Here is a 57387-nt window from a genome sequence, read left to right as displayed (position 1 = left end):
AGTTTCCACTTGGTAGCGCCAGGATACGGAGATGTAAACGGAGTTCTTACAGGTACTGCTAACCCTTACTACGCTCGTATCGCTACAAACGCTTCTGCAACTGTTGTTGGAGATGCTGCTTCTTTGAACCCTTCTTTCTTTAGCTTGTGGATCGGAAACAACGATATCTTGAGTTATGCAACAAGCGGTGGTTCTGGAGTTGATCAACTTGGAAACTTGGATCCATCAACATACGGACCTAATGATATCACTGACCCTAACGTTTTTGCTTCTGTATTTAGTCAAGAAGTAGAGGCTTTAGCTGCTGGTGGATCTGGAGGTGTTGTGTTGAACATTCCTGATGTAACTTCTATTCCATTCTTTACTACAGTACCGGTAAACTCTGTTCCATTAGACGAGGCTACTGCTGCTACTTTGAATGCGAACTTTGCACTTTACAATGACATTGTTTTACCAACACTAGTTAGTTTTGGGATCATTAGTGCAGAAGAAGCTTCTTCACGTGTAATTACATTTGAAGCTGGATTGGGTAATGCGCCAATCATTACAGATACAGATCTTACTGATGTTACAGCGATCCTACAAGGACCTCCTGCTAACTTAGATCCTGAAACTGCTGCATTGCTTGGACAACTGCGTCAGGCTAATGAGAATGACTTGATCGTTCTTACTGCTGCTGGTGTTTTAGGAACTCAAGTTGGAGACGATCCTTTCGCGATCAACGGTGTATCAGTACCTCTAGCAAACCAGTTTGTATTGACAGCTACTGAGCAAGCACGTGTTGCTGCTGCTGGAGCTGCATACAACGCTGCTATTGAAGGTATTGCTGCTGCGAATGACCTTGCTTTTGTAGATGCTAGAAGTGCTTTGGCACAAGTGGCTAACGGAGGAGTGATGAGCAATGGAGTTATGTTGACCAATGAGTTTGTAACTGGTGGAGCGTTCTCTTTAGATGGGGTTCACCCAACTCCAAGAGGATATGCATACACGGCAAACTTGATCATTGATGCGATCAACGCCAAATACGGAGCTACAATTCCAAACGTAGATATCGGAACTTTCGGAACCATTACCTTGAGTAACGATTAAGACCATCTAAATATCACATGATAAAAAGCGTTATCTTCGGGTAACGCTTTTTTTTGTGCAAGAGCGAAGCGGTTGATCAATGCAGAAAGTCTTAATTTCCTTGATTAACAGCGCGATAAAATTTTCAAATTGATGAATACATTACTCAAAATTGCCCTTACAGCAGGGGCTGTATTAATTCTCGCCAATGTACTGCCTGGAGTTGCAGTCTCCGGCTATTGGGGTGCGATCATCGTCGCTATTGTCTTAGCGATCCTGCGCCTTTTTGTAAAACCCTTGTTGATCCTTTTCACCTTGCCTTTGACCATTATAACCCTAGGCTTATTTCTCTTTGTGATCAACGCGGTCATTGTTTTGCTGGCCAGTGAGATGCTCGATGGATTTAGGGTAGATGGATTCTGGTGGGCTGTACTGTTCAGTATCTTGCTTTCCTTCTTGCAAGCCTTTGTCAATTCCTTGGTGAAAGAAGAAAAACCAAAGGCCTGATAATCAAGTCTTGCTTCCCTTGCTGATGGCTTAAAAAAGTCGTAGTTTTGCACTCCGATTTTCAGAGAAAAATACATTATGAACATCAGCAGAAACGATATTGATGATTTGAACGCCGTAGTAACTGTGGCGATCGAGAAAAAGGACTACGCAGACAAGGTAGAGACCATTTTAAACAACTACAGAAAGAACGCTAACATCCCAGGCTTCCGTAAAGGACATGTGCCAATGGGAATGGTGAAGCGTCAGTACGGAAAGGCCGTTTTGGTCGATGAGGTAAACAAATTGCTTCAAGATTCCTTACACAAATACCTTACGGAAGAAAAGCTAGAGGTACTCGGAAATCCACTTCCAAAAAATGAGACCGACATCAATTGGGATGGAGACGATTTCAACTTTGAATTTGAATTGGGTCTGGCTCCTAAGTTTGAGGTAAACATGACTCCTAAGAAAGCGGTTACTCAATACAAGATCGTTGCTGATGATGAAATGATCGACAATCAAGTAACCAGCATCCGCAAACAATACGGAAAATTGATCAGCCAAGCTGAGGTTGTTGCAGATGCAGAGATCACCGGAACCTTCAAAAATGAAGAAGCTGGGATCGATAACAAAACTACGCTCTCTCTAGATCGCGTTGACGGAAAACGTCAGCAGAAAGCCTTATTAGGTGCTAAAGTAGGAGAGACGGTTACCCTTAAGACCAAGTCTATGTTTAAGGACGATCACCAAAACCAAAGCGTGTTTGGTGTTTCTCATGACGATGCACATGGTTTGGATGTAGAGGTAGCCTTTACTATTGATGAGATCAATACACGTGAACTTGCTGAGATGAATCAGGAGCTCTTTGATAAACTCTTCGGAAAAGACGTGGTGAAGTCAGAAGAGGAATTGCGTGGAAAGATCAAAGAAGATGCTGAGCGTCAGTTTGCGCAACAAGCGGATCAAAAATTATTGAACGATGTTGTAGACTCATTGATCGACAACACCAAGTTCGATCTTCCTGATGGATTCCTAAAACGTTGGTTACGCGTAGCTGGAGAGCAAGAACTTTCTGAGGACGAAGCCAATGCAGAATACGAGCGTACCGAAAAAGGTTTGCGCTACCAATTGATTGAAGGCAAACTTCGTGCAGAACACAATTTGCAAGTGACTTTTGACGAGTTGAAAGACTACGCTCAAAACATGATCAAAGCGCAAATGGCTCAGTTTGGACAAATGGATCCGTCTCAAGAAGAATTGGATGGCATCACGGCTCGTATCATGAGCAACCAAGAAGAAGTTCAGCGTTTACAAGAGCAGTTAAACGGTCAGAAAATGCTTGATTTCTTTAAGGAAAATGCAAAATTAAAGACTAAGGAGGTAACCTATGACGCCTTCGTAAAAGAGGCCTACAGTTAAACCGGCTTATTTTAATTATCTTTAGGCGTCGAATCCGTGAGGATTCACGCCTTTTTTTGTCAATCAAAACTAAAATGTGCAACAGAAAATCTATTACGGGCTTGAATTACTTCAAAAACAATCAAAAGTACTTTTCAATTTGACCGTAGCCCTGCTACGCTAAAATTGAGAAAGCAGTTGTTTTTATTGTAACTCAAACCCTCATTACGAAGTTCTCTTACACAGTTTAGTTTAAAAATCAAACCCATTTACATGGACTACGGAAAAGAATTTAAAAACTTTGCTATAAAGGATCAAGGGATCAGCTCTACGTATTACGATAAGATCGTGAGCAGCATGTATCCGGTTGGTCTAACTCCAAACATTATTGAAGAGCGTCAAATGAACATTGCGATCTTTGATGTATTCTCTAGATTGATGATGGACCGCATCATCTTTTTGGGAACAGGCATCAACGATCAGGTGGCCAATATCATTCAAGCACAACTGTTGTTCTTGGAAAGTACAGACAGCTCTAAAGACATTCAGATCTATATCAACTCTCCAGGAGGAAGTGTTTACGCCGGATTGGGTATTTATGATACCATGCAGTTCATCAAGCCAGATGTGGCTACGATCTGTACCGGAATGGCTGCTTCTATGGGAGCCGTATTGCTTTGTGCTGGAGCTCAAGGCAAGCGCAGTGGATTGACCCACTCCCGTGTGATGATTCACCAACCACTTGGTGGCGCGCAAGGACAGGCTAGTGACATTGAGATCACTGCGCGTGAGATCTTGATCTTGAAAGAAGAATTGTATCAAATCATCGCCAAGCATTCTGGCCAGACTTACGAGAAGATCTACCAAGACTCTGACCGTGATTACTGGATGAAGGCAGACAAAGCCAAAGAATACGGTATGATCGATGAAATATTAACCCGCGGATAATTGCCGTTATACGCTTTACCTGAATACCCAGAAAGATGGCTAAAGAAGAATTAGAATGTTCGTTTTGTGGGCGTAAAAAGCCAGAGACCAACTTGCTTATTGCAGGGCTGGATGCGCACATTTGCGACCGCTGTATAGAACAGGCTCATGGAATTGTGGTAGAAGAAGCTACCCACAGCAGTAATGCTGAACTTTCCAAAGAGCTCATGCTGAAGAAACCCAAAGCCATTAAAGAATTTTTGGACGAATACATCATTGGGCAAGAACACACCAAAAAGGTGATGTCTGTGGCTGTTTACAATCACTACAAACGATTGTTGCAACCACCTACGGATGATGATATCGAGATTCAGAAAAGTAATATCATTATTGTTGGGCAAACCGGAACGGGAAAAACATTAATGGCTAAAACAGTGGCACGTATGTTAAACGTGCCCTTAGCCATTGTTGATGCAACGGTATTGACAGAAGCTGGATACGTAGGAGAAGACGTAGAAAGCATCCTGACGCGTTTGCTTCAAGCTGCAGATTACAACGTAGAAAAGGCGCAGAACGGAATCGTTTTTATTGATGAGATCGATAAGATTGCCCGTAAAAGTGACAACCCTTCCATTACCAGAGATGTTTCTGGAGAAGGAGTACAGCAAGCCTTATTGAAGCTGCTTGAAGGGACTACTGTGAACGTACCGCCAAAAGGTGGGCGTAAGCATCCAGATCAGAAGTTTATTGAAGTCAATACGGAGAACATTCTCTTTATTGCTGGAGGAGCTTTTGATGGGATTGAGCGTGCTATCACCAAGCGTTTGAATATGCAAGCGGTTGGATTTAGCGCTTCTAAATCAGACGATGCCTTTGAGCGTGACAACTTGCTCAAATACATAATTCCTAAGGATCTTAAAGACTTCGGTTTGATTCCAGAGATCATTGGACGTCTGCCCGTTTTGACGCATATGGATCCTCTAGACAAAGGAACCCTAAGAGCTATTCTTACCGAACCAAAGAACGCGATTGTAAAGCAGTACAAGAAGCTCTTTGAGATGGACGAGATTGACTTTGTGATCACGGAAGAAGCTTTGGATTATGTGGTAGATAAGGCCATTGAATACAAGCTTGGAGCTCGTGGACTGCGTTCGCTTTGTGAAGCGGTATTGACAGACGCAATGTTTGAGATGCCTGGAACGGAAGACCGTCAGTTGCACGTGACTAAAGAGTATGCAGAGAAGAAGCTCAACAAGTCTACCATTAAAAAACTCAAGGCAGTCTCTTAAGCATTCAGTTTAAGTAATTCCTCTAAATAATCTCGAGTATTTGCCAAGCGAGGCACTTTGTGCTGTCCGCCCAATTTGTCTTTGGCTTTCAGCCAATCGTAGAAGACCTTTTCACGTCCAAAGTGAACCGTGGGTAGGTTGAGTGTGGTATTGTTATAGCGCTTGGCTTCGTAATCAGAATTTACTTCTTGTAGGTATTGATCCAGAAGTGTGGTGAACTTCTTTTGATCTGCCGGCGGTTTTTTAAATTCGATGAGCCACTCATGAGCACCTTTTTCACGCCCTTCCATAAAGATCGGGGCAGCGGTATAATCCACAATTTCGCAGTCGGTCTTGGTGGCCACCTTTTTCAGCGCGCTTTCTGCATTCTCAATGATCAATTCCTCTCCAAAGACATTGATGTGATGCTTGGTGCGTCCACTCACACGAATATGATACGGTCTTACCGAAGTGAATCTAACAGTATCTCCAATCTTATAGCGCCACAATCCGCCGTTGGTGGTAATCACTATGGCGTAATTCTTTCCAACTTCAACTTGATCTAAAGGAATCACACGCTGCTTGGGAGTGCCGTAGAAGTCCATCGGAATGAATTCATAAAAGATTCCGTAATCCAGCATGAGCAAGAGGTCTTTGCTGTCATTCTTGTCTTGAATGGCAAAGAATCCTTCAGAAGCATTATAGATCTCATAGTATTTAAAGTCGTCCTTAGGCAGGATGTGTTTGTATTGATCCACATAGGGTTCAAAACTTACACCACCGTGAAAGTAAACCTCCAAATTCGGCCAAATATCAAAAAGATTATTCTCTCCAGTCGAGGTCAATACCTCATTGAGTAAAACCAGCATCCATGATGGGACGCCCGCCAAACTGGTTACATTCTCCTGGATAGTTTCGTTGACGATAGCCTGCATCTTGGTCTCCCAGTCGGGCATGAGTGACACCTCACTGCTGGGAGTAGAACTGAACTCTGCCCAAAAAGGCATATTGTCAATCAAAATAGCAGATAGATCTCCAAAGGCAGTACCGTTGCTTTTGTATAATTCCTTGCTGCCACCTAGACGTAAACTCTTGCCTACAAAAAGCTGAGAGTCAGGATTGTTGTTCAGATACATGCAAAGTAGGTCCTTGCTTGCTGCGTAATGACAATTCTCTAAGGATTCACTACTCACGGGTATGAACTTGCTTTTGCTAGAGGTGGTTCCGCTAGATTTGGCAAACCACTTGATAGGACTGGGCCAAAAAATATTGGATTCCCCTTGTCTGGAACGCTCTATAAGGTCTTTGTAGTCCTCATAAGAACTAATGGGTACACGCGCTGCAAAGGTTTCATAATCCTTTATATCTTCAAAGCCATAGCGCTTGCCGAGCTCGGTATTTTTGGCTTTTACCAAAAGAGTGTTGAGCAGTTCACGTTGCACTTCATCGGGGTATTTTAAAAAGAGTTCAATTTGATGGAACCGCTTTTTTAAAAACCAAGAGGCAATAGAATTTACAATGGGTATTGGCATTTATTTGCGCTATCTTTAGGCAATAAAAATAGGAATTTTAAGCATATGACCTATAGTGGAGTGCTCAGAAAAATGAAGACGCAAAACGGCGAGCCCGTGCAGTATTTCTTAAACTTTGAGACGGATTTTATCAACGTGAACCAGCTTTTAGGAAAACGCATTAGTTTGCAGTTTCTCAAGTATGAATGCCTCAACTGCGGATTGGATAAAAAGATCTTCCGTCAAGGGTATTGCTACGACTGTTTTTATGATGTGCCACAAGCTGCAGATTGGATCATTAAGCCTGAACTCAGCAAAGCGCATTTGGGCCAAGAAGATCGCGACTTGGAGTATGAAAAGAGAATGCAGCTGCAACCTCATATTGTATACTTGGCCAATTCCAGTTCCGTAAAAGTTGGGGTGACGCGTAAAAGTCAGGTCCCAACGCGTTGGATTGACCAAGGTGCGCATGAGGCCGTTGCCATTGTTGAAGTTCCCAACAGATATCTGGCGGGAATCACAGAAGTTGCCTTAAAGGATCAAGTGAGTGATAAGACCAATTGGCGTGCCATGCTTAAAAATGATATCAAAGATGAGGATCTGGTGGGTTGGCGTGATAAACTCTTACCCTTAGTGCCCGATGAAGCCAAAGACTATGTCTTGGATCAGCAAACGGAGACACATTTAAAGTTTCCTGTACAGCAATATCCTGAGAAACCTAACAGCTTGAATTTAGTAAAAGAAGGGGCCTACACCGGCACACTGGTTGGGATCAAAGGGCAATACCTGATCTTTGAAGACCAAACGGTTTTCAATGTGCGTAGTAATGAAGGGCTTTATGTAGCCTTGGAGTTGAGTGTGACCGCATAAAACTGTCTTTAACAGCTTTTTAATACGTCTTTGCCAGGGATAGCTTTATCTTTATAAGGTTATGAATAAAGTAAAAATTTCCGCCATGTCCTTGGTTTGGATCACCACACTTTTATTGGTAACCTTGACTGTAATGGTTACTATGGATCTTCCTTTTAATTGGGTGTTTTATTTAAGTGTACTCGGACAGGTTTTTGTGGTACTGATGGTATATCGTGTTTTGACAGATGATTATACCACCGATAAGACCTTCGATGATTTCTACGAGGATTACGATACCGAGACCAAACGCTTTAGATAAGCCAAAGACGCAATGCTTGCACAACGGCTATCCCAATCAGGGCAATGCCTATTAGCGTGTGCATGCAGATCTTACTGCGTTTTTTGGTCTCTTTTGAGGCCAAGCGTTTGCCCGTAGACCCATAGATCATCAAGATTCCAACCTTGCCCAGAAAAACTCCGAAGAAAAAGAAAACTAAAGAGCTCAAATCTAACATTGCAGAAAGTTCAACGTAGTTATTATTTACCAATGCTACGGCTACCAACCAAAACAATAAGACTGGTGGGTTGATCGCAGCAAGCAGATAGCCTTGAAGCAGCCTAGTGCTAAAACTACTTGAGGTTTTGGACTTCTTTTTGCGTTTGGGAAGTTGTTGCTTAAATAAAAACAAAGTCCCAACAGTCAAGAATACGCCGACAAACAAGACCTTGACCCAAGGGTTCATGTTCAAAAAGTCAGCGACAAACATGCTATAACTCAAAGCGAGAAAAGCCAGTGAGATCTCACCCAAACCAGCGCCGTAAGCAATTTGCTGGCCTTGTCTTTGACGGCCTTTAGCCGCTGCACTGATCACAGCAATATTGGACGCTCCGGGGAAGGCTCCGCCTAATCCAGCCAATAAAACTCCAATGATGAGATATAAAACAAACATGCCCATTTAGTGGTGCATGCTCACAATACCTTACAATTAAAAATCGGATTAATGCAGTTCCTCACTGCCTTTAAGCCCAAATAAATGTCTTAGATAATATACCCCTGCATAAAGTAATGGCGTGTCCAAAAGGGCTACTAAGACCTTAAAAAGAAAACCACTAATGAGCAGGCTGGTGAAGATTTCCCAGGGCAATTTGCCAAAACTACAGAGCAATAAAAGCACCGTAAAGGTGTCTACAAACTGAGATGTGAAGGTGGAGAAATTATTGCGCAGCCAAAGGTGTTTTCCTTTGGTCATTTTTTTCCACCAGTGGAAGATTTGAATGTCTATATACTGCGCCAACAAATAAGCCATCATGGAAGCAAAAACAGCGACTGCCGTGGCTCCAAAGACCAAAGTAAAGATCTCATTATCTAAAGGACTTGTCGGGATGGCATTGAAATGATCTGCCGTCCAAACAATACCCAGGGAAAAGAAAGAGGCGAAAATACCTGTGGTTACCATTTGATTCGCCTTTTTTTGACCATAGACCTCGCTAACAATGTCGGTGATCAAAAAAGTGATGGGGTAGGGCAAAACACCAACGGAGATCTCAAAGGTGTAAATCCCCGAAAAATCAATCGATACAAATTTTTGAAATATCAAGTTAGAAACCACCAATGAGGTGATGAACAAGGCAGCGAGAATCAGATAGATACGATCGGCCAAAGGGCCGTTTTTTGGTATAGAATCACTCACCTAGCGAAGTTACGATTTTAATAAACACTGTTATTATCTTTTGCGGACTTTGCTTATTTTCGCTCCTACCTAATCACTGACCCTCATCAAAGAAAAACGCACCATATACCTCGCGCTCGGGAGCAACCAAGGCAACCGATTTGAACAGCTGCAAGCGGCGGTAAATGCCTTGTTTGAGACGCTTGGAGATGTGAGAAAGATCTCTGCCGTATACAGCAGTCCAGCCTTAGGATTTGAAGGTCCGGAGTTTTTGAATTGTATTGTAAAAATGGAGTCCGATCTGTCTAACTCCAAACTCATCAAAGAAGTGCTGCGTATTGAAAAGCGCCTTGGGAGGATCCGCGGGGAGTCTGCCGGCTACAGTTCGCGTACCATTGATATCGATGTTATTGCTATAGATCATCAGGAGGTGAGGTCTAAGAATTTGACCGTTCCTCATCCAGCCATGCAAGACCGTCTTTTTGTGTTGCAGCCCATGCAGGATCTAACTCCCGATTGGAAGCACCCTAAGCTGGGAAAAACCGTTACAGAATTACTGGAAGCGTGCAGCGATGAATCCAACCTTTCCAAGCAGTCCAAATGGCTCAGGAATCCAAAGAAGAACCTCCAATTGGATCAGTTTAAATACTTGGCCATTGAAGGGAATATCGGGGCTGGTAAAACCAGTTTGGCCACTTTGATTTCTCATGATTTTAATGCCAAGTTGGTCTTGGAGCGTTTTAAGGACAATCCTTTTTTGCCTAAATTTTACAAGGATCAAACGCGTTATGCCTTTCCGTTGGAAATGTCTTTTTTGGCAGACCGATACCAGCAATTGCTGGATGATATTTCCCAATACGATCTCTTTAAGGAGTTCATAGTTGCTGATTACGATCTGTATAAATCACTCATCTTTGCTAAGGTGACCTTGCAGGACGAGGAATACGCCTTGTATAAAAAGCTCTTCCATTTGATGTATAAGGAGATTGCCCGTCCGGATTTATACATCTATCTCTATCAAACTACCGAAAGTCTTTTGGCTAATATCAAAAAACGCGGCCGCTCTTACGAGTCAGACATTCAACCGGAATATTTGGAACAGCTCAATCAAGGGTATCAGGAGTACATAAAGTCCTTCCCAGAAGGAGGAGTAAAGGTCATTGATGTCTCCGGATTGGATTTTGTGGCTAACAGAGCAGACTATTTAAAAGTGCTGCGAGCCATCGTTTCTTAAGCCTTTAGCGATAATTTCTGGAACAGATCCCATAGCACCACTCCAGTGCTCACAGAAATATTTAGCGAGTGCTTAGTACCGATCTGAGGAATTTCTATCACGCCTGCACACTGGTCAATTACCTTTTGCTGAACGCCTTTTACTTCATTGCCAAAGACAACTGCCATGGGAGTTTTTTCTGGAGCAAAGTCGTTTAGCATCGTGGCATTTTCTGTTTGCTCTATCGCGTAACTGTTAATGCCCTCTTGACTCAATTGCTCAATGAGCTCTGCACAGTTTTCGCGGTATTCCCAGTCTACGCTGTCTGTGGCTCCTAGGGCTGTTTTTTGAATGTCTTTATGCGGAGGTGTCGCGGTGATTCCACAGAGGTAGATCTTTTCAATCCTAAAGGCGTCCGAAGTTCTAAAAACACTTCCCACATTATTCAAACTGCGGATGTCATCCAAAACCACAATAATTGGAGTTTTGTTTGCCGCTTTGAAGTCTGCTACGTTCAATCGGTCCAGTTCGCTATTGCGCAATTTTCTATAGTCACTCATGCGTTTGCAAAGGTAGGAGATTGTTAATAAAAGGGAATAACTCTAAGGGGTTGATCTTCCTTAAAAAATGGAGTTTTTCTACTTTAGCTTTTCAACTCGTTTTATGGCCACAAAAGTCACTCCTTTAATGAAGCAGTACAATGCCATCAAGGCTAAACACCCTGATGCCTTATTGCTTTTCCGTGTGGGCGATTTTTACGAAACCTTTGGAGAAGATGCCGTCCGTGCAGCTAAGATTTTGAACATCACCTTAACGGCCAGAAATAATGGGGGAGACAAAACGGAATTGGCTGGCTTTCCGCATCACGCTCTGAATACCTATTTGCCAAAATTAGTGACCGCAGGATGCCGCGTGGCTATCTGTGATCAGTTGGAAGACCCCAAGCAAACCAAGACCATTGTAAAACGCGGAGTGACCGAGTTGGTGACTCCTGGAGTTGCTATTAATGATGACATTCTTCAGGCTAAAAAGAATAACTTTTTGGCCGCGATCTATCCTTCAAAAAAGGAATTAGGGGTCGCATTTTTGGATATCTCCACGGGCGAATTTTTAGTGGCCGAGGGCAGTTTGATCTACATTCAAAAACTCTTGCAGAATTTCAGCCCGGCTGAGGTGCTATTCTCCAAGCAAAAGCGCGCTTGGTTTAAGGAGCATTTTTCTGCCGCTTTGAATGTTTTCTATCTAGAAGATTGGGTGTTTCAGCACGAGTATACCAAAGAGAAGCTTACTCAGCATTTTGGCACGCTCAATCTAAAAGGATTTGGCGTGGAGCATTTGGGTCAGGCGCAGATCGCTGCTGGAGCCATCATGCACTATTTGCAAGAGACTCAGCATTCGCGATTGGATCACATTACCAATATTGCGCGAATCGCTGCGGATAAGTACTTGTGGATGGATCAATTCACCATTCGCAATTTGGAGTTATATCACCGTTCCAGTCCAGAAGCTGTAACCTTGTTGGATATTCTAGATCACACGAAATCTCCTATGGGAGGCCGTTTGATGCAACGTTGGCTAGCCTTGCCTTTAAAAGATTTGGATGCAATCAATCGCAGGCACGACCAAGTGGCGCATTGGGTGGCTAATCCTGAGGCTTTGGAACGGCTTAGAGCACAACTCGGATACATTCGTGACTTAGAACGATTGGCCTCCAAGGTGGCTACTGGGAAAGTAAATCCGCGCGAAGTAGTGCAGCTTAAGAATTCCTTGGAAGGATTGATTCCACTCATTCAAGGCGTTGAAGCAGATTCAGGAACAATCTTTAAAGACCTTTTAGCCAAGTTGGATCCCTGTGATTCCCTGCGTGAGCAAATTAAGGCGACCTTAGATGAAGAGGCTCCGATATTGTTGTCCAAAGGAAAAGTAATCGCAGCGGGATTCAATTCAGAACTGGATGAGCTCAGAGAGATCGCTGGAGGTGGTATTGCTTATCTGGATAAGATGGTGGAACGCGAAGCCGAACAAACCGGCATCACTTCCTTAAAGATCGCGTCCAACAATGTTTTTGGATACTATATTGAGGTGAGAAATACTCATAAGGATAAAGTCCCAGAACATTGGATCCGCAAGCAGACCTTGGTGAATTCTGAGCGCTATATTACTGAAGAACTCAAAGAATACGAGCAAAAGATTCAAGGTGCCGAGGCACAGATAGCCGTATTGGAATCACAATTGTATCAAGAGCTGCTGCAAGCTATTCTTCCGTTTATTGGAAAACTACAAGCCAACGCGCAAGCGGTTGCGGCTGTAGATTGTTTGTGCAGTTTTGCACATTTGGCCATCACTGCCAGATACAACCGTCCGCAAATGAACGATGGCTTTGAGATCAACATCAAAGATGGTCGCCATCCGGTCATTGAAAAACAATTGCCGCCAGACACGCCTTATGTGGCCAATGATGTGTTTTTGGATCGAGAGCAACAGCAGCTCATCATGATCACCGGACCCAATATGAGTGGTAAGTCTGCTATTTTACGTCAGACTGCGCTAATCTCACTTTTGGCGCAAATGGGGAGTTTTGTCCCAGCGGCCAGCGCAGATCTTGGGGTGGTAGATAAGATCTTTACCCGAGTAGGGGCGAGCGATAATATTTCCATGGGGGAATCTACCTTTATGGTGGAAATGAACGAGACGGCGAGTATTTTGAATAATATCTCTGAGCGTTCCTTAGTGCTGTTGGATGAGATCGGTCGCGGTACCAGCACTTATGACGGAATTTCCATTGCTTGGGCCATTAGTGAGTATTTGCACGAGCATCCAGCGCGTCCTAAAACCTTGTTCGCGACCCACTATCACGAACTCAATGAAATGACCGAGCGCTTTGAGCGTATCAAGAACTACAACGTCTCGGTAAAGGAGACCTCAGACAATGTATTGTTCTTGCGCAAGTTGGTTCCAGGAGGTTCACACCACAGTTTTGGTATTCATGTAGCCAAGATGGCAGGGATGCCGGATACAGTGATCCGCAGATCTAACAAAATCCTTAAACGCCTGGAAAACTCGCATTCCTCTGAGCAGCTGAACGATAAGATGAGTCAAGTAGCAGAAGAGGAGCTGCAGCTCAGTTTCATTCGTTTGGACGATCCTTTGTTGGAGGAAATTCGCGACGAGATTTTAGAGTTGGACATAGATACATTGACTCCAGTAGAGGCATTGATGAAACTCAACGAGATCAAACGCTTATTGAGCCGCAACCGCGCAGAACGCCTCAAGAAATAGCTCGAATTTCTTTTAAAAAAATACTTTAGTATTCTCATAAAAGTTTTAAATTTGCCTCCGCTCTTACAACAAAGAGCACGTTCTTTAAACACGCGAAAATAGCTCAGTTGGTAGAGCGCCACCTTGCCAAGGTGGAGGTCGCGGGTTCGAATCCCGTTTTTCGCTCTAATGACATTATTGTCATTAAGTCCAAGTTGCAGAAGTGGTGGAATTGGTAGACACGTTGGACTTAAAATCCAATGGGCAGTAATGCCCGTGCGGGTTCAAGTCCCGCCTTCTGTACTAATAAGCGAAAACCCCGACTCGAATGAGTCGGGGTTTTTTGTTTTAAGCACGCGCCAAGCTCGCTTGAGCGCGTGGGAAAAACAAAAAACCCACTGTGCTTTTGCACAGGGGTTTTCATTTACATCTCGACTGGGCGGGACTCACGAGCGAAGCGAGTAATTCCCGCCTTGGAAAAAAAGTTCTAGGTTATTCTTTTTATCTCATAGAAGTAATTCCTGCCCCTCACCCCGCGCCAGCGATTATTCCTTCTTTAATATTTTAAGTATAGGTAGTCATGAATGCTTCGCATTTGAGCGTATGTTTGAGCTCTTTGCGGAGCAAAAGCGAGTAGCGAAAGCGCGGTGCCGTAGGCAGGCGCCCAAAATGACATCTAGAAAAAATAACACATCGCAAATCACACGATGTCAGCATCGAAAAGTTGTAGTAGCGGGCGCGCGGTGCACCAAAGCTTCAGCGAAGGTACAGGCGCCACCAAAACCTATCAAATATGAACGTAATCAAGCAGCTGATCAATTACTTCTGGTAGAAGCAATCCTTCATCTGAGGCAAGTGGAGTCATTTTTAATTCCTTGATAGTAAAATAGGTTTCTGAAGTTTCTTCTCCTGGATGATTTTCTGAAGGAATAGTGATTTTCTCTAATATCCCTTCCATTTTTACATACTTTCCGTGTAGCGTCCAACTCCAGTTGGACAACTCTCGCAATTTTTCAATATAAAGCCAATGGCCGCGATAGCTAAATGGATTTGGTCCTCCGTCATATATTACTCCTCTTAAACTCACTTTTTTGCCGAGTTGATCTTCTAAACGGATGAGTCGCGGTTCAGCATTTTCTACACGGTATATTTGAGGATCATCCGTCGTGCTAATAGTGCCAAAAATCTCAACTTCTTTTCCAAAGAAGCCTTTGTCATAAGATCCGGAACTGCCAATTTCAATACGCCAATTGCTTCCAGCTATATATGCTTTCCCCTTTTGTTTTTCTGAAATACCTGAGATTAATGCTTTCTTTCCGATGAAGTCTTTAGGGTTATACTCAAACGCTTGAAGTTTTATACCAGATAATACAATAAGCTCGTTTCTGAAATAATAGCCTGAGGTTGAATAACTAATGTTTGCTTCGCGGTAAGCAGGCCAGGGTACTCCTTCAAAAGATCCTGTTTCATACACCCTCAAACTCCAGGTTTCCCCTTTCTTGATATTTGGCTCATTCTCCTCACTAAATTTTTCCCAGTTGGGCCAATAGGGTTTTAAGGGTATTCGAATAATTTTTTGAATTACGGTATCATTGATCTTTTGTACAAGCAGATTCGGACCACCTTCATAACCTTTAAAAGGGCCATCGATAATAACCCCTTCAACGGTTAAAGTTGTTCCCAGGGGATGTCCCAATTCTCCGATCAGGTCATAGGATTGACCCATGTCCATGAGCTTAACTTGATCTTTATCTTTTTGGGCTGAAGTATTAGAAAAGCTAAAAAGGCTTGTGATAAGCAGAATTGTTCGAAGAAGTCTCATTCTTTAAATCTACTAATATTAGGTGAAACTCCCGCGTCTTAAAAACCACACCCCCAAGGTTCCTCTCCATAAATTAACATAAGAGCAATCCAATGATTTGTTAATCTTCATAGGGTCATTCCTCTCTGGCATGACCTTTGGAGCTTGCTCTGGCATATTAACTAAAATCATTGATTATGAAGAAAACTACTTTGTTGCTAGCTCTAGTGCTGGCTACTACTGCTTATGCGCAAAATCAGGACGATCGTTTTACCATAAGTCAAGGCACTTGGGAACTGGGTGGTAACCTAGGGCTTTTTTGGAGCAATGCAGAAGCTACAGAGCCCAACAGTGACCAGCGTGACTTTGACAGCTTCTTTCTGTTTGTAAGTCCCAATATTGGCTACGCTTTTGACGACAATTGGGTGGCGGGCTTAGGATTGGACTACCAATACCGCAAAGACAAGGCGATTTTTAATACGGAAAGTGGGAACGAATCCGTGATCAATACTTATGGTGTTGAGGCCTTTGTGAAAAGGTATTTGGCTTTGGGTGCTAAATTCGCTTTTACGGTTCGGGGAGGCCTAAATTATCAGATCTCAGATCAAGAAAGTAGATCTGCGAACCCTGAAGTGAGTACCAGGAATCAAGATGTGGCTATTTTTGGAGCTGGTCTTACGCCAGGTTTTGTTTACCGCCTATCACCGAAATTTCTCGTGCAAGCTAACTTGGGAGCGCTCAATTACTCACGAAGAAAAACTACGGAGTCTGATGGCAGGGAAGATGTTTCGAATAATTTTTCCTTCCGCATCAATCCTGAAAGTATCAACTTTGGAGTTACCTATCTCTGGAACTAGGGTATTGAAGGAGTATAAAGCAGCCCTTGGGGCTGCTTTATTATTTTACACGCCAGGGCGGATTCTTTCTATGTTCGCCACCCCAAAAAAGGATGATCTTATTCCCGGCAGGATCTGTTAGCCGGGCTTCACGCCATCCCCAACTTTGATCTGTAGGCAGGAGGTCAAAAATAATTCCCGATTGTTGTAGTCGGTCCACCTCTGCGTTTAGTGATTGGGTTTCAAAATACACCACAGGAGCTTCTCCTGCTCCCATTTCATCAATTTGGTGTATGGAAAAAGTACTATCTCCGTCAGGGCATTCAAAGCGCACATAGCGTGGTGCAGCGTCAACGATAAGATTCAGTCCGAGCAGCTTGTAAAACGCAACACTAGCATCCATATTATTGGTGGGTACCGTTACTTGATTGAGATTCATTTGATTATAGGGTGGAATTTATAAATAGTGAGCTGTCCAAATTGCAAGGCCCAATTCATACCTCTAATTTACCACCATTATTTGACAATGTGATCTCCTATAGTTGGGTGCCGATTTCTAAGAATTACTGAAAAACCGTAATAAAATTCGCACAATAGTTAAAAATTTGCTTACCTTTGTAGGAAACTACGCATAAGTAGGCGTCGTTTTATTTATCAGAAGCTGTACGAAGTTTCTGAAGAACTACCAACCTCACACTTGACATTTTAATACAAAGAACTGTCCTAGTCTTTATGTAAAAGACTGAGGATCAGTACTTTTTTTGGCATCTATTAGTGGGTGTCTCATAAAGATTTTTGGGGCTGCGATCTTTATTCAAGAAAAGATTACGGCCAATTTATAATAATGATTAGTAACAACGTTTAACTAAAAACCTAACTTAAGATGAATCGCTTAAAACTATTGTTCCCCATTTGCGCCTTGGGCTTCTTATTTTTTGCTTGTGAAGCAGAACCTGTTGAAGAAGCTCTGGAAGCTAATTTTAGTGTAAGTCTATCTGAGCTAGAAGCTACAGAAGATTTTACCGATAGCGATACGAATCAACGCGCCACCGACGATGACGATGATTACGTAGATGTAGATGGAAAGAGCGCTCAAACGGATGACGATGACGACTACGTAGATGTAGACGGGAAGTCAGCCCAAACCGATGACGACGACGATTATGTTGACGTTGACGGAAAGCAAACAAAAACAGACGATGACGACGATTACGTAGATGTGGACGGAAGATCAGCTCAAACTGATGACGACGACGACTACGTAGACGTAGACAGCCGCGGATAATTCTACTGGGAAATTGCGGTTTAACCTGCAGCGGTCAGTGGCTTTGCAGCTAACTTCTATTTTCTGGACCTCAGAAACAACAGATTTGTGTTTTTTGGTTTGAATCCAAAGGCATAATCGGTTATATTGGGTCTTGAAATGAGGCCGCGTACTTTCTATTTATTCGATATAAAGAAAAAAGCCATACTCATCAGCTTGATGGGTATGGTTTGCTATTTTATAATTTCTTGTAAACACGAGGGACCCTCTGGTGCAGAAGTCCCGAGTACAGTTCAGGATTCTGTATTGGCCATCATTGACGAGGTCGCCGTTGGTGATCAACCCCGTACCGTTCTTAAATCTCAATTACTGCGTGCTTTTAGGCTGCACGGATTGATTCAAAATGATTCCGTCAAGAAACTGGTTCTGGATTCTGTGGCGCGCAACAGTTTGCGTTACCGCAATGATGAATTGGCCCGAATGTCTGCAGAGCACTTGCAGGATATTGCCGTGGCGGGTAGTGATACCCTAGGAATTGCCAAGGCGCATTGGTATTTGGGCTTGTATTACTTGCGCAAGGATCAAATTGACAGTGCAGCAAATAAATTCTACTACGCCGAACGCTTCTACAGACTTTCAGGAGATTTTATAAATGCGGGTCGTTCCGTGCTTAACTTAGCTATACTTCAAAAGAATCAGAAGGATTATATCGGCAGCGAACAAAGCACCGTAAGAGCCTTAGAATTCCTTGAGGGCGTAGAAGGAGAGCAGCGCCGGATCGCATCAGCCTATAACAACCTGGGCATCATTGCTAAGGATACTGAAAAGTATGATTTAGCTATTGAGTATCACAACCAAGCCTTAGAATACAGACAACAGATTGGAAATCCCGCCTTGGAAGCGAGCTCGTTTAATAACCTGGGCATTGTCTACACCAATATGGGACAATATGAAAAGGCTATTGAGACCTTTAATGAGGGCTTGGATAATGACAGTCTGTTTTTCCAGCGTCCAATCACCTATGCAAAACTGCTAGACAACAAAGCTTACGCGCAATTATTGGGCGGCAAAGAGCAGGGATATCCAGAAGCTTTCATGATTCCATTTAGACTTCGGGATAGTATTTCTGACAAGTCTGGAAAGGTGCAGAGTTATTTAAGACTTTCTGAATATTATCTCATGATCGATTCTATATCCAAGAGCCATACCTATGCGAAAGATGCATTGGCGCTTGCCCAAGAGATCGGTTATCAACGTGGAGAGCAGGAGTCTCTGCAGTTGTTGGCTAAGAATTCTGAGCCAGCGATCGCCTTGAATTACAACAATCGCTTTATTGCAATCAATGACAGTTTGCAGAAAGCTGAGCGTTCCTTCCAAGATCGTTTTGCGCGCTTGCGCTTTCAAACTGATGTATTGGAGGATGAGCGCAATCGCGTGATCCAAACCAATAAGCAGTTGCAGCTGGTACTGTTGAGTATGATCGCTTTTGCTCTTTTGGGTTATATCTTCATCCAACGCCGTGCGAATCGAAAGGAGTTACACTATCAGGCGGATCAACAAAAGGCTAATGAAGAGATTTACAGTTTGATGCTTTCCCAGAAGGTGAAGTTGGAAGAAGGTAAGCAGATAGAAAAGCAGCGGATCTCAGAAGAGCTGCACGACGGTATTTTGAGTAAGCTTTTTGGGGCCCGATTGAGCCTGGACAGCTTGAATGCAAAAGTGGATGATAAATCTGTCGGCATTAGACAGTCTTATATTCAAGAGATCAAAAATATAGAGAGTGAGATCCGATCCATTTCTCACGAGTTGAACGCCAGTGCCTTTAACAGCGAGGTGATCTATGTAGATGCTATTGAGAAACTGCTGCGTGATCAGTGTACCATCCATAACATTGAGTTTGAGCTCAACAGTGATCATATGATTGAATGGGAAAAAATGTCTAACGACAAAAAGGTACACTTGTACCGAATCATTCAAGAGGCGCTTCAGAATATCATGAAACACGCTAAGGCAGATGAGATCTCCGTGCGATTTGCCCAATTGGTCAATGGCGTGCGTTTAACCATTGAGGACGACGGTATTGGAATGAATACCAGTAAGGTCAAGCGCGGAATAGGTCTTAAGAATATCAAATCTCGTGTAAAACAAATTGAAGGCAACCTTCGCATTCAGAGTGAAGAGGGCAAAGGCACACAGATCACCGTTGACTTCATCGCATAATTCAGCTACCTTTCTTTTATCGATTAATTTTCCCTTTGGTCAGTTTTGGGGTTCGTTATCAACATCATTTTAGTTCTTTTCATTTAATAATCATGTTCTTAGGTCTACTAACTAATACTTTTTATTATGAAAAAATTCGTTGCAGAAGCTATTGGAACATTCTGGTTGGTATTCGGCGGATGCGGATCTGCACTCTTGGCAGCTGGTGTTGAAAATGTTGGAATTGGATTCTTGGGTGTATCGTTAGCCTTTGGATTAACGGTGGTAACCATGGCTTACGCTATAGGACATATTTCTGGGGCTCATTTGAATCCCGCAGTGACCATTGGTCTTTGGGTTGGTGGCCGATTTTCTTCCAAAGAAGTTGTGCCTTATATCATTGCGCAGTGTTTGGGTGGATTGCTGGCCGCAGCTGCGCTCTATGTTATTGTTACGGGTAATGGCTCGGAGATAGGCTCCTTTGCGGCTAACGGTTATGGGGAACACTCTCCCGGAGGTTACTCCATGGAGGCAGGAATGCTCACCGAATTTATTCTGACTCTGGTCTTCTTGGTGGTGATCATGGGTGCTACCCATAAGAACGCGGCTTCAAAATTTGCAGGCTTGGCCATTGGTTTGGCTTTGACCCTGATTCACCTGATCAGTATTCCTGTGACCAATACTTCGGTAAATCCGGCTCGTAGTCTAAGTCAAGCAGTGTTTGTTGGTGATTGGGCTTTGGCGCAGCTTTGGGTCTTTATTGCCTTCCCTATTGCGGGTGCGATTTTTGGTGGATTGTTATACCGATGGCTTGCTGGAGGAGATGAATAATTAATCTGATAAAGAACTAAAAAAGGAGCTGTCAAGCTCCTTTTTTATTGCAAAAACGTGGTCTAATTACGGGAAATAAGTAAATCTATCATTGCCTAAAATTTGGTATATTGTAGAAGCAACAATACCGATCGATTTTCGTTAGAAAAATCGAATACAGAATCCAGAAGATCACTCCCAATAATTGATTCCATTATGAAGACTAAATTAAATGTTCTGATGGTCGATGATCACCCCATTATCATCGAAGGATACCGCAACACACTGTACGACAACTTTAACGAGCAGTACACCTTGATGATCGATGTGGTTTCCAATTGTGATGATGCGGCTAAGGCCATAAAAATGAATCGCAACGAGAAGCCCTATGATGTGGCACTCATCGATATAAAATTACCTCCATCCAAAGACGGTAAATTGACCTCCGGAGTTGACGTAGCTATCCTTTTAAGGCAGTTACACCCAAAATCCAGAGTGATCATTTTGACCATGCACAATGAGGACGGACGCATTCATAACATTTTGCAGAACATCAACCCAGAAGGTTTCTTGATCAAAAGCGATTTGACCTCTAGTGAGCTCAGTCGTGCCTTTGAAGAAGTAGCTGATGGCCGTACTTATTACAGTGCCACGGTAAACAATCACTTTAGAAAAATGATCAGTAATGATTTTTCTTTAGATCAGAAGAATCTTCAGATCTTGTATCATCTTTCCAGAGGGGTACAAACCAAGAATCTGAGCAATTATATCAATCTTTCGCTAAGCGCCATTGAAAAGCGCAAGAATCACATTAAAGAATTATTTGATATCAAATCAGCTAATGATGAGGTCTTGATTGAAGAAGCTCGTAGACGCGGATTTGTATAAAAAAAATACATTCAGGCATAAAAAAAGGACTTGCGATCGCAAGTCCTTTTTTGTTGATGGTTACTTATATGGTATTAGATTCCATCTGCGTCGTCTACCGCGTCTTTCACTGCATCAGCAGCTCCTTTAACGGCATCTTTAGCGCTATCAGCAGCACTGTCAGCAGCGTCTTTTGCATCTTCCATTGCACCTTCAGCAGCATCCTTAGCATCCTCTACGGCACCTTCAACGGCATCCGCAGCATCGCTAGCAGCTTCTCCAGCAGCATCCATAGCGTCAGAGGCAGCACCTTCAACTGCATCAGCAGCATCAGAGGCAGCGTCACCAGCAGCATCAGCAGCATCTCCTGCAGCATCAGCAGCATTTTCTACAGCGTCTTCAGCTTTCTTTTCAGTTTCTCTACAAGAGGTAAAAGAAACAGCCATAAGCACAACAAATACGCCTAAAAATAACTTCTTCATGATATATCTAGATTAGTGATTAAAGAACCAAATGTACCATTTTTTTTAACATTTTAACAAATTTCTAACAAATTATGGAATACTTACCTAAGGTGTGCATTTGGTCGATTTTATGCAGTTTTAGGCTGCTTTTTTGACGATTTTTCAACGGGACGTGATTTTTATAATTCGGAGATATTCCCAAGACTTGGAAAAATTCCAAAATTATAACTAAATTGAGGCATGCAACAGGATCTATCTACGGCGGCCATGCGCTTTAAAAAAGTACGTGAATCATTAGGTTTCACACAACAAGAGTTTGCCCAAAAGCTGGGAATCAGCAATTCTACTGCAGATATAGAAAGGGCTAAAACCAAATTGTCTGGAGCTGTGGTCATGGAGTTATTAAGACAGTTCCAGATCAACCCCTTATGGCTTTACGGGAAGAGTATTTCACAGTATTTATCTCCGGAAGGAGTCTCAGTGATGCCTAAGGTTATCACGGTCAATGACGCCGACCAAGAAAACATTCTTTTGGTTAGTCAACGGGCTGCAGCCGGCTATCCGCAAAATGTGGGTGATCCAGAATGGGTGCAGACCCTGCCGGCATTCTCCATTCCACTGCCGCAATACCGCAATGCCACTTATCGAGGTTTTCAAGTAGAAGGCGATAGTATGTTGCCCAATATTAGACCCAACGAATGGGTGCTAGGGCGTTCTGTTGGTGATCTGGGTGAAGCCACCAACAATAAAATCTACATTGTAGTGCTTCAAGATTCTGTTCTGGTTAAGAAGTTGGAGAAACTAGCAGATCCGAGCAAGGTGCGTTTGGTTTCTTTGAATGCTGCTTATTTGCCCATAGATGTTCCTGTGCAGTCCATTCAAGAACTGTGGCTGGTTAACAGTAAGATCAGTTTTGGTTTAGAGTCTGATGGAAACAACAGTTTGCTGCAACAATTGCAAGATTCTATGGACGAACTCAAAGGACAGATCAACAGATTACAGGCAGATGAATAATCAAGAGCTAGGCTTTGAGAGCCTTATTGAATTTTTGCAAAAATTACAGGCAAACAACTCCAAAGCCTGGATGGATCAAAACCGCAAAGAGTATCAAAGTGTGCGTGATTTTTACGTGGGTTGGTTAGATATGATGAATATTGAACTGGCTAAAATAGATCCAGATTATTACGACACTCCAGGTAAAAAGGCCATCAACCGTATCAATAACAATTTGATGTTTCATCCCAACCGCCCGGTTTATAAGGATCACTTCGGAGCGGGCTTGGATCAGCTCAGCAAACAAGGTGATTTTTATGTTGAGGTCAATACCGAGGATGTTTTTATAGGCGGTGGCTACTGGCATCCGGATCCAAAGTCATTGCGGAGCATTCGTCAAGCTATAGATTATGACGGCGAACGTTTGAAGGTTATCTTGGATAAACCTTCGTTTAAAAAGCAATTTGGAGGCCTCATTGAAGCAGACTCATTAAGGCGTGCACCAAAAGGTTTTGCAGAGGATCATCCGCATATAGATCTCTTAAAAAGAAAGGCCTTTGCAGTGAGTTGTCGATTACCCCATGAATTGCTTTTAGGTGATAACTTCAATAAAGAGGTGATTCGAATTTACAAAGAGATGCTGCCTTTTAGGCGCTATTTAAATCAGGCGGTCACCGTATAAACCCTCCAGGTGTTCCATGATCTGTCTCGTGGCACCGGTATTGCTATTGATGTAGTGTTCACAGATCATGCCGGTTTGCGAGCGGAATTTAGGATCTTCAAGCATTTTTGTGATGATCTCTGTAAAGCCTGCGGCGGAGTCTATGGCGTAGAGGCCTGCCAGATCTAACAATTTGATGGCCTCTGGAAACTGATCAAAATGCTGCCCGATGATAATTGGAACGCCAAAAGTAGCAGGCTCCAACACGTTGTGCAAGCCTGTGGACCCCATGGCGCCACCTACATAAGCTACATCGGCATAACTGTAAACTTTGGTCAGGTAACCTACCGTATCTAAGATTAGTATTTGCGCTTTTTTGAGTGCTTCCGGTGTCGCTTGGGTATAACGTACGGCCTGCGCTCCCAAGTCTTCCTGAAGTCTTTCAATACCTTTTGGATTCATGGAGTGTGGGGCAACTACTGTTTTTATACTCTGTCCGAGATCAGATTTGAGAAATCCTTTAAAAACCGCCTCGTCTTCAGGCCAGCTGCTGCCAATGACCAAGGTGGTCTGGCCTTGGCAAAAGGCATCCATAAAATCCAATCGGTTGTCTTGCTCTATCTGTCTGGATACTCTATCAAAACGCGTGTCACCGCTTTGCGTAATGTTCTCAAAACCGTATTCCTGTAAAAGTTCTCGCGAACTTCTGTTTTGGACAAAGATGTGATCCACCGTTTTTAAGGCTCTGAGAAGTAGACCGCCTTGAGGTTTAAAGAAGGCTTGGTCCTTTCTAAATAAAGCAGAGATCAACAGATTGGGAATCTCTCGCTGCTGCAACTCAAAAAAGTAGTTCGGCCAAACTTCATATTTCACAAAAATGGCCAGATCAGGCTTTATGATGTCTAAGAATCGCCGCGCATTTGATTGGGTGTCTAAAGGCAAATAGGTCACCACTTCTGCCAAAGCCGTTTGATGTTTTACCTCATAACCCGATGGAGAAAAGAAACTAACCACACGGGTCACCTCAGGATATTGTTTGCCAATGGCTTCTAGCACCGGCAGACCTTGTTCGTATTCCCCGAGAGATGCACAATGCATCCAAATCACTTTACCATGGCTTGGCATTTGTTTTTCCAGGCGCTCAAACAGTCCTTTGCGTCCTTTCACAAAAGACTTCATTTTAGGGCTAAAAAGCCCTAAGACGCCCAAAACAGGACTGCCCAAATGCGTCAAAATGTTGTAGATGGATCTCATAAAATTGCCTCAGGCTAAAATACGTTTCTTTGCCCAAATAGATTGCTAAGGCCCGCGTAATTTCGTAATATTGTTAAGCTAATTCATACCTGCTGAAATGAAGAAAATTCAAATGGTTGACCTCCAAGGTCAGTATCAAGAAATCAAAGATCAAGTAGACCGATCCATCTTAGATGTGGTTGGTTCTGCGGCTTTTGTAAACGGTCCAGAAGTGCACAGCTTCCAAAGAGAGTTGGAAGACTATCTCAGTGCCAAACACGTGATTCCATGTGCAAACGGAACCGATGCGCTGCAGATCGCCATGATGGGCTTGGGCCTAAAACCAGGTGATGAGGTCATCACTGCGGATTTTACTTTTGCGGCAACTGTAGAGGTCATTGCACTTTTACAGTTGACACCTGTTTTGGTAGATGTTGATCTGGTGAATTTCAATATTGATATCGCCGCCATTGAGGCCGCCATTACGCCAAAGACCAAGGCTATAGTACCTGTTCATCTCTTTGGCTTGTGTGCCAATATGGATGCGGTAATGGAATTAGCACAAAAGCACAATCTTTATGTCATTGAAGATAACGCTCAAGGAATTGGTGCCAATTTCACGGCAGCAAATGGAGGAAAGACAAAGACTGGAGTTATAGGTCATGTGGGCACCACCTCATTCTTTCCATCAAAGAACTTAGGGTGCTACGGAGACGGTGGCGCTATTTTTACTAACGATGATGATTTAGCACATACCATTCGAGGGATTGTAAACCACGGAATGTATAAGAGATACCACCACGATGTGGTTGGGGTAAATTCTCGATTGGACTCGATTCAAGCGACGGTGTTACGAGCTAAACTCCCGCATTTGGATCGTTATAACAACACCCGTCGTGATGCTGCTAGAAAGTATACAGCGGCACTGCAACACAGTCCAAATTTGATCACGCCAACAGGAAAGTGCGATACTGCAAATACGGTCTGCGACACCTGTGATTGTCACGTTTTCCACCAATATACTTTAAGAGTGACTAATGGAAAGCGTGATGCGCTAGTAGCACATTTGAATGAAAAAGGAATTCCTTGTGGAGTTTATTATCCAATTCCGCTACATCGTCAAAAGGCTTACCAAGATGAGCGCTATAATGAAGCGGACTTTAGTGTGACCAATCAGCTTTGTGAAGAAGTGATCTCGCTACCGATGCATACAGAATTGGATCAGGAGCAGATCGACTTTATCACAAAAACAGTTCTTGACTTTGTAGACAATTAATCGATGGCAGCTAAAAAAGTACTGGTAACAGGAGGTTTAGGGTATATTGGTTCGCATACTGTAGTTTGTCTGCAAGCTGCGGGTTATGAAGTATATGTAGTAGATGATTGCTCCAACAGCTCAGAAGCAGTGTTGGAAGGTATTGTCGCCATCAGCGGAAAGCAACCGCATTACACCAAATTAGATCTTCGCGATAAGAACGCCACTGCAGCTTATTTTCAGCAACATTCAGATATGGATGGAGTGATCCATTTTGCTGCTTCCAAAGCCGTTGGAGAAAGTGTTGCCGATCCATTAAAATATTATGAGAACAATATCTCAGGCTTGGTTTACGTCTTGCAAGGCTGTGTAAAACACGACATAAAGAATCTTATTTTCAGTAGCTCTTGTACGGTTTATGGACAACCAGATGAGTTGCCTATTGATGAATCTGCGCCGGTAAAACCAGCCGCTTCTCCTTATGGAAACACCAAGCAAGTAGGAGAGGAGATCATTTTAGAAAGTTGTGAGGCTTATGGTCTGGCGGCGATCTCGCTGCGCTATTTTAATCCTATTGGTGCTCATGAATCTGCTCAGATCGGGGAGTTGCCTTTAGGTGTCCCACAGAATTTAGTTCCTTTTATTACACAAACAGCTGCGGGGCTTAGAGATGAATTACAGGTCTTTGGAGATGACTATCCTACTCCAGACGGTAGTTGTATCCGCGATTATATTCACGTGGTTGACCTTGCAGAGGCCCATGTCATTGCCTTGAGCAGATTGTTGGAACAAAAGAACTCGGCCAATTTTGAGGTCTTTAATGTGGGTACTGGAGAAGGGAGTTCGGTATTTGATATCGTTAAGACCTTTGAATCGGTTAGCGGTAATTCCTTACCCCATAGAATTACAGACAGACGACCAGGAGATGTGGTAGCTGTCTATGCCGACACTAAAAAAGCAAATGAAGTGCTCGGGTGGAAAGCGCGTTTCAGCAATGAAGACGCTTTATCCTCAGCTTGGAAATGGGAACAGAAGATCCGTTCTAAGAAGTAGACCTTTCCCTTTTAATTAAGATACAATCCCAGCTTTTTGCGTTTCCTTACTGCGATCGATCTTTTTGATCAATCCTTGCAGTACGTTACCTGGGCCTACTTCTACAAAGGTCTCTGCGCCATCTGCGATCATTTGTTGCATACTTTGCGTCCAACGTACAGAAGCGGTAAGTTGTTTGATCAAATTCTCTTTGATAGCCTCCGGATCGGTAACGGCGGCAGCAGTTACGTTTTGGTAGATCGGACAGATCGGAGATGTGAAGTTGGTGCTCTCAATCGCTTCAGCCAACTCTTCACGTGCAGGTTCCATAAGCGGTGAGTGAAAGGCTCCACCCACAGGCAGCATCAAAGCGCGGCGGGCTCCAGCTTCTTTCAAGCTTTCACATGCAGCTTCAACTGCGGGAACTTCTCCAGAGATCACTAATTGACCTGGGCAATTATAATTAGCCGCAACCACAATGCCAGGAGTTTGCTCGCATACCTTTTCAACCACTTCATCATCTAGGCCCAGAACGGCGGCCATAGTTGAGGGTTGAAGTTCACAAGCGGCTTGCATCGCTAATGCTCGCTTAGACACTAGATTCAATCCGTCAGAAAAATTTAAGGCGCCACTAGCAGTTAAAGCAGATAGCTCTCCCAAAGAGTGTCCGGCTACCATATCTGGAGCAAAGTCACTTCCCATTACTTTGGCCAATATTACCGAGTGCAAGAAAATTGCAGGTTGAGTCACTTTGGTTTGCTTTAAAGCGTCGGCATCTCCGGTAAACATAATGTCGGTTATGGAGAACCCTAATTGCTCGTTAGCAGATTCAAACAGTGCTTTTGCCTCAGCAGATGCTTCGTAAAGATCTTGACCCATTCCAGTGAATTGAGCCCCTTGTCCTGGAAATAAAAATGCCTTCATAATGGTTTAATTTGGCGGTAAAAATACACTTTTTAGCTGTATTTGGTAAGGATGCGCTTTACGCCTGCTAAATAGCTGGCGCCAAATAAGTTGAGGTGCACCAGCAGGTAGTATAATTGATAGATATCTAGGCTAGATCTCCAACTGGGTGGTAATTTTTGCAAACGTCCATATTGCGTAAAAACGCGATCGGGAAATCCGCCAAAAAGGTCCATCATTGCTAAATCCATCAATGCAATTCCGTAACTGACCGCTGGGTCTATCAAAACAGCGCCTTGACTGCTTGCTAAATAGTTTCCGTTCCAAAGATCTCCGTGAATCAAGGCAGGAGTTTCTTGTGTGATCAGATCTTCAAGGTTTTTGTAAAAAGCATCGGTTTTAAGAGTGTAGCCTGCATCATGAGCTTGCGCAATTTGGGGCTCTATCCGGTCTAATATATAGTGATCTGCCGCAGATTTTTGCCAACTGTTTTGCTGCGGGAGCGCGCCGATGTAATTGTCGTGGTCTAAGCCGAAGTTTTGGTGCGAATTGCTGTGTAGTTGGCTTAGCTGCTGTGCAAAGTCGTCCCAAAAAGAACTATTTGTAGGTGTCGATTCCACATAACGCATCACCAAAGCGACGCTTGATGGAGTTGTGAATTCGCCCGCCAACTCAGGGGTTTTAAATGTGTTCGTGCTAGCTAAGAGTTGCAGACCTTTGTATTCTGCTTTTAAGGAGCCGATCTTTGATGTAGTGGAAGCAACTTTAGCAACCCAGGGGCCATTGTCTGTTTGTAATTTTAAAACCAGGTGCATATCACCCCCAAAGAGTGGCGTATAATCATGTATGCTACCCGTTTGCTTTTCAATTGCGCTTTGCAGCTCCGGGCCAAACATCCTATTTTCTCAAATAAGTTTCAAAGACGAATTCATAGGCGTGCTTTTCATCTTTGGGATGCTTCTCTGAATTGACCAACTTCCAGATGCGTTCATCAATATCCGGGAAAAAGGTGTCTGCTTCAAAAGCGCCGTGAACACGCGTCAGTTCTATTTTGTCGGCATGAGCCAATGCTTGTTTATAAATCTCTCCGCCACCAATAATGAAGGGATTAGCGTCATGCGCAGAAACTTCCAAGGCTTGCTCAATAGAGTTCACAACAATACAATTCGGGTTTTTGTACTCCGGATTTCTAGTGATCACCACATGAATTCGATTGGGCAGCAGTTTGGGAAAAGACTCAAAGGTCTTTCTTCCCATAATAATGTGATGCCCTGTAGTAAGTGTTTTAAATCGTCTAAAATCGATGGGTAAGTGCCAGACCAGATCGTTGTCTTTACCCAATTCATTGTTTGCTCCGGCCGCAGCGATCATGGTCAAGGTATTGTTGCGATCTCCTTTGTCTGGGCTCGGGGCTCCAGTATCAATGGAAGCTGCCATTTCAGCGATTTTAGCTTCCTGTTTTGCCTTGAGTTTTTCAAGCTGATTGGATTCCCATTCTTTACCCATGAACTTACTGGTAATGAATACGGTTGCGGCATGATAGAGTAGCAGGCAGAACCAAGCGAGAATCACCCAAACAAACCAATCGGTCATAAATTCTTCTCCGTATCCTAAAACCTTGTTTAAGATCACCATAAGCAGTGAACCGATCAAAAAGACCACAAAATGGGCAAAGAGTCTCTTCTTTTGGCGGATCCTTTTGGAGGCGTACTCAAATTGCTCTTTTTGGTCTTGATCTATCTTCGGTTTTTTGCTGGATTTTGAAAACATTCTCGCTACATTTATAAGATCAAAGTTACCAAAAATTACGCCGGTTCTGTCATGATAGATTTTGAGAATCAATTTCCGCCACTAAAAGAATTTACTTATCTCAATACCGCCTCGTCGGGGCTTATTCCTAAGCGCGTCATTGATTGGCGAAGTCAGCATGATCAAGACTTTTTAAACCAGGGAAGTATCTTTAGAGATGATCATAAAATTCTCATTGAAGAGATACGCAGAAAGGTGAGTACCTACCTTGGAGCTTCTATGGATGACATTGCTTTGATTCCCAATTTCACTTTTGGTTTTAATACCCTTTTAGAAGGATTTGACCCAAAGATGCGATTCTTGATGTTGGCTGGAGATTACCCTTCTTTGAATTGGCCGGTTGAACGCCGTGCCTTTCCACACCGATATGTTCCTATTGATGAGAACTTGGAGCGAAATATTCAGCAGGCTTTTGAGGCGGAAGTACCAGATGTTTTTGCCTTCTCATTGATTCAATACATCAGTGGAATTCGATTGAGTTTTGATTTTCTGGCTGATCTCAAACGCGCTTATCCCAGTACTTTGTTTGTCGCAGATTGCACCCAATTTTTAGGCACAGAAGCTTTCGATTTTCAGAATTCTCCTTTGGATGTTGTGATTGGGAGTTGTTATAAGTGGATGCTCTCTGGTTACGGTAACGGTTTGTTGTTTGTCAACGATGCTGCTAAGGAAAAACTATACCCCAAGGTGATTGGTTTTAATTCTACAGAGTACAAGAGTTTTGAGCGTGAAGATGCTCCTTTCAACAGGCTTTTTGAGCCAGGGCATCACGACACCTTGAATCACGGCAGTGTCGCTCACGCTATTGATTTTGTGCAAGAATTGGGGGCGGAAAATTGTTTCAATGCCCTTAAAGCCATTAAGGCGAATGCTATGGAGGCCTTTTTAGAACGCGGCTTAATTGACAAGTATCTCGGGGATCGGGAGGGGCATTCGTCAATCTTTAATTTGAAATTGACTTCTCAAGATTATTACCGCCTTCGTGAAGCTGGGGTTTTGACTTCCCTGCGCGGAGATGGTGTGCGGGTAAGTTTTCATTTTTACAACAGCACCCAAGACTTGGACCGACTGTTGCAACTCATTGATGAAGCTTAGTCAATAACGCTTACCCCTTTCCAAAAAGCAACGTGATCTTTGATCTCAGAGGCGGCGTCTTTTGGATTAGGATAATACCAAGCGGCATCTGGATTTTCAGAGCCATCCACACTTAGCGTGTAATAACTGGCTTCTCCCTTCCAAGGGCAAGTACTATGTGTTTGACTGTCTTTGAAAAACTCACTTTTGATTGTGCTAGGTGGGAAATAGTGATTTCCTTCTACCACTACAGTATTGTCGCTTTCTGCGATGATTTGATCATTCCAAATGGCTTTCATGGCTAACTGTTCTTTTTCTTGCGTTTTTTCTTCTTTTTCTTATCATCAGGATCTGCTGCGAGCGCGAAAATCACGGGTAGCGCATAGGTTACATTAACGGCCTCTCCATTGTTATAACCTGGCTGCATTTTTGGAAGCGAATTAATTACGCGTTCCAATTCTTGATTGACCTGCAGATAATCTCCACGGATCAATACATTTTCAATAGTGCCTTCTGCGCTGATCTCAAATTGGGCCGCCAATCGGTGTTGTCCTGCAGGCAATCCCAAATTACCGATAAGTTCCATGTCAAAATTCTTGTTTATGAACTTTGATATGCTTTCACTAAGGCACTTTTTCTGTTTGTCGTTGTCTCCTTTGCAATCAGGATACACTGGTACCTGCTCAACTCCAGCAAAAGGAACGGTTTTAGCATCTTGAGCAAAAGTCAAACTGCCGCTGGCCAGAATCAATAAGATCAGTAGTTGACGCATTATTTACCTGTTTTAAAAGTAAAAGGTACTTTATAGGATATTGCCTTGGGCTTACCGGCCAACATACCGGGTTTCATCTGTGGAATTTGAAGGATGTTTCTACGAGCTTCTGCTTGTAAAGCCTCGCTACCACCGCTGGTAGAAATGATCTCTACTTTGCCTTCAGTATTGATTTGAAAGTCGACAATAACGCGACCTTGGTCGTTGTTTTTGTAGGCTTCTGGCGGGTATTTAAAATTTTTGGCGATGTGTTTGGAGAGCATAGTTGTGAAGCATTTGTTCATTGCAGCAGGATCTCCGGATGTATCTTCGCAGCCGGGCCAAACCGGTGGAAGCTCACGCATGGTCACTTTGTTCCTATCTACAGTACCCCATTCTTCTTGGGCAAAGGAAACACTAAAGGTCAGGACCAAAGCAAAGGTCAATAGCAGTTTTTTAGTCATAGGTAAGTTGTTTTTGCCGATCTGTTTTGCAGTCGGTATCTGTTTAACGCTCAGTTGGGATCAAAAATTATACCGCAACCGCGCCTTTGATGTGCGGATGTGGATTATAATCAACTAAGGTAAAGTCTTCAAACTGAAAGTCAAAAATATTTTTGACCTCCGGATTGATCACCATTTTTGGGAGGGGTCTAATGTCTCTGGAGAGTTGAAGCTCCAATTGTTCAAAGTGATTGCTGTAGATATGGGCATCTCCAAAGGTGTGGATGAAATCTCCAGCTTCGTATCCGCATACTTGCGCGACCATCATTGTAAGCAGTGCGTAAGATGCAATATTAAAAGGTACTCCTAGAAAGATGTCTGCAGAACGTTGATAAAGCTGGCAAGACAGCTTACCGTCAGCTACGTAAAACTGAAAGAACGCGTGACAAGGTGGTAAGGCCGCTTTTCCATTAGCCACATTTTCTGAGAAGCTTACAGAGGTGTCTGGCATTACGCTTGGGTTCCAAGCACTCACCAACATTCTACGGCTGTCTGGATTGGTCTTAATACCTTCTATCACTGCGGTGATCTGATCGATCCCGTCAGAGTTCCAGTTTCTCCACTGGTGTCCGTAGACCGGTCCCAGGTCTCCGTTCTCATCGGCCCATTCGTTCCAAATACGCACGCCGTTCTCTTTGAGATAGTCAATATTGGTATCGCCTTTTAAAAACCAAAGCAGTTCATAAATGATGGATTTCAAATGAAGCTTTTTGGTGGTCACCATTGGGAATCCTTCACTGAGATCAAATCGCATTTGGTAACCAAAAACACTTTTTGTTCCGGTTCCCGTTCTGTCTGTTTTGGTTACACCTTCTTGCAGTACATGGCGTACCAGGTCGTGATATTGCTTCATAAAATTCGGGCTAAAACTGGTTCTAAAATAGCAAAAAAGGGAGCAAATTGCACCTCGGTTTTAGTCGGATTTCCAATAGTTATTAACCGATCAGCATTCCGGCAATTGTAGCCGTAAGTAAGGCGGCAACGGTGCCTCCAATAAGCGCTTTGATTCCAAAGGCAGCAAGGGTTTTGCGTTGCGAAGGAGCCAATACCCCAATTCCTCCAATCTGGATTCCAATAGAAGCAAAGTTGGCAAATCCACAAAGGGCGTAAGTGGCAATTACAATGGAGCGGTAGTTAGATAAAGCTCCTGAATTTTTAAGCTCACTTAAAGAAGCGTAAGCAAAGAATTCGTTGAGAATGGTCTTCTCTCCCAAAAGTTGTCCAACGGCAACCATATCCTCCGCAGGAACACCAATGATCCAAGCGACAGGCGCAAAGACATTACCTAAAAGGAACTGCATGGAGAGTCCGTCATAACGACCGTCTGTTGCAGCAACGATAGTGTCATTGAGACCCGTAGGTGCTCCAATCATATCCATAGTGATCCAATTGAAAACAGCCATCACAGCGGTAAAGACCAAAAGCATGGCACCCACATTTACCGCGAGTTTAAGCCCTTCTGTGGTACCTCGACTAATGGCGTCCAAAAGGTTACTACCAATTTTATCTTTAGAGATGTCTAACCTTCGGTTGACCTCTTCTGTCTCCGGGTACAACATTTTTGCAATGATGATCGCTGCCGGAGCTGACATGATGGAAGCCGTTAATAAGTGCTTGGCAAAAATGGCTTTTTCGGCATCACTTTCTCCCCCTAAAAATGCAATATAAGCGGCAAGCACACCACCAGCAATGGTGGTCATACCTCCAACCATCAAACAGAGCATTTCAGACTTGGTCATTTTATCCAAGTAAGGCTTCACTACTAAAGGCGCTTCTGTTTGTCCAATAAAGATATTGGCTGCTGCGGCAAGACTTTCTGCACCAGACAGGCGCATGGTCTTACTCATTACCCAAGCAAAGCCTTTTACCAAGCGTTGCAACACGCCTAAATAATAAAGTAAAGAGGTAAATGCAGAGAAGAAAACAATGGTTGGCAATACCTTAAAAGAAAAGATATATCCAAAGGTTTCCGTGTCGCTGACCAAGCCTCCAAACAGGAATTCAGCTCCGGCTTCACTAAAGTTTAGGAACTGTACTACTTTGGCAGAAAGCCAGTCAAAGGCATCGGCAACGGCGTCTACTTTTAAGACCAATACGGCAAAGATCAGTTGTAGACTGAGTCCGCTGAAAACCAAACGCCAATTGATCTTGCGCCTATTGCTGGAAATCAAATAACAAACGCTCAATAAAAAGAACATTCCTAAAGCACCGCGCCAAAGGCTGTTCAGGCTTAGGCCTACGCCTTGGTCCGTGTCTAGGGCTAAAGATTCGGTCTTTTCTTGGATTATTTCCTGAGTGAAACTGTAGCGCACTCCATTTTCAGTAAAATTGAAGACAGAGTCGTTAAGGGTTTCAATGCGATACCTTCTTATGGTATCAAAAGGTTGTTCGTAAAAGAATACGAGTAGATCGTTTTGACGGGTGTAATCTCCGCTGGCTACTAAAGTATCTTTAGCCGAGAGGCTGTAGTGAAATCTATTGCCCGATAAAACAAGGCTATCTAAGTCTTTGTCTATTGAAAATAGAGACTCTCCTGTAGTTTTTTCAATGGCATCAAATTGCCAGGTTCCTTCTTCTGACTGTTGAGCAACAGTTTGAGTTATAGCCGCGAGGCCAATCAGCAACAGGAAAAGTTTTTTCAACATTATTTAGGAACGTTTGGAGATCTCATCGCGAATGCGGGCTGCCTTTTCGTAGTCTTCATTGGCTACGGCTTGATCCAGCATTTCATTGAGCTCTTTTAAGGTGTAGCCCGTATAGTCTTCGCTCTGAGCGCTTGAAGGCTCATCTGCGATCAATTGTTCTACTAAAGACGGTGCTTCTTCGGCTTCTTCATCCTGAGAAGTTCCCTTGAGGAAGATTCCAGCCTTGTCTAGGATGTTCTTGTAAGTAAAAATAGGCGCTTTAAATCGCAACGCAAGCGCGATAGCATCACTGGTTCGCGCATCGATGATCTCTTCGATCTTGTCGCGCTCACAAATAATACTAGAATAGAAAACTCCATCCACCAATTTATGAATGATCACCTGCTTGACCTGAATGTCAAAACGGTCTGCAAAATTCTTAAAGAGGTCGTGGGTGAGTGGTCTGGGTGGTTTGATTTCCTTTTCTAAAGCGATGGCGATGGATTGGGCTTCAAAGGCTCCGATCACAATGGGAAGCTTGCGCTGTCCATCCACTTCACTCAGGATGAGTGCATAAGCACCATTCTGTGTTTGACTGTATGAAATTCCTTTGATATTTAAACGGACCAGACTCATTGATGGGTAGAATAAAGAAAGGCTGTTAAAACAGGACTTTTCCCATGTTTAACAGCCCTTTATTCGGATGCCAATTTAACAAAAATTACGCGTTATTGGCTTTAAATTGCTTTAATTTTTCGGTCAATCGTGGAACCACATCAAAGGCGTCTCCAACGATCCCATAATCCGCTGCTTTAAAGAAAGGCGCTTCTGGATCTGTATTGATCACTACCTTTACTTTAGAGGAGTTGATTCCCGCTAAATGCTGAATGGCTCCAGAGATTCCAATAGCGATGTACAAGTTAGAGGCTACTGGTTTTCCAGTTTGTCCAACGTGTTCGCTGTGAGGTCTCCAACCCATATCACTTACGGGCTTAGAACAAGCAGTTGCAGCACCAAGGGTGTCTGCTAAGTCTTCAATAAGGTTCCAGTTTTCAGGTCCTTTCAAACCACGTCCACCAGAAACTACTACTTCTGCATCGGCGATCGTTACCTTATCTGTTGCTTTGTCTACAGAAGTCACTTCAACGCCGTTGTCTCCAGCTAGTTCAACACTAAAAGCTGAAGCAGCCGCAGCACCGCTGTTCTCGTGTAATCCGTAGGCGTTTTTTGCCAAACCGATCACAGTCACATCGGTCTTTAACTCATTAATAGCAAAGGCCTTGTTGGTGTACACTGTAGATTTAACTTTCATCGGGCTGGTGCTTTCTGGAAGTGCAACTACGTTAGGAGCATAAGCAGCTCCGAGTTCCACGGCCAAAAGAGGCGCCAGATATTTACTGTTTGCGCTGGATGAAACCACAACGGTCTTCGCTCCTGCGGATTTTGCAGCTTGCGCTAGGGCAGCGGCGTAATTCTTTGCATTGAAGGTCTCCAAAGCAGCATCGTTGATCTCCATCACCTTATCGGCTCCGTATTTGCCTAGATCTGCAGCGTTTCCACCATTAATACTAACAGCAGTCACCTCTCCGCCCATGGCGTTGGCAACACCTTTGGCGTAAGAAGTCAATTCAAGAGCTACTTTCTTAAAGGATCCTCCTTCTGATTCGGTATATACTAATACTGACATAATTCTTCTTTTTACCTGTGATTAAATCACCTTGGCTTCGTTGTGTAACAATTCGATTAATTGATCCAAGTTTTCAGGATCTACCATGGTCACGGCTCCTTTAGGTGCTGGCTTTTCAAAAGCAGCGGTCGCAGCATGAGCCTCTGCAGCATCTGCAGCAACTACATGTAAAGGTTTCTTTCTGGCCATCATGATCCCACGCATGTTTGGAATGCGAAGGTCACTTTCTTCCACTAATCCTTTTTGACCACCAATAACCAAAGGAAGGCTGGTCTTTACAGATTCCTTTCCTCCGTCGATCTCGCGAACCGCAGTAGCATTGCTACCGTCTACTTCTAGATTGATACAAGTATTCACAAAGTTGGCGCCCAACATGGCTGCCATCATTCCCGGTACCATTCCGCCATTGTAATCAATGCTTTCACGACCTGCAATAATAAGGTCATAACCGCCGTCTTGAGCAACTTTGGTCAATTGCTTGGCTACAAAGTATCCATCTGTAGCTGGGGCATCCACGCGGATGGCCTCATCAGCACCAATGGCTAGGGCCTTGCGCAAGGTTGGCTCTGCACTGGCATCTCCAACATTGGCAACGTGCACGGTAGCACCTTGCTTCTCTTTGAACCACATGGCGCGGGTCAGACCAAATTCGTCGTTAGGATTGATCACAAATTGAACACCGTTGGTGTCAAATTGGGTATCGTTATCGGTAAAATTAATTTTGGATGTAGTGTCTGGAACGTGACTAATACACACTAAAATCTTCATAGTTCAGACTTTTTTTAAGCTGTTTTTTACTGTTGTCAAAGTTACCACTATAATTTCGAATATTTACTATGCACGCATAATAAATTTTCAAAAAAATTGCACTTATTTCCATTTTCATGTGGTGGTGGAGACGAATAAATAGTATTTTTGTTTTTCTCAAAAAATGAAGGAGTTGTTCGATCTGAGATCGACTTGAAATCCAAAGCGATAAATATGAAAACCATACAATTTAGAGAAGCAATAGCAGAAGCGATGAGCGAAGAAATGCGTCGCGATGAATCCATCTATTTAATGGGAGAGGAAGTGGCCGAATACAACGGTGCTTACAAAGCCTCAAAAGGTATGTTGGATGAGTTTGGACCTAAGCGCATTATTGATACCCCAATTTCTGAACTCGGTTTTGCCGGGATCGGAGTAGGGAGTGCCATGAACGGTAACCGTCCAATCATTGAATTCATGACCTTTAACTTCTCTTTGGTAGGAATTGACCAGATCATCAACAACGCCGCTAAGATGCGTCAAATGAGTGGAGGTCAGATCAACATTCCTATGGTTTTCCGCGGGCCAACTGCTTCTGCAGGACAGCTTGCTGCAACGCACTCTCAGGCCTTTGAAAGCTGGTACGCCAACTGTCCCGGTCTTAAAGTGGTGGTTCCTTCTAACCCAGCCGATGCAAAAGGATTGCTCAAAGCGGCTATTCGCGATGACGACCCGGTGATCTTTATGGAGTCCGAACAGATGTATGGCGATAAAGGAGAGGTGCCAGAAGGTGAATACCTAATTCCTTTAGGAGTTGCTGACATCAAGCGCAGCGGTGACGATGTAACTATTGTCTCTTTTGGAAAGATCATCAAAGAAGCATACAAAGCTGCAGATGCTTTGGAGAAAGAAGGTATCTCTTGTGAGATCATTGACCTGCGTACGGTACGCCCAATGGATCACAATGCCATTTTAGAGTCTGTAAAAAAGACCAATCGTTTGGTGATCCTAGAAGAAGCGTGGCCGTTTGGTAACGTCGCTACAGAGATCACTTATCAAGTACAAAGCCAGGTCTTTGACTATTTGGATGCTCCTATTGTAAAGATCAACACTGCCGATACCCCGGCTCCATATTCTCCTGCATTGTTAGAAGAATGGCTTCCCAATAGTGAAGATGTTGTTAAAGCCGTTAAAAAAGTGCTTTACAAATAAAATCTAGGCGCAATTTTTGCGTTCTAACTGCTTCAGAACAGAAGCGGCCCTGGCCCCCATTGTCTATGAGAGAACAACTACTTGTCTTCCTCTTACTCCTTACGTCTTTGAGCTTTGCTCAAACTAAGATCAGTGGAGAAGTGTTTGACGAGTTTGGAGAGCCCGTTCCCTTTGCTAATGTAATTTTCAAAGATTCCTCAGAAGGTACCATTACCAACGAGAATGGTCGGTTCTATTTAGAATCGGACACCACTTACGATGCCGCTGTAGTTTCCTTTTTAGGCTATACCACCAAGGAAGTTCCGCTTAGCAGTCGTACTACCTATAATATGAAGATCGAGTTGGCTGAAGAAGCCTCCAGCTTGGGAGAGGTGGTCGTATTCACGGGGAAGCAATCCAAAAAAGACAATCCTGCGATCGATATTTTAAGAAAGATCTGGGAGAATCGTCGGGAGAATGGAGTCAAGAAATTCAATCAGTATCAATACGAGAAGTATGAAAAGCTGGAGTTTGACTTAAACTCTATAGACTCCTCCTTAATTAAGAGTAAGATCTTTAGAGGGATGGAATTCATCTTTGATCAAACCGATACCTCTAAAATCACCGGTAATACTTATCTGCCCATCTTCATTAACGAGGCTTTTTCCAAGATCTACGGAGACAATATCCAAAAGCTCCAAAAAGAGATCCTGGAAGGAAACAAGAATTCGGGTTTTAGTAACAATCAGACCATTATTGAGTTTGTCAAGGATCTTTATTCAGAATATGATGTCTACGACAATTATATCAAATTCTTTGACAAAGCCTTTACCAGTCCGCTTTCGCGCACTGGGATCAATGTCTATAACTATGTGCTTTTAGATTCTGCCTATATCGGTGATAAGTGGTGCTATAATATTGTGTACTATCCCAGACGCAAGAATGAGCTGACCTTTAAGGGTGACTTTTGGGTGAACGATACTACCTGGGCCATTAAGGAGATCAATATGCAAGCCAGTAAAAGTGCAAACTTGAACTGGGTGCGTGAGGTGTACATTGAGCAAGAGTTTGACGTACTCAACGATTCGATCTTTTTGATCACTCGTGATTACTTCTTGAGTGATTTTAGTATTCAGAAGAAGGAAGGAGCGCGCGGTATATACGGAAAGCGAACCACGCTTTATGACAATTACCAATTTGACATTCCCAAAGAGCGCGACTTTTATAAAGACCAAGTAGATCCCTATGATTTTGAGGTGTACAATAGACCGGATGAATTTTGGGATAAGAATCGATTGGAAGCCTTGAACAAGGATGAAAAGCAGATCTACACGCTATTGGACACCTTGAAAACGGTGCCTCGATTCAAGACCTTATACAATATTGGTAGTGTTTTGGCCAGTGGCTACTACGAATTCCCCAACTTTGATTTTGGGCCCGTTTTTTCCATCTTCGGATTCAATGAAGCTGAAGGGTTGCGGGTGCGTTTAGGAGGGCGGACCTATTTTGGCCGCAACGATATGTGGCGTATTGAAGGCTTTGGGGCTTACGGCTTTAGGGACGAACGTTTTAAGTTCGGACTCTCCGGGAAGTGGTTGCTCGATAGGCGCTCCCGATTCATCATTTTTGGTGGTCACCGAAAGGATACCGAACAAACTGGAGCTTCCTTGACCAATACCAATGACGTGCTTGGAAGGAACCTGGCATCATCGGCTTTGATTACCGTGGGAGCTAATGACAGACTTACGCGGATCAATCTGAGTACCGCTGGTTTTGAGTTTGAACCCTATAAAAACTTTGTTTTCAGAACGACAGGTTCGTTCCGAACATTAACCTCGGCTACAGATACTTTTAGCCTAGACTATTTTGATGAGAACGGCAATGTACAATCCGAGGTAAGGCAAGCAGAGCTTTCTACAGGATTGTTTTATACACCGGGTCGTAAGACGTCGGGTTACGGAGTAGAACGCACGGTGATCAATGATGGTGGATTTGCCTCTATTTTTGTGGGAGCCACCTTTGGGATCAAAGACGTCTTTAACAGTGACTTTGAATACCAAAAACTGCAAGCGCTCTATACACAACCTTGGAATATTGGTGGTTTTGGGCGTGCTTTTACCACCATTGAGGTGGGGAAGATCTTTGGAGAGGTGCCGCTGAGTTTGTTGAGTCCAATTCCTGGGAACCAAACACTGTTTAGTATTTACAACACCTTCAATCAGCTGGATTTTTACGAGTTTGTCAGCGACACTTATGCCTCTTTCCACTTACAGCATGACTTTGGAGGGCGCTTCTTTTCACGAATTCCAGGTTTGAGAAAGCTCAACCTAAGAGAGGTCATCGGGTTTAGAGCGGTTTACGGTGAGATCTCTGATGCTAACATCGCCCTAAACGCTTCAAATATCCCTTATCAAGCCCCAGAGGACATCTATTGGGAATGGAGTGTTGGGATCGGGAACATCTTTAAGATCTTCCGTTTAGACTTCAATTTTAGAGGAAACTACCTCGACAACCCCGATGCACGCCGCTTTGGCATAACCGGAACTTTTGGGTTTAGTTTTTAGTCGAGGGGGTTCATACTTCTTATTAGCCTTGAGTTCAAGGGTTTTAATTCGCTAGTATTCAATTTTTTAGACATCGCCTTAATTCGGCGGCTATATTTGCGTTTCTAAATTTTATATCCCGACTGATTTCATTACTTTTGCGGTCGCAAATTGAAAGTCAACTAAAAATAGAAATATGTTAGAATCAAACATTATTTGGGTACCTATTGCACTCGCTGTGCTAGGTCTTCTATTCATGCTTGTAAAGATGAGCTGGGTGAAGAAGCAGGCTGCCGGAAACGAGCGCATGCAATCCATCTCTAAAAGTATCAAAGAAGGTGCATTGGCCTTTTTGAATGCTGAGTACCGTTTGTTATTGATCTTTGTTGTGGTTGCATCCGCAGCATTGTTTGGAGTGTCTCAAATGGTTGAGACCACAAGCATCATGATTGTTCCTGCATTCATCCTGGGTGCATTCTTCTCAGCTTTGGCTGGAAACATCGGGATGCGCGTTGCGACAGAAGCAAACGCACGTACTGCAGAGGCAGCTAAGACAAGCCTTCCACAGGCATTGCAAGTTTCCTTTGGTGGTGGAACAGTAATGGGATTAGGTGTAGCCGGTCTTGCTGTATTGGGTCTGAGCTTACTATTCATGTTCTTCATTGGACAGTTTATGGGTGCTGATGGCTCTTTCTACGACAACATGACCATTGTACTTGAAGCGCTTGCAGGATTCTCTCTTGGTGCAGAAAGTATTGCACTTTTTGCTCGTGTTGGTGGTGGTATCTATACCAAAGCTGCTGACGTTGGAGCTGACCTTGTAGGTAAAGTAGAAGCGGGTATCCCAGAAGATGATCCACGTAATCCTGCAACAATCGCAGATAACGTTGGTGACAACGTAGGAGACGTTGCCGGAATGGGAGCTGACCTGTTTGGTTCATATGTAGCAACTGTATTGGCTGCCATGGTATTGGGTAACTATGTTATTCGCGACATGAGCGCAACAGCTGCTTACACAGACGCATTTAACAATATGGGGCCGATCTTACTTCCGCTAGTAATTGCTGGGGTTGGAGTATTGGCATCTATCTTAGGAACCTTCTTGGTTCGTATCAAAAATAACGACGCTAAAGAAGCGCAGGTACAGAAAGCCTTGGATATGGGTAACTGGTTTGCGATCATCATTACTTTGATCGCTAGTTACTTCCTTATCGGTTGGATGTTGCCAGAGACCTTGACCATGAACTTCTTCGGAGAAGGGGCTAAGGAGATCGCTTCTATGAACGTATTCTGGTCTGCATGTATCGGATTGGCCGTTGGAGCCTTGATTTCTTTCGTTACTGCATACTACACTTCTCTAGGGAAGAAACCAGTACTAGATATTGTACAGAACTCAGGAACTGGAGCTGCAACAAACATCATCGCTGGTCTAGCTGTAGGTATGAAATCTACACTGTGGTCAGTATTGCTTTTTGCTGCTGCGATCTACGGTTCTTATGAGCTTGCTGGATTCTACGGAGTTGCACTTGCTGCTTCTGCTATGATGGCAACTACTGCTATGCAGTTGGCAATCGACGCATTCGGTCCTATCGCAGATAACGCCGGTGGTGTTGCTGAGATGAGTGAACTAGAAGAGCACGTACGTCAACGTACAGACATCCTTGACTCAGTAGGTAACACAACTGCTGCTGTTGGAAAAGGATTTGCAATTGCTTCTGCAGCATTGACTGCTTTGGCCTTGTTTGCTGCTTATGTAACCTTTACCGGTATCCAGGGGATCAACATCTTTAAGGCTGATGTATTGGCCGCTCTCTTTGTAGGGGGAATGATTCCTGTAGTATTCTCTGCCTTGGCTATGAAGTCTGTAGGTAAAGCTGCTATGGAAATGGTAAAAGAAGTACGTCGTCAGTTCAAAGAGATTCCTGGAATTATGGAAGGAACTGGAACTCCAGAGTACGCTAAGTGTGTTGACATTTCAACTAAAGCTGCTTTGAGAGAGATGATCGTTCCTGGACTGATCACTATTTTGACTCCTATCGCAATCGGTTTGATCTTCGGTGCTGAGCCACTAGGAGGTTATATGGCTGGTGTATGTGTTAGCGGTGTGATGTGGGCGATCTTCCAGAACAACGCTGGAGGTGCTTGGGACAACGCTAAGAAATCATTTGAAGCTGGAGTTGAGATCGACGGTGAGATGACTTACAAAGGTTCTGACGCGCACAAAGCGGCTGTAACTGGAGATACTGTTGGTGATCCATTTAAAGATACTTCTGGACCGTCTATGAACATCTTGATCAAATTGACTTGTTTGGTTGGATTGGTAATTGCTCCGATCTTAGGAGGTCACGGAGAAGAGGCTTATGCTGATAATGTGATTGAAGCTGCTAACGTAAAATTCGTTTCTGAAGATGGTACTACTACCATCATCAAAATGAACGGAGACGCTACTGCTTTGGCAGAAGGAACTGAAGACATCACGGTTGAGGTGACTATGGACGAGGATGCTGAAGCAACTGCTACAGCAACTGTAAAGATCACTAAAGACGGTGAAACTACTACAGAGACCTTTACTGGAACTCCAGAAGAAGTTGAAGCTAAGGTGGAAGCTTACAAAGAGGCAGAAGGTGCTACAGTAGATATTGAGATCGTAAAAGAAGTGAAAAAGGTAGTAGATGGATCGTCTAAATAAAAGACCTTTTATATATAACAAAAAAGCCGCTCGATAGAGCGGCTTTTTTGTTTTTAAAATGTTCCAACTAAACCGACTGTATTATAACCGGCAGTAAAGCGCCAACTGATCCTGTGGCGGTTTTGATAAGCGTTCTCATAGCGTCGGCTTCCAAAAAGGTAGTTGTCTACACTATCTACAACAGCTATGCTTATTGCTGCGCCTAGAACAATATCAGTTACCCAGTGGGCATCGTCCCATAAACGAGAGACGGGAGCAATACTCCCTAAGGCGTAAATTCCAGATTTAACCCAGATATTGTCAAACTGCTTGGCAATGGAATGCGCCATAGAAATGGAGAGGATGGTATGTCCAGAAGGGAAGGAGTGGTAACGTGCGGTGCCTTTAAAGGGTTCAAACTCAAAAGGGCCCGTAAAATCGTCTGGTCGTGCACGTCCAACAGCAGTTTTAAAAAAGGTTTGAAAAAGGCCGGAGGTAGCTGCGGAGGCAATAATGAGCACTCCGGTTTTACGAACCTTTTCATTTTTGGTCAAGAGTCCGAATCCGTAGATACCACCAGAGACCATAAAGAAGTTCTGTGGGCTTCCAAAGTACCAACCGAATTCTTTGAGTACGCCAGGAGCGTTGGGTTCTTGTTCTACAAAATAGTTGCGCGCAGATTGATCCAAAGCCGTAAACATGGAGGTGGCGGTGATTACACTCACTGCCGTGAGAAAGTCGTCTCCCTGCCAACGCACCGGTGCTGTAATGCTGTGTTTAAAGCCTCCAAAGGCACTTTTGGCATCATACTTTAGGGTTTGCCAAATGTTGGCGTCTTGAGCCAATGGTGTAAAATTAGATTCCTGAGCACATAATTGCGGAGCGCCCAGCAGAATTGTTAATAGGAAAATAAACTTGCGCATATCACTGAATCGAAAAAGTCCGAACCTAATTGTGGGTAATAATTGCAAAGTTATTCAATTAGTTCTTAGTTTAACGAATCCTTATTTGGCCAAAACTATTGTTACTGTGAAGCTATTTCTGGTGTTTGTGTTGCTGGATTGATCGTTCAAGATTTCTGTTCCTTCATGTTCCAATACAATCCTATTTGGGGTTAGAGACGCAATGGTGTATGCCTTAGTAGTCCCATCTGAGCTTACAAAGATCTGATTGTCTGCACGCTCCCATGTGCCTAAGGTTGGGAAAAAGATGTTGTTATCAAAAATGGCTGTGCTATTGTGTCCATTTCCGGTGGTCGTAATTTCAAGACTTACGGAGCCGTTGGACACGAATTGGTTTGGGTTTTGCATTAAAGCCACATTAGCATCCGAAGCAATTGAACTACCTGCCAGATTAAACTCCAAAGCTGTTTCCCCCTCTTGCGTCACTTCGCTAATGCCGGTGTAGTTGACCTCTGTCAATACCCAATAGCCTAGAACACTAAAGGAATCATTGATTCGATTGTTATTAATGGCGGTAGAACATGAGGTGAATTGCAAATACAGAATAGCGATGCAAAAAAGCCAAACTTTTTTCATAGAAATACGTTTAGCAAGTAGTCGATGATTGGAGACTTTACTGACAGATTTTATAGAGAATTTATTGGGTTTACGGTCAGTAGTTGTAAAAGATTCTCTATGGTGTTGGTTTTGAGATGAAAAAAAGCACTCCGAAGAGTGCTTTTTAAAATGTTTATGATCTTAGCGACTCAGAGTCACTACCGTGACCAGAAGTTCTTCTTCTTCAATTTCACTTGTGCTGATGGAAGATTCTTCCGTAAGTCTCAATCGCAGACTGTTTTCTGTCAGCAGTTCAATAGAAATTTCAATAACTTCAGAATCTGCAGTGGTTAAACGCAAGGTGTTCCCATTGCGAACCCAGGTTCCGTTTTCCAAAAAGTCCAGGTCAAGCACCATGGATTGTTCTGGAATTCCTTGGATGGAGGTTGTGAGGTCCAGATCAAAGCTCCCGCTGGTAACCAGTTCATTTGGGCTTTCTGAAAAGACCATTCCAAAGTCTATATCCGTGCCAGTGCCCGTATATTCGACTCTTAAAGTATTTCCTGTATCCAGTACCAAAGTGCTAGTAAAACCGGAATAATCCACGCTTTCTGCGGTCCAAGTTCCCACAATATTGGCATCAGTCCCAGTTTCTGGTGCTGGTGTGTTGTCATCGTCGGAACTGCAAGAAATAAAAAGGCTGGTGGTTAATGCAAGGGTAAGTAGTAGTACTTTTTTCATAGTTCTGAATTTTTACGTTAATGCAAATTCAGAATACAAGAAACGGGCCAAGAACATTTTTTGCATATTTCTTGACAAACTACTCATCTCTAAAAAGCTTGTTCCGAGAAGCTTATGCAGCTAATTTTTTTTGGGTCTATCTTGAGAAAGTCGCTACAAAAACCGCATCGACTTCGCCGCTGCCAACCGGAGTATCCAGAATCTCTGTTTGCTCAATGCGCAGTCGCAGCATATCCGCTGTAAGAAGTTCAATGGTGATCACGGCGTCTTGATCATCCGCCGTGCCGGTAATGGTAAGTGTATTGTCTTCCAAGCTCCAGGTGCCGTCTCCCAATAAGTCGAGGTTTTCTAAGGTCTCCTCTTCGCTAACGCCTAAAAAAGTCGTTGTTACGGTCATGGAGAATTGTCCTTCTGAGCTTACCTCATTCGGATCTTCAGAAAAGGTAACAGTTGCGTCTATATCAAAACCTTCGCCTTCTTGAGTGGCGGTCACAGGTAAGCCTTCAATCACAGTGGTAATTGTAGAGTCAAAGTCAATGGTCTCTGCGGTCCAGGTTCCTACTAAGGAAACTTCGGCTTCTTCTTCCGTGGTTGTGGAATCATCGTCAGAGCTGCAAGCAATGTACATAGGGACAAGCAGCAAAAGGGCTAGCAATTTTAAATTTTTCATAATTGATTTGGGTATGTATTAAAAGAGTCCGTGAAGCTCGGCGTCAATGCGACTGATCACACTTCCGAGATCTTCCGGATTGTCTACAAAATTAAGGGTGTCCACATCAAAGATTAACAGATTGCTTTTGTCGTAATCGTGAATCCAAGCTTCGTAGCGCTCGTTGAGTCGACTTAAATAATCAATGCTGATGGAGTTCTCATATTCACGCCCTCTTTTGTGGATCTGACTCACCAAATTAGGGATGGAACTGCGCAAATAGATCAACAGATCAGGCGCCTCAGTCACACTTTCCATCAGATCAAAAAGCGAACGGTAATTTTCATAATCGCGATTGGTCATCAAACCCATCGCGTGTAGGTTAGGAGCAAAGATGTAAGCATCTTCATAGATGGTTCGGTCTTGGATGTAATCTTTTCCGCTTTCTCTAATATCCACAATTTGACGAAACCGACTGTTCAAGAAATAAATCTGCAGATTGAAAGACCAACGTTCCATTTGGTTGTAAAAATCATCCAAATAAGGATTGTCTTCCACATCCTCAAAATGAGGTTGCCATTTGTAGTGTTTAGCCAATAATTTGGTGAGCGTAGTCTTTCCTGAGCCTATGTTTCCGGCTATCGCAACATGCATAAAATAAGGATTCTTTAGAGTTTGGTTAGTCTGAAGGAATACACGAATTCTCCATCGTAAATATACAGGAATTCTGAAGTTAGTTGCAAGTCTTTCACCGCAATTTTTGACCCAGATTCAGTCGGTTCAAATTGCCGCTCCGGAGCCTCGGTAAAATAGATCACATCTCGCTCATCCAGAGCAATTAAGCCCCGTTGGGTTGAGGTCCAAATCTGTGTAAATCCAGGGTTGTCAAAAACCCTTAGAATACTCCCGTATACGTTGTAGGTGATGACCTCAGAATCAGTCAGAAGATGACAAAAATTAAAGTCACTGGCAGTTGCTATAAGATTGCCTTTTACCGGTTGGGAGATAATACTTCGTTTCCCCGATCTGTAATTGTACAATTCCAGTTGCTGAGCATCTTTATTAAAGACCCAAACGCTGTTGTTATTGGCCATGCGAACGGCTTCAATATTCAAGTAATCTTCTATCTCGTTGAAATTCACCCGCTCAATTTCATTGAGGGTGTTGTCTAGAAAAACAGCGATGTTGAAATCGGCATAATACACTAAGATCCTAAGGGGATTAATGATGTCTACAGCTGCAATACTTCCTAAGGTGAAATCTGCATAGTTCCAGCGGTCTCGTTCACTGGTTTTGATCAAAGCGTTGTTGACCACAGAGTAGGTGTTGTTGTAAGAGTCCACGCCAATGAACCTGTCGGCATCGAGGCGGGTTTTTTTGTCGAGTTTCATTTGCCCAAAGGCCAAAACCGGCATCAGTAAAAACAACAGCATCTTCATGCAGTCAAGATACAAAAACTAATCACATATCAGCTTGTATCCGTAGCCGCGAACGTTGACTATTTGAAGGCTGGAATCTGCTTTGAGTTTTTTGCGCAGATTGGAGATAAATACATCCATAGAGCGGGCATTGAAAAAGTCATCACTGCCCCAAAGCTTTTTCAGAATAAAAGAACGGTCCAGCAATTGATTCTTATTCGCGCAAAGATGGAAAAGCAGTTCGCTCTCGCGGTGGGTCAATTTAACCGGCTCTTTAGATTTATACTGCAATTCTTGACGGTTGGCATTGAAGCTAAAAGCGCCCAATTGAAAGGTGGTGTTCTTGTCGGGATCATCATTTTGCTTGAGTGCATTTTTGATCCGTACAATGAGTTCCTCCATACTGAAGGGTTTTTTCAAATAATCGTTTCCGCCCAGATTGAAACCGTTGACCACGTCTTCTGTCTGTGATTTGGCGGTCAAAAAAATGATGGGTGTTTGGCTGTCTTCTGTACGAATCTCTTTGGCCAGCGTGAAGCCATCTTTCAGAGGCATCATCACGTCCAAAACTAGCAGCTCTGGTTTTTCTTCTCGGTAAGCTTTCAAAGCTTGTTCTCCGTTCACGCAAAGAGTCACCTTAAAGTCTCGTGTTTCCAAACTCTCTTTGATGATCTGCCCCAAGGCCGGTTCATCTTCTGCCAGTACTATGTGGATCGGTTTATTCATGCGGAAGGGTTAAAGTAAAAGTAGTGCCATTTTTTAAGTTCACACCAATGCTGCCTCCGTGCTTTTCAATGATGTTCTTGGCGTAGTACAAACCGATCCCGAATCCTTTTACGTCATGGGTATCACCTTTGGGTACGCGGTAGAATTTTTCAAAAATCCGCTGACTTTGCGCCTTGTTTAGGGAACTACCATTGTCATGCACTGCAATATTTACTCCAGAGGCGTCTGTGGTTATATTGAGACTGATGATGTCTCCGCCGTATTTCAGCGCGTTGTCAATTAAAGTGTTGATCACATTCTCTAAATGAAAAGCATCGGCATGAATTTTTAGATCTTGTGGTGCAGCATTTAGGCTGATGGATTTTTGAGAAGCTACATAGGCCTCAGGCAAAACCGCTAATCGCTGGCAAAGGGCAACCAGGTCAATTTCTTCCTTATTGAGTACAAGGGCATTGCTGTCTAGGGTTGCGGTCTCTAGGAGTTTTTCAACCATACCTGAGAGTTTTTTAACCTGCTCTTGAGACATGGCAGCGTATTTTTTACTCTTCTGTGGATCGTTATCTGCATTGAACTTTTGGATGCCTTCTAGAGCTACACCAATAGTGGCTAAAGGCGTTTTAAATTCATGGGTGATGTTAGAGATCAAATCGTTTTTGATCTCTGCCAGTTGTTTTTGTTCTCTGATGATTCTGAGCAAATACAGCAAACATCCAATGATGCAGCCTACAAAGATCAAAGAGAGTCCCAAACTAATACCGTTGCGGTGTAAGATAAGCGGGGTGGTGTTTTTAAAGTAAACTTCTAAGGAGCTGTCCTGCATCAAAAAGCTAGATTTGGCTTGCAAAGACTTGACCGAAGGATCTGAGCTGAGCGTACCTAAGCTTTGGGTTGCACCCCAAGGCGTATCGTATTTTAAACTGTAATCGATCCACAATTCACGCTCGTGCAGTTCTTCATGAAAGATGGAATCTAAAACAGGTAAAGACATTTCTTCTTCTGCAAAAGAGATCACAATCTTATTGGTTAATTGCTCAAAAGGTTTTCTGCCCAGGCGCTGAAAAAAGCTGCGCATAGTATCTCTAAAACGCTCTGGCGGTCTGTTTTTGACAATGGAATCAACAATGCTTATTGCAGTCATGGTGGAGTGATTGGTAGAATCACTGAACTCATAACGTTGTATGGTTCCTTTGGGCATGCTGTCTAAAAAAGCCCATTGGTCTCCTAGATTTATGGTGTTGGAATCGTAGGTGAGGGTGAGGGTGTCACTGGCAAAGAGCATGCTTTGCTCTTGCGCTAAGTGAGTGTAGTAATCATCAACGGCTTTGTTAAGGCTAACCTGTACGTTGGCCACAAGCTCGCGCTGCTCGGCCTTAAAACTGCGATAGAACCAATAGGCCTGCAGCGAAAGAGTCAGCACAATTGCGGTGATGATGAAATACAATATGCCTTGATATTTTCCTGGCTTCATGCTTCAAAAGTAGGTCTAATGAATTGCAATTTCCAAATCGCTTAACAGTGCTTAACAATGCTTAACTTGCCTTAATACTGTCTTTGTGCATCTTTGTGGTGTCATCAAAACAAAAAAAGAACAATCATGAAAACACTCGTTTATTTATCAGTAGCTTTTTCTTTGATCGTTGGATCCTTACACGCGCAGGATTTTCAAGGGATCGCTACGTACAAAACCCAGCGTAAGCTAGAAATTCAATTAGACAGCACCCAAGTGCCGTCAGAGATGCAGGATCAGCTTATGGCCATGATGAAAAAGCAGTTTGAAAAGGAGTACACCTTAGATTTCAATAAAGACGCCTCTTTGTATAAGGTTGTTGAAGCATTGGACGCTCCAGCTGTTGGCGGAGGCGGCATGCAAATTGTTGTTGCAGGAGCTGGTGATGCCGATGTGCTTTACAAGAACATCGCAGAGAATCGCCTGGCCAATAAAAGCGACATTTTTGGTAAAACCTTTTTGATCAAAGATTCCCTGCCGCAGTTAGAATGGACCTTGACCAAAGAAACCAAGAACATTGGGCAGTATACCTGCTTTAAGGCAACGCGTACCGAGAAGAGAACGGTACAGACCTCTATCAGCTCCGACACAGAAGAAGGCAAGGACAATAAGAGTGAAGCCGTTGAAGAGGAAATTACCATTACCGCTTGGTATACGCCGCAAATCCCATTGGGACATGGTCCAGGAAGACATCACGGTTTGCCGGGACTTATCTTGGAGATCTCAGACGGAGACCAGAGCATTCTTTGCAGTAAGATCGTTATGAACCCTAAAGATGGAGTACAGGTCAGTGAGCCAACCAAAGGAAAGGAAGTGACTCAAGATGAGTATAACACCATCATGCAGGAGAAAATGAAAGAAATGCAAGAGCGTTATCAGCCCAGCAACGGTCGCCGAGACGGCAACAGTTTTGAGATCAGAATTGGCGGTTAGTGAACTTTAACAAAGCTTTAATAAACCTCTAAGGCTCCTGCGAGTCTAAAGACTTTAAATTAGCTTTGCTATAAACCACTAAACTGTTAATTGTCAAGGACATGAAGAAATTACTACCCTTAATGTTGATGCTTCTGAGTATCGGCATGAACGCTCAAGAATTTAGCGGAAAGGCCTATTACCAATCAAAAACCACTGTGGACATGGATTGGGGCGGTCGTGAAATGACCGAGGAGATGAAGAAGATGATCGCTGAGCGTATGCGCAGATACCTAGAGAAGACCTACATTCTCACTTTTAATGGACAGGAGTCTATCTATAAGGAAGAAGAGGTTTTAGAGACCGATGCGAACGGGGGTAGCCGTTGGATGGGAATGATGATGGGAAGTTTTACTCCCGGAGATCAATACAAGAATTTGGAGACCGGACAACTCGTGCAGGAACAAGAATTCTACGGCAAGCAATTTCTCATTGAAGACGAGATCGCTAATTTGGAATGGGAAGAGACCAAAGAGTCTAAAATGATCGGGCAGTATTTGGCCATTAAAGTGACCGCGGTCAAAAAGATCGATGAGAACGATTGGAGTATGGCGCGCCGACGCGGAGGTAGAGATAGAGATGCTAAGGCCGACGATGAAAAAGCCAAAGACTCTACAGCAACGGCAAGTGCCGATGATGACCCAATGAGTCAAATCGAAATTCCAAAAGAAGTGATCGTAACCGCTTGGTACACACCCATGATTCCTGTGAAACACGGACCGGGAGAATACGGCGGATTACCAGGACTCATCCTTGAACTCAACGTATACCGAACAACCATTCTATGTTCTAAAATTGTGATGAATCCGGAGGATACCATCGAGATCAAAGCACCTTCTAAAGGAAAGAAGGTCACTCGTGAGGAGTACCAATCGATTGTCGCAGAAAAAATGGAAGAAATGCGCGAAATGTGGGGCCGTGGACGCGGCGGACGACGCGGCGGATTCCGAGGATAATCAATCAATCAAAATACAGTGCAGCCAACCATGAAGAAATTACTCTTTATAAGCATCCTATTGTCTTTATTTAGCTTTGAAGCAGACGCGCAAAGCATTAAATTAAGAGGGGTGATCAAAGACTCTATTGGAGAACCTTTAGAGCTAGCGAACATCATTGCAACCATAAAAGAAACCGGAGAGATCGAATCTTATGCGATCACCAATTATGAAGGTCGATATCAGTTAGACCTCCCAACGAACAATACTTACACGCTTAAAGCAAGCTTTTTAGGTTTGGAGACCAAAGAGTTTGACGTCACAGTTCCAGAAGGATCTGACGACATGACTCGAGACGTAACCCTGAATCCTGCGCCCAATCAATTGGACGGAGTGGAGATCGTCTATGAAATGCCGGTGACCGTGAAAGGAGATACTATAGTTTATAATGCTGACTCCTTTACGACCGGTAATGAGCGAAAGTTAGAAGACGTCATGAAGCAGCTCCCGGGAGTGGAGATCAACGATGATGGAGAGATCGAAGTAGAAGGGAAGGCCGTCTCTAAAGTGATGGTAGAAGGTAAGGACTTCTTTGACGGAGACTCTAAACTCGCCACTAAAAACATCCCTGCAGATGCAGTGGATAAGGTGGAGGTCCTGAGAAACTACAACGAGGTGGATCAAATGCGAGGCCTTGGGAATGATCAAGACAACATCGCCATAAATATTAAACTTAAAGAAGGTAAAAAGAACTTTTGGTTTGGTGAGGTTTCTGGCGGTATTGGCTTTGATAGCGACGAGAAAGAGCGCTATTTGGTCTACCCTAAACTGTTCTATTACAGTCCGGATTACAGCATCAATATCATCACAGATTTCAATGACATTGGGCAAGTGCCTTTTACCTTTAGAGACTACTTCAACTTTACGGGAGGGTTTAGAAACTTCAACCGTGGAGGTGGAACCAATTTCAACATCAATACGGGAGACCTTGGTTTTGCCGTTGGACAGAACAACCGTGCCAATGCTATTGAGACCTCCTTCTTAGCGGCGAACTTCAGTTGGAATGCCAGCAAGGCATTAGATATAAGTGGTTTTTCGATTCTATCAGACAACCGCACCAGCTATATCACAAATACTATTAGAAATTATGTGGCTACCGGAATTACGGAGACCACAAACAATGTGAACGATCAGCGCACGCAGTTGGGTATGCTCAAGTTGAGTGCTATTTACAAGCCGAACGCGAACTTCCAGTTGGATTATGACGTGCTTGGAAAGACCTCAGATCAAAGTGAAGTGAGCTCTATTGTTTCCACAGTAAACAACAATCCCAACGAGATCAACGAGGATGAGAACACCACGCCTTTTTCTATCAATCAAAACATCAATGCCTATTACACCTTAGATGAGAACAACATCTTCGCGGGGCAGGTCCAGCATTTGTATCAGGACGAGGATCCGTTTTACAGTGTGATCCAAGATTCAATCCCGTTCCGTGGGGTATTCACGCAAGTAAATCCGTCGGCGCCTTTTGACAGCTCTCAAGATACTTTTGATCCGCTACAACGCATGGATCGTTATGATGTAAATCAGCAGCGACGCATCAAAACCAATAAGTTAGATGCCAAGGTAGATTACTACTACGTGATCAACAATAAAAGCAATGTGAACATAAACGTAGGGGCGACCTTGAGTCGTCAAGATTTCAACTCTGGGATCTTCCAAGAATTTATGTTCACGGGGCCGCCATCGGCCTTTGAAGGAGACGAGTTCAACAACGACGTGACCTTTAATTTTAGTGACTACTTCTTAGGAGTTAACTATAAATTCAAGGCGGGAATCTTCACCTTTACTCCTGGAGCAACATTGCACAACTATCGCGTAAAGAGCGAACAGTTGGGCAGTGTTTCCGAGAATAACGAATGGTTGGTGTTGCCAAACTTCAACGCGATTGTGGAGCTTAAAAAGAGCGAGAATATCCGCTTTAATTACTCCATCCAAGCGCAGTATACGGACGTAAATAACTTTGCGGAAGGATTCATCTTTAATAACTACAACCGTTTGTTTAGAGGTAATCGCAACTTGGAGAATGCCTTTGTGCACAATTATAATTTGACTTATTTCAGCTTCAATATGTTCAATTACACCAATGTGAGTGCGAACATCAATTACACCCGCAGGATTGAAGCGATCAAGAACAACACTCAGTTGGCTGGAATTACTCAGATCTCGAACCCAATTAACTTGAACAGTAATTTTGCTGATGAGACGCTGTCTGCTTTTGCAAGGTTTACCAAGAACATCAAGCGTTTGCGTTTCGCTTTAGGAGGTAATGTGAGTTGGGGGAAATTCAACAACATCATTAATGAGGAGGTAAGAGAGAGTATCAACTTTACACAGAGCTATAATACGAGCTTGAGAACGAGTTTCCGCGAGTGGCCAAATGTTGAGTTGGGGTATCGTCTTACTTTGAACAACTATGACAACGCAGGGGTGGAATCTACTTTTACAACCCATCAGCCCTTTGTGAATTTCGATGCGGTCTTCTTGCAGAACTTTACGCTGAATGCGGAATGGAGTTATTTCAATTATACAGACGCGGCAGGTACCATTGAGAACACCTATTCGTTCTTAGATGCTAATCTGTATTACCGTGAAAAAGACAGTAAGTGGGAATACCAATTGCAAGCCACCAACCTTTTAGATGTTGACTTTTTAAACAATGACAGCTTTAACGAAAACTTCAACAATACTTCGCAGTTCTTTGTACTGCCTCGAATAGTAATGTTGATAGTGCGCTACGAATTGTAGTGTTGATTGATGCAATGAAAAAGAAAAGGGAGCTTTTTAAGGCTCCCTTTTTTTATGTTATAAGTTGAAGGCTGATTTTACCTGGTCAACATAGTCGAGTTTTTCCCAGGTGAAAAGCTCTACCGCTTTTTCAACCCGTCCGGAGTATGGACTTTCAAATACTTTATTTACGGTTTGTGGTTTTCTTCCCATATGTCCGTAGGCCGCCGTTTCTGAATACATTGGGCTGCGCAATTTAAGTCGACTTTCAATAGCGGCAGGACGCATGTCAAAGATATCAGCTACTCGGCGCGCGATCTCTCCGTCGGTAAGGTCTACCAAGGATGTACCATAAGTGTCTACAAAAATAGAGGTAGGTTCTACTACACCAATCGCATAGGAAACTTGTACTAATACTTCTTTGGCAACTCCAGCGGCAACCAGATTTTTTGCAATATGTCTTGCGGCATAAGCTGCAGAACGATCCACTTTAGAAGGGTCTTTTCCGCTAAAGGCACCTCCACCGTGAGCTCCTTTACCACCATAAGTATCTACAATGATCTTACGTCCGGTGAGTCCGGTGTCTCCATGTGGACCCCCAATTACAAATTTCCCGGTTGGGTTAATGTGGTAAACTATATCGTCATTGAAAAGCGCCTGCGCGTAAGCTGGCAATTTGCTCTTTACCCTAGGGATCAAAATTTCAACCAAATCTTTTTTGATCTTGGCCAACATGCGGTCGTCATCGCTATCAAAATCATCGTGTTGGGTAGAGATCACAATGGCATCAATGCGCTGAGGTACGTTGTCGTCACTGTATTCTATGGTTACCTGACTTTTACTGTCAGGTCTTAAATAAGTGATCTGCTCGTTTTCTCTTCGGATGGCAGCCAGTTCTTGTAGAATAGAGTGAGAGATCTCTAAAGCCAAAGGCATATAATTTTCAGTCTCGCTAGTAGCATAACCAAACATCATTCCTTGGTCTCCCGCACCTTGCTCTTCTTTGCTGGCGCGATCAACGCCTTGGTTGATATCCTGAGATTGTTCGTGAATTAAGGAGATCACTCCACAGGAGTCTCCACTAAACTGATAAGCTCCCTTGGTGTAGCCAATCTTATTGATCACGTCTCTGGCAATCTGTTGCACATCGAGATAGGTGTTGCTTTTCACCTCGCCTGCTAGAACCACTTGACCCGTGGTCACAAGAGTTTCGCAAGCCACTTTGGCTTCTGGGTCAAAGGCTAAAAAGTTGTCCAGTAGTGCGTCACTGATTTGATCGGAAATTTTATCTGGGTGTCCTTCTGATACACTTTCAGAGGTAAATAAATAGGCCATAAACAGGAATCTTGTCGTGTCTGTAATGCGCACTTGGTCGTGAATCCCCGTGTCAAATTACAAGGTATTCCAAGCTGCGCCTAATAGGCCTCAAAAATAAGGAAAAAATACTTCTTAGAAACCCTCCTCTAGTGCTCGTTCAAGCGGAAATCTGGGTAGGCGGTCATACCGTGTTCATGGGTGTCTAATCCTTCAATCTCTTCTCTTGCGGTAACACGCAGACCCATAGTGCGTTTAATGGTATAAAGAATGATAAACGAGGTCAGGCAACAGAATCCAGCAATGATCGCTATGGCTTTGAATTGAATCCACAACTGACCCATTCCCGCTTTGTCTCCAAACATACCGACGGCCAAAGTTCCAAAGACTCCGCAAACCAAATGCACGGAGATGGCTCCAACAGGGTCGTCTAACTTCAGGCGATCAATAGCGCTGATGGCCAACACGCACAAAGAACCAGAGATAGCTCCTATGATCATAGCCTCATTGGGAGACATGACATCGGCGCCCGCAGTTATTCCAACCAAACCAGCAAGGACGCCGTTAAGAATCATAGTCACGTCATAAGATCTAAACTTAATATAGGAAGTAAAAAAAGCACCCACAGCTCCAGTGGCTGCAGCTAAGGAAGTGGTGACCAGTACCAAAGATACTGTGGCAGGATCCGCACTGAGTACGGATCCGCCATTAAATCCAAACCATCCAAACCAAAGTAAAAATACACCTAGCGTAGCTAGGGGTACATTGTGTCCAAAGATGGGTTTGATCCCATCTGCAGTATATTTTCCAATTCTTGGGCCCAATAAGATCACAGCGATAAGTGCAGCCCATCCGCCTACCGAGTGGACCAAAGTAGAGCCTGCGAAATCGTGAAAGTTCATCTCAGCCAAGAATCCTCCGCCCCAATGCCACATGCCCACCATAGGATAGATAAGCCCAACATAGAATAACGAGAAGATCAAAAAGCTGTTGATCTTGATACGCTCGGCTACAGCTCCAGAAACAATCGTAGCTGCTGTTGCTGCGAACATCGCCTGGAATAAGAACTCCGTATAAAAGGTATAACCGACATTATAGGTTTCGGTCAGGCCACCATTGGGGAGCGGCAGCCCGAACCCTTTAAAACCAAAGTATTCACCAGCAAATGCTTCTCCAGGATACATAAGGCTAAACCCGAAGAAGGCGTAAGTAGAAAGCCCAATGGCCAGTATCATTACGTTTTTAAAAAGAATATTGATCGTATTTT

General features: G+C 43.5%; 54 protein-coding genes and 2 tRNA genes (2 of these 56 running past the window's edge). 27 read left to right on the top strand and 29 right to left on the bottom strand.

The genetic code is table 11. The features are described 5' to 3' along the window. From POW22_RS12090 to clpX, 5 genes are all read left to right on the top strand, one after another. On the top strand, positions 1–1089 hold the 3' portion of the coding sequence (locus POW22_RS12090) for an SGNH/GDSL hydrolase family protein (RefSeq protein ID WP_272832958.1). It extends 444 nt beyond the left edge of the window; only the last 1089 of its 1533 coding nucleotides appear in the window; its start codon lies beyond the left edge, outside the window; it ends in the stop codon at positions 1087–1089. A gap of 132 nt (positions 1090–1221) precedes the next feature. After that, positions 1222–1575, top strand: coding sequence for a phage holin family protein (locus POW22_RS12085; protein WP_272832957.1), 354 nt, complete (start codon positions 1222–1224; stop codon positions 1573–1575). A 78-nt stretch (positions 1576–1653) separates the two neighbouring features. Continuing rightward, positions 1654–2976, top strand: coding sequence for a trigger factor (gene tig, locus POW22_RS12080; protein ID WP_272832956.1), 1323 nt, complete (start codon positions 1654–1656; stop codon positions 2974–2976). Between the two features lie 252 nt (positions 2977–3228). Continuing rightward, positions 3229–3903 (top strand): ATP-dependent Clp endopeptidase proteolytic subunit ClpP, encoded by a 675-nt coding sequence (clpP, locus tag POW22_RS12075; protein ID WP_272832955.1) that lies wholly within the window; start codon positions 3229–3231, stop codon positions 3901–3903. Positions 3904–3938: 35 nt separating this feature from the next. After that, on the top strand, positions 3939–5171 hold the full coding sequence (gene clpX, locus POW22_RS12070; RefSeq protein ID WP_272832954.1) for an ATP-dependent Clp protease ATP-binding subunit ClpX: 1233 nt from the start codon (positions 3939–3941) through the stop codon (positions 5169–5171). On the opposite strand, the gene POW22_RS12065 is transcribed toward clpX, so the two are convergent. Next, positions 5168–6682, bottom strand: a complete 1515-nt coding sequence (locus tag POW22_RS12065; protein WP_272832953.1) for a GH3 auxin-responsive promoter family protein — start codon at positions 6680–6682, stop codon at positions 5168–5170. The two genes, clpX and POW22_RS12065, sit on opposite strands and share 4 nt — an antisense overlap. Before the next feature lie 45 nt (positions 6683–6727). On the opposite strand from POW22_RS12065, the gene POW22_RS12060 reads away from it, so the two are divergent. Together POW22_RS12060 and POW22_RS12055 are read left to right on the top strand one after the other, a co-directional pair. After that, the gene (locus POW22_RS12060; protein ID WP_272832952.1) at positions 6728–7531 is read left to right on the top strand and encodes a DUF2797 domain-containing protein; all 804 of its coding nucleotides are present in this window, start codon (positions 6728–6730) and stop codon (positions 7529–7531) included. A 61-nt stretch (positions 7532–7592) separates the two neighbouring features. Next, a complete protein-coding gene (locus tag POW22_RS12055; RefSeq protein WP_272832951.1) occupies positions 7593–7832 on the top strand; it encodes a hypothetical protein in 240 nt (79 codons plus the stop codon). On the opposite strand, the gene POW22_RS12050 is transcribed toward POW22_RS12055, so the two are convergent. Both POW22_RS12050 and POW22_RS12045 read right to left on the bottom strand, forming a co-directional pair. After that, positions 7825–8463, bottom strand: a complete 639-nt coding sequence (locus POW22_RS12050) for a LysE family transporter (RefSeq protein ID WP_272832950.1) — start codon at positions 8461–8463, stop codon at positions 7825–7827. The two genes, POW22_RS12055 and POW22_RS12050, sit on opposite strands and share 8 nt — an antisense overlap. Before the next feature lie 48 nt (positions 8464–8511). Further along, a complete protein-coding gene (locus POW22_RS12045) occupies positions 8512–9204 on the bottom strand; it encodes a queuosine precursor transporter (protein WP_272832949.1) in 693 nt (230 codons plus the stop codon). A gap of 76 nt (positions 9205–9280) precedes the next feature. On the opposite strand from POW22_RS12045, the gene folK reads away from it, so the two are divergent. Next, positions 9281–10417 carry a 2-amino-4-hydroxy-6-hydroxymethyldihydropteridine diphosphokinase gene (gene folK, locus POW22_RS12040; RefSeq protein ID WP_336407717.1) on the top strand — a complete coding sequence of 379 codons (1137 nt, stop codon included), beginning with the start codon at positions 9281–9283 and terminating at the stop codon, positions 10415–10417. Here the strand turns inward: folK and POW22_RS12035 are convergent. Continuing rightward, on the bottom strand, positions 10414–10956 hold the full coding sequence (locus POW22_RS12035; RefSeq protein ID WP_272832948.1) for an RNA methyltransferase: 543 nt from the start codon (positions 10954–10956) through the stop codon (positions 10414–10416). The two genes, folK and POW22_RS12035, sit on opposite strands and share 4 nt — an antisense overlap. Before the next feature lie 103 nt (positions 10957–11059). Here POW22_RS12035 and mutS point away from each other — a divergent pair, with 103 nt between their 5' ends. The 3 genes from mutS to POW22_RS12020 all read left to right on the top strand — a co-directional run bounded on the left by mutS (position 11060) and on the right by POW22_RS12020 (position 13957). After that, complete coding sequence (gene mutS / locus POW22_RS12030) at positions 11060–13675, top strand: DNA mismatch repair protein MutS (RefSeq protein ID WP_272832946.1); 2616 nt, start codon at positions 11060–11062, stop codon at positions 13673–13675. Between the two features lie 92 nt (positions 13676–13767). Beyond that, positions 13768–13840 (top strand) — tRNA-Gly (locus tag POW22_RS12025). A 31-nt stretch (positions 13841–13871) separates the two neighbouring features. Further along, positions 13872–13957 (top strand) — tRNA-Leu (locus tag POW22_RS12020). A 484-nt stretch (positions 13958–14441) separates the two neighbouring features. Here the strand turns inward: POW22_RS12020 and POW22_RS12015 are convergent. Next, a complete protein-coding gene (locus tag POW22_RS12015) occupies positions 14442–15476 on the bottom strand; it encodes a hypothetical protein (protein WP_272832945.1) in 1035 nt (344 codons plus the stop codon). A 176-nt stretch (positions 15477–15652) separates the two neighbouring features. Between POW22_RS12015 and POW22_RS12010 the strand changes: the two genes are divergently transcribed. Further along, entirely contained in the window at positions 15653–16312 is a 660-nt protein-coding gene (locus POW22_RS12010; RefSeq protein ID WP_272832944.1) for a porin family protein, read from the top strand. A gap of 40 nt (positions 16313–16352) precedes the next feature. On the opposite strand, the gene POW22_RS12005 is transcribed toward POW22_RS12010, so the two are convergent. Further along, positions 16353–16730 carry a VOC family protein gene (locus POW22_RS12005; protein ID WP_272832942.1) on the bottom strand — a complete coding sequence of 126 codons (378 nt, stop codon included), beginning with the start codon at positions 16728–16730 and terminating at the stop codon, positions 16353–16355. Positions 16731–17174: 444 nt separating this feature from the next. Here POW22_RS12005 and POW22_RS12000 point away from each other — a divergent pair, with 444 nt between their 5' ends. The 4 genes from POW22_RS12000 (at position 17175) to POW22_RS11985 (ending at position 21452) form a co-directional block, all read left to right on the top strand. Further along, a complete protein-coding gene (locus POW22_RS12000; protein ID WP_272832941.1) occupies positions 17175–17576 on the top strand; it encodes a hypothetical protein in 402 nt (133 codons plus the stop codon). 138 nt (positions 17577–17714) lie between these two features. Further along, positions 17715–19775, top strand: coding sequence for an ATP-binding protein (locus tag POW22_RS11995; RefSeq protein ID WP_272832940.1), 2061 nt, complete (start codon positions 17715–17717; stop codon positions 19773–19775). 126 nt (positions 19776–19901) lie between these two features. Then, entirely contained in the window at positions 19902–20585 is a 684-nt protein-coding gene (aqpZ, locus tag POW22_RS11990; protein ID WP_272832939.1) for an aquaporin Z, read from the top strand. Positions 20586–20780: 195 nt separating this feature from the next. After that, positions 20781–21452: a response regulator gene (locus tag POW22_RS11985; protein ID WP_087523356.1), complete on the top strand. Its 672-nt coding sequence runs from the start codon at positions 20781–20783 to the stop codon at positions 21450–21452. 74 nt (positions 21453–21526) lie between these two features. Here the strand turns inward: POW22_RS11985 and POW22_RS11980 are convergent, their stop codons facing one another. Beyond that, a complete protein-coding gene (locus POW22_RS11980) occupies positions 21527–21913 on the bottom strand; it encodes a hypothetical protein (RefSeq protein WP_272832938.1) in 387 nt (128 codons plus the stop codon). 222 nt (positions 21914–22135) lie between these two features. Between POW22_RS11980 and POW22_RS11975 the strand changes: the two genes are divergently transcribed. Both POW22_RS11975 and POW22_RS11970 read left to right on the top strand, forming a co-directional pair. Beyond that, positions 22136–22909: an XRE family transcriptional regulator gene (locus POW22_RS11975; RefSeq protein WP_272832935.1), complete on the top strand. Its 774-nt coding sequence runs from the start codon at positions 22136–22138 to the stop codon at positions 22907–22909. Further along, entirely contained in the window at positions 22902–23570 is a 669-nt protein-coding gene (locus tag POW22_RS11970; RefSeq protein ID WP_272832934.1) for a DUF2461 domain-containing protein, read from the top strand. The genes POW22_RS11975 and POW22_RS11970 overlap by 8 nt, the downstream gene beginning before the upstream one ends. Here the strand turns inward: POW22_RS11970 and POW22_RS11965 are convergent. Then, the gene (locus tag POW22_RS11965; protein WP_272832933.1) at positions 23547–24803 is read right to left on the bottom strand and encodes a 3-deoxy-D-manno-octulosonic acid transferase; all 1257 of its coding nucleotides are present in this window, start codon (positions 24801–24803) and stop codon (positions 23547–23549) included. The genes POW22_RS11970 and POW22_RS11965 overlap by 24 nt on opposite strands. 97 nt (positions 24804–24900) lie before the next feature. Here POW22_RS11965 and POW22_RS11960 point away from each other — a divergent pair, with 97 nt between their 5' ends. Together POW22_RS11960 and galE are read left to right on the top strand one after the other, a co-directional pair. Continuing rightward, positions 24901–26058, top strand: coding sequence for a DegT/DnrJ/EryC1/StrS family aminotransferase (locus POW22_RS11960; RefSeq protein WP_272832932.1), 1158 nt, complete (start codon positions 24901–24903; stop codon positions 26056–26058). Positions 26059–26061: 3 nt separating this feature from the next. Next, positions 26062–27090 (top strand): UDP-glucose 4-epimerase GalE, encoded by a 1029-nt coding sequence (gene galE / locus POW22_RS11955; protein ID WP_272832931.1) that lies wholly within the window; start codon positions 26062–26064, stop codon positions 27088–27090. A 15-nt stretch (positions 27091–27105) separates the two neighbouring features. Here the strand turns inward: galE and fabD are convergent, their stop codons facing one another. The 3 genes from fabD to POW22_RS11940 are packed head-to-tail and all read right to left on the bottom strand — an operon-like array spanning position 27106 to position 29742. Continuing rightward, positions 27106–27993 carry an ACP S-malonyltransferase gene (fabD, locus tag POW22_RS11950; RefSeq protein ID WP_272832930.1) on the bottom strand — a complete coding sequence of 296 codons (888 nt, stop codon included), beginning with the start codon at positions 27991–27993 and terminating at the stop codon, positions 27106–27108. Between the two features lie 32 nt (positions 27994–28025). Further along, positions 28026–28868: a fructosamine kinase family protein gene (locus tag POW22_RS11945; RefSeq protein ID WP_272832929.1), complete on the bottom strand. Its 843-nt coding sequence runs from the start codon at positions 28866–28868 to the stop codon at positions 28026–28028. Position 28869: 1 nt separating this feature from the next. Then, a complete protein-coding gene (locus POW22_RS11940) occupies positions 28870–29742 on the bottom strand; it encodes a dihydrofolate reductase (RefSeq protein WP_272832928.1) in 873 nt (290 codons plus the stop codon). Positions 29743–29793: 51 nt separating this feature from the next. Here POW22_RS11940 and POW22_RS11935 point away from each other — a divergent pair, with 51 nt between their 5' ends. Beyond that, positions 29794–30876, top strand: a complete 1083-nt coding sequence (locus tag POW22_RS11935) for an aminotransferase class V-fold PLP-dependent enzyme (RefSeq protein WP_272832927.1) — start codon at positions 29794–29796, stop codon at positions 30874–30876. On the opposite strand, the gene POW22_RS11930 is transcribed toward POW22_RS11935, so the two are convergent. The 8 genes from POW22_RS11930 to POW22_RS11895 form a co-directional block, all read right to left on the bottom strand. Beyond that, positions 30873–31154: a DUF427 domain-containing protein gene (locus POW22_RS11930; RefSeq protein ID WP_272832926.1), complete on the bottom strand. Its 282-nt coding sequence runs from the start codon at positions 31152–31154 to the stop codon at positions 30873–30875. The two genes, POW22_RS11935 and POW22_RS11930, sit on opposite strands and share 4 nt — an antisense overlap. Positions 31155–31156: 2 nt before the next feature. Then, positions 31157–31627 carry an energy transducer TonB gene (locus tag POW22_RS11925; protein WP_272832925.1) on the bottom strand — a complete coding sequence of 157 codons (471 nt, stop codon included), beginning with the start codon at positions 31625–31627 and terminating at the stop codon, positions 31157–31159. Next, on the bottom strand, positions 31627–32070 hold the full coding sequence (locus POW22_RS11920) for an energy transducer TonB (RefSeq protein ID WP_272832924.1): 444 nt from the start codon (positions 32068–32070) through the stop codon (positions 31627–31629). Before POW22_RS11920 ends, POW22_RS11925 begins: the two co-directional genes overlap by 1 nt. Before the next feature lie 67 nt (positions 32071–32137). Next, positions 32138–32962, bottom strand: coding sequence for a thymidylate synthase (locus tag POW22_RS11915; RefSeq protein WP_272832923.1), 825 nt, complete (start codon positions 32960–32962; stop codon positions 32138–32140). 82 nt (positions 32963–33044) lie between these two features. After that, the gene (locus POW22_RS11910) at positions 33045–34754 is read right to left on the bottom strand and encodes a NupC/NupG family nucleoside CNT transporter (RefSeq protein ID WP_272832922.1); all 1710 of its coding nucleotides are present in this window, start codon (positions 34752–34754) and stop codon (positions 33045–33047) included. 3 nt (positions 34755–34757) lie between these two features. Further along, positions 34758–35369: a bifunctional nuclease family protein gene (locus POW22_RS11905; RefSeq protein WP_272832921.1), complete on the bottom strand. Its 612-nt coding sequence runs from the start codon at positions 35367–35369 to the stop codon at positions 34758–34760. 85 nt (positions 35370–35454) lie between these two features. After that, positions 35455–36420, bottom strand: a complete 966-nt coding sequence (locus POW22_RS11900; protein ID WP_272832920.1) for an electron transfer flavoprotein subunit alpha/FixB family protein — start codon at positions 36418–36420, stop codon at positions 35455–35457. 21 nt (positions 36421–36441) lie between these two features. After that, the gene (locus tag POW22_RS11895; protein ID WP_272832919.1) at positions 36442–37188 is read right to left on the bottom strand and encodes an electron transfer flavoprotein subunit beta/FixA family protein; all 747 of its coding nucleotides are present in this window, start codon (positions 37186–37188) and stop codon (positions 36442–36444) included. Between the two features lie 192 nt (positions 37189–37380). Here POW22_RS11895 and POW22_RS11890 point away from each other — a divergent pair, with 192 nt between their 5' ends. From POW22_RS11890 to POW22_RS11880, 3 genes are all read left to right on the top strand, one after another. Beyond that, a complete protein-coding gene (locus POW22_RS11890; protein WP_272832981.1) occupies positions 37381–38379 on the top strand; it encodes a pyruvate dehydrogenase complex E1 component subunit beta in 999 nt (332 codons plus the stop codon). Positions 38380–38444: 65 nt separating this feature from the next. Continuing rightward, positions 38445–40922 carry a DUF5686 family protein gene (locus tag POW22_RS11885; RefSeq protein ID WP_272832917.1) on the top strand — a complete coding sequence of 826 codons (2478 nt, stop codon included), beginning with the start codon at positions 38445–38447 and terminating at the stop codon, positions 40920–40922. A 175-nt stretch (positions 40923–41097) separates the two neighbouring features. After that, on the top strand, positions 41098–43590 hold the full coding sequence (locus POW22_RS11880) for a sodium-translocating pyrophosphatase (RefSeq protein WP_272832915.1): 2493 nt from the start codon (positions 41098–41100) through the stop codon (positions 43588–43590). Between the two features lie 53 nt (positions 43591–43643). Here the strand turns inward: POW22_RS11880 and POW22_RS11875 are convergent, their stop codons facing one another. The 8 genes from POW22_RS11875 to POW22_RS11840 form a co-directional block, all read right to left on the bottom strand. After that, positions 43644–44492: a phosphatase PAP2 family protein gene (locus POW22_RS11875; protein ID WP_272832913.1), complete on the bottom strand. Its 849-nt coding sequence runs from the start codon at positions 44490–44492 to the stop codon at positions 43644–43646. An 81-nt stretch (positions 44493–44573) separates the two neighbouring features. After that, entirely contained in the window at positions 44574–45107 is a 534-nt protein-coding gene (locus POW22_RS11870; RefSeq protein WP_272832910.1) for a lipocalin family protein, read from the bottom strand. A 162-nt stretch (positions 45108–45269) separates the two neighbouring features. Next, positions 45270–45809 carry a hypothetical protein gene (locus POW22_RS11865; RefSeq protein WP_272832909.1) on the bottom strand — a complete coding sequence of 180 codons (540 nt, stop codon included), beginning with the start codon at positions 45807–45809 and terminating at the stop codon, positions 45270–45272. Between the two features lie 136 nt (positions 45810–45945). Beyond that, positions 45946–46479: a hypothetical protein gene (locus tag POW22_RS11860; RefSeq protein WP_272832908.1), complete on the bottom strand. Its 534-nt coding sequence runs from the start codon at positions 46477–46479 to the stop codon at positions 45946–45948. A gap of 18 nt (positions 46480–46497) precedes the next feature. Beyond that, complete coding sequence (locus POW22_RS11855; RefSeq protein ID WP_272832907.1) at positions 46498–47112, bottom strand: deoxynucleoside kinase; 615 nt, start codon at positions 47110–47112, stop codon at positions 46498–46500. Positions 47113–47126: 14 nt separating this feature from the next. After that, entirely contained in the window at positions 47127–47897 is a 771-nt protein-coding gene (locus POW22_RS11850; protein WP_272832906.1) for a hypothetical protein, read from the bottom strand. Between the two features lie 18 nt (positions 47898–47915). Continuing rightward, positions 47916–48602 (bottom strand): response regulator transcription factor, encoded by a 687-nt coding sequence (locus POW22_RS11845; RefSeq protein WP_272832905.1) that lies wholly within the window; start codon positions 48600–48602, stop codon positions 47916–47918. Continuing rightward, positions 48595–50070, bottom strand: coding sequence for a sensor histidine kinase (locus tag POW22_RS11840; RefSeq protein ID WP_272832904.1), 1476 nt, complete (start codon positions 50068–50070; stop codon positions 48595–48597). Before POW22_RS11840 ends, POW22_RS11845 begins: the two co-directional genes overlap by 8 nt. A 126-nt stretch (positions 50071–50196) precedes the next feature. On the opposite strand from POW22_RS11840, the gene POW22_RS11835 reads away from it, so the two are divergent. The 3 genes from POW22_RS11835 (at position 50197) to POW22_RS11825 (ending at position 54827) form a co-directional block, all read left to right on the top strand. Continuing rightward, positions 50197–51042: a GLPGLI family protein gene (locus POW22_RS11835; RefSeq protein ID WP_272832903.1), complete on the top strand. Its 846-nt coding sequence runs from the start codon at positions 50197–50199 to the stop codon at positions 51040–51042. Between the two features lie 101 nt (positions 51043–51143). Next, positions 51144–52037 carry a GLPGLI family protein gene (locus POW22_RS11830; protein ID WP_272832902.1) on the top strand — a complete coding sequence of 298 codons (894 nt, stop codon included), beginning with the start codon at positions 51144–51146 and terminating at the stop codon, positions 52035–52037. A gap of 30 nt (positions 52038–52067) precedes the next feature. Continuing rightward, a complete protein-coding gene (locus POW22_RS11825) occupies positions 52068–54827 on the top strand; it encodes a carboxypeptidase regulatory-like domain-containing protein (RefSeq protein WP_272832901.1) in 2760 nt (919 codons plus the stop codon). Between the two features lie 57 nt (positions 54828–54884). Here POW22_RS11825 and metK read toward each other — a convergent pair whose 3' ends face one another. Both metK and POW22_RS11815 read right to left on the bottom strand, forming a co-directional pair. Next, positions 54885–56141, bottom strand: coding sequence for a methionine adenosyltransferase (gene metK, locus POW22_RS11820; protein WP_272832900.1), 1257 nt, complete (start codon positions 56139–56141; stop codon positions 54885–54887). Positions 56142–56269: 128 nt separating this feature from the next. Further along, a protein-coding gene (locus POW22_RS11815) for an ammonium transporter (RefSeq protein ID WP_272832899.1) crosses the window boundary here: on the bottom strand, positions 56270–57387 show its 3' portion. It continues 112 nt past the right edge of the window; the window shows 1118 of its 1230 coding nt (coding positions 113–1230); the start codon falls outside the window, past its right edge; its stop codon occupies positions 56270–56272.

Origin of the sequence: Gilvibacter sediminis (assembly GCF_028561565.1) — a bacterium.
Taxonomy (GTDB): domain Bacteria; phylum Bacteroidota; class Bacteroidia; order Flavobacteriales; family Flavobacteriaceae; genus Gilvibacter; species Gilvibacter sediminis.
This window is presented reverse-complemented; position numbering and strand designations above follow the sequence as displayed.

What these genes read in the sequence shown, in the direction of transcription:
- POW22_RS12085 (WP_272832957.1), top strand. Translation starts at nt 1,222, where the DNA reads ATGAATACATTACTCAAAATTGCCCTTACAGCAGGGGCTGTATTAATT.
- tig (WP_272832956.1), top strand. Translation starts at nt 1,654, where the DNA reads ATGAACATCAGCAGAAACGATATTGATGATTTGAACGCCGTAGTAACT.
- clpP (WP_272832955.1), top strand. Translation starts at nt 3,229, where the DNA reads ATGGACTACGGAAAAGAATTTAAAAACTTTGCTATAAAGGATCAAGGG.
- clpX (WP_272832954.1), top strand. Translation starts at nt 3,939, where the DNA reads ATGGCTAAAGAAGAATTAGAATGTTCGTTTTGTGGGCGTAAAAAGCCA.
- POW22_RS12065 (WP_272832953.1), bottom strand. Translation starts at nt 6,682, where the DNA reads ATGCCAATACCCATTGTAAATTCTATTGCCTCTTGGTTTTTAAAAAAG.
- POW22_RS12060 (WP_272832952.1), top strand. Translation starts at nt 6,728, where the DNA reads ATGACCTATAGTGGAGTGCTCAGAAAAATGAAGACGCAAAACGGCGAG.
- POW22_RS12055 (WP_272832951.1), top strand. Translation starts at nt 7,593, where the DNA reads ATGAATAAAGTAAAAATTTCCGCCATGTCCTTGGTTTGGATCACCACA.
- POW22_RS12050 (WP_272832950.1), bottom strand. Translation starts at nt 8,463, where the DNA reads ATGTTTGTTTTATATCTCATCATTGGAGTTTTATTGGCTGGATTAGGC.
- POW22_RS12035 (WP_272832948.1), bottom strand. Translation starts at nt 10,956, where the DNA reads ATGAGTGACTATAGAAAATTGCGCAATAGCGAACTGGACCGATTGAAC.
- mutS (WP_272832946.1), top strand. Translation starts at nt 11,060, where the DNA reads ATGGCCACAAAAGTCACTCCTTTAATGAAGCAGTACAATGCCATCAAG.
- POW22_RS12015 (WP_272832945.1), bottom strand. Translation starts at nt 15,476, where the DNA reads ATGAGACTTCTTCGAACAATTCTGCTTATCACAAGCCTTTTTAGCTTT.
- POW22_RS12010 (WP_272832944.1), top strand. Translation starts at nt 15,653, where the DNA reads ATGAAGAAAACTACTTTGTTGCTAGCTCTAGTGCTGGCTACTACTGCT.
- POW22_RS12005 (WP_272832942.1), bottom strand. Translation starts at nt 16,730, where the DNA reads ATGAATCTCAATCAAGTAACGGTACCCACCAATAATATGGATGCTAGT.
- POW22_RS12000 (WP_272832941.1), top strand. Translation starts at nt 17,175, where the DNA reads ATGAATCGCTTAAAACTATTGTTCCCCATTTGCGCCTTGGGCTTCTTA.
- POW22_RS11995 (WP_272832940.1), top strand. Translation starts at nt 17,715, where the DNA reads ATGAGGCCGCGTACTTTCTATTTATTCGATATAAAGAAAAAAGCCATA.
- aqpZ (WP_272832939.1), top strand. Translation starts at nt 19,902, where the DNA reads ATGAAAAAATTCGTTGCAGAAGCTATTGGAACATTCTGGTTGGTATTC.
- POW22_RS11985 (WP_087523356.1), top strand. Translation starts at nt 20,781, where the DNA reads ATGAAGACTAAATTAAATGTTCTGATGGTCGATGATCACCCCATTATC.
- POW22_RS11980 (WP_272832938.1), bottom strand. Translation starts at nt 21,913, where the DNA reads ATGAAGAAGTTATTTTTAGGCGTATTTGTTGTGCTTATGGCTGTTTCT.
- POW22_RS11975 (WP_272832935.1), top strand. Translation starts at nt 22,136, where the DNA reads ATGCAACAGGATCTATCTACGGCGGCCATGCGCTTTAAAAAAGTACGT.
- POW22_RS11970 (WP_272832934.1), top strand. Translation starts at nt 22,902, where the DNA reads ATGAATAATCAAGAGCTAGGCTTTGAGAGCCTTATTGAATTTTTGCAA.
- POW22_RS11965 (WP_272832933.1), bottom strand. Translation starts at nt 24,803, where the DNA reads ATGAGATCCATCTACAACATTTTGACGCATTTGGGCAGTCCTGTTTTG.
- POW22_RS11960 (WP_272832932.1), top strand. Translation starts at nt 24,901, where the DNA reads ATGAAGAAAATTCAAATGGTTGACCTCCAAGGTCAGTATCAAGAAATC.
- galE (WP_272832931.1), top strand. Translation starts at nt 26,062, where the DNA reads ATGGCAGCTAAAAAAGTACTGGTAACAGGAGGTTTAGGGTATATTGGT.
- fabD (WP_272832930.1), bottom strand. Translation starts at nt 27,993, where the DNA reads ATGAAGGCATTTTTATTTCCAGGACAAGGGGCTCAATTCACTGGAATG.
- POW22_RS11945 (WP_272832929.1), bottom strand. Translation starts at nt 28,868, where the DNA reads ATGTTTGGCCCGGAGCTGCAAAGCGCAATTGAAAAGCAAACGGGTAGC.
- POW22_RS11940 (WP_272832928.1), bottom strand. Translation starts at nt 29,742, where the DNA reads ATGTTTTCAAAATCCAGCAAAAAACCGAAGATAGATCAAGACCAAAAA.
- POW22_RS11935 (WP_272832927.1), top strand. Translation starts at nt 29,794, where the DNA reads ATGATAGATTTTGAGAATCAATTTCCGCCACTAAAAGAATTTACTTAT.
- POW22_RS11930 (WP_272832926.1), bottom strand. Translation starts at nt 31,154, where the DNA reads ATGAAAGCCATTTGGAATGATCAAATCATCGCAGAAAGCGACAATACT.
- POW22_RS11925 (WP_272832925.1), bottom strand. Translation starts at nt 31,627, where the DNA reads ATGCGTCAACTACTGATCTTATTGATTCTGGCCAGCGGCAGTTTGACT.
- POW22_RS11920 (WP_272832924.1), bottom strand. Translation starts at nt 32,070, where the DNA reads ATGACTAAAAAACTGCTATTGACCTTTGCTTTGGTCCTGACCTTTAGT.
- POW22_RS11915 (WP_272832923.1), bottom strand. Translation starts at nt 32,962, where the DNA reads ATGAAGCAATATCACGACCTGGTACGCCATGTACTGCAAGAAGGTGTA.
- POW22_RS11910 (WP_272832922.1), bottom strand. Translation starts at nt 34,754, where the DNA reads ATGTTGAAAAAACTTTTCCTGTTGCTGATTGGCCTCGCGGCTATAACT.
- POW22_RS11905 (WP_272832921.1), bottom strand. Translation starts at nt 35,369, where the DNA reads ATGAGTCTGGTCCGTTTAAATATCAAAGGAATTTCATACAGTCAAACA.
- POW22_RS11900 (WP_272832920.1), bottom strand. Translation starts at nt 36,420, where the DNA reads ATGTCAGTATTAGTATATACCGAATCAGAAGGAGGATCCTTTAAGAAA.
- POW22_RS11895 (WP_272832919.1), bottom strand. Translation starts at nt 37,188, where the DNA reads ATGAAGATTTTAGTGTGTATTAGTCACGTTCCAGACACTACATCCAAA.
- POW22_RS11885 (WP_272832917.1), top strand. Translation starts at nt 38,445, where the DNA reads ATGAGAGAACAACTACTTGTCTTCCTCTTACTCCTTACGTCTTTGAGC.
- POW22_RS11880 (WP_272832915.1), top strand. Translation starts at nt 41,098, where the DNA reads ATGTTAGAATCAAACATTATTTGGGTACCTATTGCACTCGCTGTGCTA.
- POW22_RS11875 (WP_272832913.1), bottom strand. Translation starts at nt 44,492, where the DNA reads ATGCGCAAGTTTATTTTCCTATTAACAATTCTGCTGGGCGCTCCGCAA.
- POW22_RS11870 (WP_272832910.1), bottom strand. Translation starts at nt 45,107, where the DNA reads ATGAAAAAAGTTTGGCTTTTTTGCATCGCTATTCTGTATTTGCAATTC.
- POW22_RS11865 (WP_272832909.1), bottom strand. Translation starts at nt 45,809, where the DNA reads ATGAAAAAAGTACTACTACTTACCCTTGCATTAACCACCAGCCTTTTT.
- POW22_RS11860 (WP_272832908.1), bottom strand. Translation starts at nt 46,479, where the DNA reads ATGAAAAATTTAAAATTGCTAGCCCTTTTGCTGCTTGTCCCTATGTAC.
- POW22_RS11855 (WP_272832907.1), bottom strand. Translation starts at nt 47,112, where the DNA reads ATGCATGTTGCGATAGCCGGAAACATAGGCTCAGGAAAGACTACGCTC.
- POW22_RS11850 (WP_272832906.1), bottom strand. Translation starts at nt 47,897, where the DNA reads ATGAAGATGCTGTTGTTTTTACTGATGCCGGTTTTGGCCTTTGGGCAA.
- POW22_RS11845 (WP_272832905.1), bottom strand. Translation starts at nt 48,602, where the DNA reads ATGAATAAACCGATCCACATAGTACTGGCAGAAGATGAACCGGCCTTG.
- POW22_RS11840 (WP_272832904.1), bottom strand. Translation starts at nt 50,070, where the DNA reads ATGAAGCCAGGAAAATATCAAGGCATATTGTATTTCATCATCACCGCA.
- POW22_RS11835 (WP_272832903.1), top strand. Translation starts at nt 50,197, where the DNA reads ATGAAAACACTCGTTTATTTATCAGTAGCTTTTTCTTTGATCGTTGGA.
- POW22_RS11830 (WP_272832902.1), top strand. Translation starts at nt 51,144, where the DNA reads ATGAAGAAATTACTACCCTTAATGTTGATGCTTCTGAGTATCGGCATG.
- POW22_RS11825 (WP_272832901.1), top strand. Translation starts at nt 52,068, where the DNA reads ATGAAGAAATTACTCTTTATAAGCATCCTATTGTCTTTATTTAGCTTT.
- metK (WP_272832900.1), bottom strand. Translation starts at nt 56,141, where the DNA reads ATGGCCTATTTATTTACCTCTGAAAGTGTATCAGAAGGACACCCAGAT.